This window comes from Cryobacterium sp. MP_3.1, from assembly GCF_035984795.1.
Classification (GTDB): Bacteria; Actinomycetota; Actinomycetes; order Actinomycetales; family Microbacteriaceae; genus Cryobacterium; species Cryobacterium zongtaii.
This window is the reverse complement of record NZ_JAXCHV010000023.1, coordinates 1-52072: the sequence shown is the minus strand read 5'-3', so window position 1 is coordinate 52072 and position 52072 is coordinate 1. Positions and strand designations below refer to the sequence as shown.

General features: G+C 65.9%; 56 protein-coding genes and 1 tRNA gene. 35 read left to right on the top strand and 22 right to left on the bottom strand.

Translation table 11 applies throughout. The features are described 5' to 3' along the window. Window positions 1-556 precede the first annotated feature (556 nt). The gene (locus tag RCH12_RS13845) at window positions 557-727 is read left to right on the top strand and encodes a hypothetical protein (RefSeq protein ID WP_327017245.1); all 171 of its coding nucleotides are present in this window, start codon (window positions 557-559) and stop codon (window positions 725-727) included. A 70-nt stretch (window positions 728-797) separates the two neighbouring features. Then, window positions 798-1832, top strand: a complete 1035-nt coding sequence (locus RCH12_RS13840) for a glycoside hydrolase family 25 protein (RefSeq protein WP_327017244.1) — start codon at window positions 798-800, stop codon at window positions 1830-1832. Between the two features lie 371 nt (window positions 1833-2203). Here the strand turns inward: RCH12_RS13840 and RCH12_RS13835 are convergent, their stop codons facing one another. After that, window positions 2204-2563, bottom strand: coding sequence for a hypothetical protein (locus tag RCH12_RS13835; protein WP_327017243.1), 360 nt, complete (start codon window positions 2561-2563; stop codon window positions 2204-2206). Window positions 2564-2702: 139 nt separating this feature from the next. Here RCH12_RS13835 and RCH12_RS13830 point away from each other — a divergent pair, with 139 nt between their 5' ends. The 21 genes from RCH12_RS13830 (at window position 2703) to RCH12_RS13730 (ending at window position 19063) form a co-directional block, all read left to right on the top strand. Further along, a complete protein-coding gene (locus RCH12_RS13830; protein ID WP_327017242.1) occupies window positions 2703-3035 on the top strand; it encodes an HNH endonuclease in 333 nt (110 codons plus the stop codon). A 114-nt stretch (window positions 3036-3149) separates the two neighbouring features. Further along, window positions 3150-3452: a terminase small subunit gene (locus tag RCH12_RS13825; RefSeq protein ID WP_327017241.1), complete on the top strand. Its 303-nt coding sequence runs from the start codon at window positions 3150-3152 to the stop codon at window positions 3450-3452. Window positions 3453-3470: 18 nt separating this feature from the next. After that, the gene (locus RCH12_RS13820) at window positions 3471-4994 is read left to right on the top strand and encodes a hypothetical protein (protein ID WP_327017240.1); all 1524 of its coding nucleotides are present in this window, start codon (window positions 3471-3473) and stop codon (window positions 4992-4994) included. After that, on the top strand, window positions 4985-6961 hold the full coding sequence (locus RCH12_RS13815) for a phage portal protein (protein ID WP_327017239.1): 1977 nt from the start codon (window positions 4985-4987) through the stop codon (window positions 6959-6961). The genes RCH12_RS13820 and RCH12_RS13815 overlap by 10 nt, the downstream gene beginning before the upstream one ends. Before the next feature lie 9 nt (window positions 6962-6970). After that, window positions 6971-7735, top strand: a complete 765-nt coding sequence (locus RCH12_RS13810; protein WP_327017238.1) for an HK97 family phage prohead protease — start codon at window positions 6971-6973, stop codon at window positions 7733-7735. Continuing rightward, on the top strand, window positions 7735-8874 hold the full coding sequence (locus RCH12_RS13805; RefSeq protein ID WP_327017237.1) for a phage major capsid protein: 1140 nt from the start codon (window positions 7735-7737) through the stop codon (window positions 8872-8874). Before RCH12_RS13810 ends, RCH12_RS13805 begins: the two co-directional genes overlap by 1 nt. Before the next feature lie 93 nt (window positions 8875-8967). Then, window positions 8968-9177: a hypothetical protein gene (locus RCH12_RS13800; protein WP_327017236.1), complete on the top strand. Its 210-nt coding sequence runs from the start codon at window positions 8968-8970 to the stop codon at window positions 9175-9177. Between the two features lie 148 nt (window positions 9178-9325). Then, window positions 9326-9664 carry a hypothetical protein gene (locus tag RCH12_RS13795; protein ID WP_327017235.1) on the top strand — a complete coding sequence of 113 codons (339 nt, stop codon included), beginning with the start codon at window positions 9326-9328 and terminating at the stop codon, window positions 9662-9664. Beyond that, window positions 9664-9999, top strand: a complete 336-nt coding sequence (locus tag RCH12_RS13790) for a hypothetical protein (protein ID WP_327017234.1) — start codon at window positions 9664-9666, stop codon at window positions 9997-9999. Before RCH12_RS13795 ends, RCH12_RS13790 begins: the two co-directional genes overlap by 1 nt. 5 nt (window positions 10000-10004) lie before the next feature. Next, a complete protein-coding gene (locus RCH12_RS13785) occupies window positions 10005-10292 on the top strand; it encodes a hypothetical protein (RefSeq protein WP_327017233.1) in 288 nt (95 codons plus the stop codon). Between the two features lie 2 nt (window positions 10293-10294). Beyond that, window positions 10295-10699: a hypothetical protein gene (locus tag RCH12_RS13780; RefSeq protein ID WP_327017232.1), complete on the top strand. Its 405-nt coding sequence runs from the start codon at window positions 10295-10297 to the stop codon at window positions 10697-10699. A gap of 18 nt (window positions 10700-10717) precedes the next feature. After that, complete coding sequence (locus RCH12_RS13775; RefSeq protein WP_327017231.1) at window positions 10718-11296, top strand: phage tail tube protein; 579 nt, start codon at window positions 10718-10720, stop codon at window positions 11294-11296. Between the two features lie 91 nt (window positions 11297-11387). Beyond that, the gene (locus RCH12_RS13770; protein ID WP_327017230.1) at window positions 11388-11696 is read left to right on the top strand and encodes a hypothetical protein; all 309 of its coding nucleotides are present in this window, start codon (window positions 11388-11390) and stop codon (window positions 11694-11696) included. Window positions 11697-11716: 20 nt separating this feature from the next. Continuing rightward, entirely contained in the window at window positions 11717-12133 is a 417-nt protein-coding gene (locus RCH12_RS13765; RefSeq protein WP_327017229.1) for a hypothetical protein, read from the top strand. 51 nt (window positions 12134-12184) lie between these two features. Continuing rightward, window positions 12185-13591, top strand: coding sequence for a hypothetical protein (locus tag RCH12_RS13760; RefSeq protein WP_327017228.1), 1407 nt, complete (start codon window positions 12185-12187; stop codon window positions 13589-13591). Between the two features lie 75 nt (window positions 13592-13666). After that, the gene (locus RCH12_RS13755; RefSeq protein WP_327017227.1) at window positions 13667-14449 is read left to right on the top strand and encodes a hypothetical protein; all 783 of its coding nucleotides are present in this window, start codon (window positions 13667-13669) and stop codon (window positions 14447-14449) included. 148 nt (window positions 14450-14597) lie between these two features. Further along, window positions 14598-16730, top strand: a complete 2133-nt coding sequence (locus tag RCH12_RS13750; protein WP_327017226.1) for a hypothetical protein — start codon at window positions 14598-14600, stop codon at window positions 16728-16730. Window positions 16731-16951: 221 nt separating this feature from the next. After that, window positions 16952-17287: a hypothetical protein gene (locus RCH12_RS13745; RefSeq protein ID WP_327017225.1), complete on the top strand. Its 336-nt coding sequence runs from the start codon at window positions 16952-16954 to the stop codon at window positions 17285-17287. After that, the gene (locus RCH12_RS13740) at window positions 17284-17904 is read left to right on the top strand and encodes a hypothetical protein (RefSeq protein ID WP_327017224.1); all 621 of its coding nucleotides are present in this window, start codon (window positions 17284-17286) and stop codon (window positions 17902-17904) included. The genes RCH12_RS13745 and RCH12_RS13740 overlap by 4 nt, the downstream gene beginning before the upstream one ends. Continuing rightward, window positions 17901-18770, top strand: a complete 870-nt coding sequence (locus RCH12_RS13735) for a hypothetical protein (protein WP_327017223.1) — start codon at window positions 17901-17903, stop codon at window positions 18768-18770. The genes RCH12_RS13740 and RCH12_RS13735 overlap by 4 nt, the downstream gene beginning before the upstream one ends. A gap of 14 nt (window positions 18771-18784) precedes the next feature. Beyond that, window positions 18785-19063, top strand: a complete 279-nt coding sequence (locus RCH12_RS13730) for a hypothetical protein (RefSeq protein WP_327017222.1) — start codon at window positions 18785-18787, stop codon at window positions 19061-19063. Window positions 19064-19135: 72 nt separating this feature from the next. On the opposite strand, the gene RCH12_RS13725 is transcribed toward RCH12_RS13730, so the two are convergent. The 3 genes from RCH12_RS13725 to RCH12_RS13715 form a co-directional block, all read right to left on the bottom strand. Further along, window positions 19136-19492 carry a hypothetical protein gene (locus RCH12_RS13725; RefSeq protein ID WP_327017221.1) on the bottom strand — a complete coding sequence of 119 codons (357 nt, stop codon included), beginning with the start codon at window positions 19490-19492 and terminating at the stop codon, window positions 19136-19138. 97 nt (window positions 19493-19589) lie between these two features. Then, window positions 19590-20288 carry an MT-A70 family methyltransferase gene (locus RCH12_RS13720; RefSeq protein WP_327017220.1) on the bottom strand — a complete coding sequence of 233 codons (699 nt, stop codon included), beginning with the start codon at window positions 20286-20288 and terminating at the stop codon, window positions 19590-19592. Between the two features lie 50 nt (window positions 20289-20338). Continuing rightward, on the bottom strand, window positions 20339-21112 hold the full coding sequence (locus tag RCH12_RS13715; RefSeq protein ID WP_327017219.1) for a BglII/BstYI family type II restriction endonuclease: 774 nt from the start codon (window positions 21110-21112) through the stop codon (window positions 20339-20341). 353 nt (window positions 21113-21465) lie between these two features. On the opposite strand from RCH12_RS13715, the gene RCH12_RS13710 reads away from it, so the two are divergent. Then, window positions 21466-22020, top strand: coding sequence for a hypothetical protein (locus tag RCH12_RS13710; protein WP_327017218.1), 555 nt, complete (start codon window positions 21466-21468; stop codon window positions 22018-22020). Window positions 22021-22189: 169 nt separating this feature from the next. On the opposite strand, the gene RCH12_RS13705 is transcribed toward RCH12_RS13710, so the two are convergent. The 3 genes from RCH12_RS13705 to RCH12_RS13695 are packed head-to-tail and all read right to left on the bottom strand — an operon-like array spanning window position 22190 to window position 25316. After that, complete coding sequence (locus RCH12_RS13705) at window positions 22190-23239, bottom strand: type II secretion system F family protein (protein ID WP_327017217.1); 1050 nt, start codon at window positions 23237-23239, stop codon at window positions 22190-22192. Next, window positions 23227-24087 (bottom strand): type II secretion system F family protein, encoded by an 861-nt coding sequence (locus tag RCH12_RS13700; RefSeq protein ID WP_327017216.1) that lies wholly within the window; start codon window positions 24085-24087, stop codon window positions 23227-23229. Before RCH12_RS13700 ends, RCH12_RS13705 begins: the two co-directional genes overlap by 13 nt. Continuing rightward, window positions 24084-25316 (bottom strand): CpaF family protein, encoded by a 1233-nt coding sequence (locus RCH12_RS13695; RefSeq protein WP_134480742.1) that lies wholly within the window; start codon window positions 25314-25316, stop codon window positions 24084-24086. The genes RCH12_RS13700 and RCH12_RS13695 overlap by 4 nt, the downstream gene beginning before the upstream one ends. Before the next feature lie 119 nt (window positions 25317-25435). On the opposite strand from RCH12_RS13695, the gene RCH12_RS13690 reads away from it, so the two are divergent. The 4 genes from RCH12_RS13690 (at window position 25436) to RCH12_RS13675 (ending at window position 27832) form a co-directional block, all read left to right on the top strand. Further along, window positions 25436-25517 (top strand) — tRNA-Leu (locus tag RCH12_RS13690). Window positions 25518-25649: 132 nt separating this feature from the next. After that, the gene (locus tag RCH12_RS13685; protein WP_165789145.1) at window positions 25650-26312 is read left to right on the top strand and encodes a biliverdin-producing heme oxygenase; all 663 of its coding nucleotides are present in this window, start codon (window positions 25650-25652) and stop codon (window positions 26310-26312) included. 3 nt (window positions 26313-26315) lie between these two features. Beyond that, window positions 26316-26993 carry a DedA family protein gene (locus tag RCH12_RS13680; protein ID WP_174776258.1) on the top strand — a complete coding sequence of 226 codons (678 nt, stop codon included), beginning with the start codon at window positions 26316-26318 and terminating at the stop codon, window positions 26991-26993. Window positions 26994-27097: 104 nt separating this feature from the next. After that, window positions 27098-27832, top strand: coding sequence for a DedA family protein (locus RCH12_RS13675; protein WP_103432568.1), 735 nt, complete (start codon window positions 27098-27100; stop codon window positions 27830-27832). Between the two features lie 30 nt (window positions 27833-27862). Here RCH12_RS13675 and RCH12_RS13670 read toward each other — a convergent pair whose 3' ends face one another. The 4 genes from RCH12_RS13670 to murI form a co-directional block, all read right to left on the bottom strand. Continuing rightward, window positions 27863-28783 (bottom strand): cation diffusion facilitator family transporter, encoded by a 921-nt coding sequence (locus tag RCH12_RS13670; protein ID WP_327017215.1) that lies wholly within the window; start codon window positions 28781-28783, stop codon window positions 27863-27865. A gap of 67 nt (window positions 28784-28850) precedes the next feature. Further along, window positions 28851-29441, bottom strand: coding sequence for an RdgB/HAM1 family non-canonical purine NTP pyrophosphatase (rdgB, locus tag RCH12_RS13665; protein WP_327017214.1), 591 nt, complete (start codon window positions 29439-29441; stop codon window positions 28851-28853). Between the two features lies 1 nt (window position 29442). Next, complete coding sequence (gene rph, locus RCH12_RS13660; protein ID WP_327017213.1) at window positions 29443-30177, bottom strand: ribonuclease PH; 735 nt, start codon at window positions 30175-30177, stop codon at window positions 29443-29445. Beyond that, the gene (murI, locus tag RCH12_RS13655) at window positions 30174-31061 is read right to left on the bottom strand and encodes a glutamate racemase (RefSeq protein ID WP_327017212.1); all 888 of its coding nucleotides are present in this window, start codon (window positions 31059-31061) and stop codon (window positions 30174-30176) included. The genes rph and murI overlap by 4 nt, the downstream gene beginning before the upstream one ends. 109 nt (window positions 31062-31170) lie before the next feature. Here murI and RCH12_RS13650 point away from each other — a divergent pair, with 109 nt between their 5' ends. Together RCH12_RS13650 and RCH12_RS13645 are read left to right on the top strand one after the other, a co-directional pair. Then, window positions 31171-32472, top strand: a complete 1302-nt coding sequence (locus RCH12_RS13650) for a beta-ketoacyl-[acyl-carrier-protein] synthase family protein (protein WP_207795563.1) — start codon at window positions 31171-31173, stop codon at window positions 32470-32472. A gap of 164 nt (window positions 32473-32636) precedes the next feature. Beyond that, a complete protein-coding gene (locus RCH12_RS13645) occupies window positions 32637-33974 on the top strand; it encodes a nicotinate phosphoribosyltransferase (RefSeq protein ID WP_327017211.1) in 1338 nt (445 codons plus the stop codon). 32 nt (window positions 33975-34006) lie between these two features. On the opposite strand, the gene RCH12_RS13640 is transcribed toward RCH12_RS13645, so the two are convergent. Genes RCH12_RS13640 through RCH12_RS18555 form a run of 3 tightly spaced genes read right to left on the bottom strand, consistent with a single transcriptional unit; the run spans window position 34007 to window position 37836 of the window. Beyond that, the gene (locus RCH12_RS13640; RefSeq protein ID WP_088455545.1) at window positions 34007-34303 is read right to left on the bottom strand and encodes a DUF3039 domain-containing protein; all 297 of its coding nucleotides are present in this window, start codon (window positions 34301-34303) and stop codon (window positions 34007-34009) included. Window positions 34304-34321: 18 nt separating this feature from the next. Next, window positions 34322-35896, bottom strand: a complete 1575-nt coding sequence (locus RCH12_RS13635; RefSeq protein WP_207795564.1) for a hypothetical protein — start codon at window positions 35894-35896, stop codon at window positions 34322-34324. Further along, on the bottom strand, window positions 35872-37836 hold the full coding sequence (locus RCH12_RS18555) for an ATP-binding cassette domain-containing protein (protein WP_442784579.1): 1965 nt from the start codon (window positions 37834-37836) through the stop codon (window positions 35872-35874). The genes RCH12_RS13635 and RCH12_RS18555 overlap by 25 nt, the downstream gene beginning before the upstream one ends. Window positions 37837-38304: 468 nt before the next feature. Between RCH12_RS18555 and RCH12_RS13625 the strand changes: the two genes are divergently transcribed. The 4 genes from RCH12_RS13625 to RCH12_RS13610 all read left to right on the top strand — a co-directional run bounded on the left by RCH12_RS13625 (window position 38305) and on the right by RCH12_RS13610 (window position 41615). Continuing rightward, complete coding sequence (locus RCH12_RS13625; protein ID WP_088455544.1) at window positions 38305-38997, top strand: phosphocholine cytidylyltransferase family protein; 693 nt, start codon at window positions 38305-38307, stop codon at window positions 38995-38997. A 70-nt stretch (window positions 38998-39067) separates the two neighbouring features. Next, complete coding sequence (locus RCH12_RS13620) at window positions 39068-39868, top strand: ABC transporter permease (protein WP_243399305.1); 801 nt, start codon at window positions 39068-39070, stop codon at window positions 39866-39868. Next, window positions 39868-40614 (top strand): ABC transporter ATP-binding protein, encoded by a 747-nt coding sequence (locus RCH12_RS13615; protein ID WP_327017210.1) that lies wholly within the window; start codon window positions 39868-39870, stop codon window positions 40612-40614. Before RCH12_RS13620 ends, RCH12_RS13615 begins: the two co-directional genes overlap by 1 nt. A 119-nt stretch (window positions 40615-40733) precedes the next feature. Continuing rightward, complete coding sequence (locus tag RCH12_RS13610) at window positions 40734-41615, top strand: hypothetical protein (RefSeq protein WP_327017209.1); 882 nt, start codon at window positions 40734-40736, stop codon at window positions 41613-41615. Here the strand turns inward: RCH12_RS13610 and RCH12_RS13605 are convergent. The 7 genes from RCH12_RS13605 to RCH12_RS13575 all read right to left on the bottom strand — a co-directional run bounded on the left by RCH12_RS13605 (window position 41612) and on the right by RCH12_RS13575 (window position 49218). Then, complete coding sequence (locus tag RCH12_RS13605; RefSeq protein ID WP_327017208.1) at window positions 41612-42895, bottom strand: hypothetical protein; 1284 nt, start codon at window positions 42893-42895, stop codon at window positions 41612-41614. The genes RCH12_RS13610 and RCH12_RS13605 overlap by 4 nt on opposite strands. 84 nt (window positions 42896-42979) lie before the next feature. Further along, window positions 42980-43846, bottom strand: coding sequence for a glycosyltransferase family 2 protein (locus RCH12_RS13600; RefSeq protein ID WP_327017207.1), 867 nt, complete (start codon window positions 43844-43846; stop codon window positions 42980-42982). Window positions 43847-43860: 14 nt separating this feature from the next. Beyond that, the gene (locus tag RCH12_RS13595; protein ID WP_088455539.1) at window positions 43861-44673 is read right to left on the bottom strand and encodes a CDP-alcohol phosphatidyltransferase family protein; all 813 of its coding nucleotides are present in this window, start codon (window positions 44671-44673) and stop codon (window positions 43861-43863) included. Then, window positions 44670-45731 carry a glycosyltransferase family 2 protein gene (locus RCH12_RS13590; RefSeq protein ID WP_240632396.1) on the bottom strand — a complete coding sequence of 354 codons (1062 nt, stop codon included), beginning with the start codon at window positions 45729-45731 and terminating at the stop codon, window positions 44670-44672. The genes RCH12_RS13595 and RCH12_RS13590 overlap by 4 nt, the downstream gene beginning before the upstream one ends. 163 nt (window positions 45732-45894) lie before the next feature. Further along, window positions 45895-47595, bottom strand: a complete 1701-nt coding sequence (locus RCH12_RS13585; RefSeq protein WP_327017206.1) for a S1C family serine protease — start codon at window positions 47593-47595, stop codon at window positions 45895-45897. 139 nt (window positions 47596-47734) lie between these two features. Continuing rightward, the gene (locus RCH12_RS13580; protein WP_327017205.1) at window positions 47735-48280 is read right to left on the bottom strand and encodes a hypothetical protein; all 546 of its coding nucleotides are present in this window, start codon (window positions 48278-48280) and stop codon (window positions 47735-47737) included. Between the two features lie 350 nt (window positions 48281-48630). After that, entirely contained in the window at window positions 48631-49218 is a 588-nt protein-coding gene (locus RCH12_RS13575) for a hypothetical protein (RefSeq protein WP_327017204.1), read from the bottom strand. A 252-nt stretch (window positions 49219-49470) separates the two neighbouring features. Between RCH12_RS13575 and RCH12_RS13570 the strand changes: the two genes are divergently transcribed. After that, a complete protein-coding gene (locus RCH12_RS13570; RefSeq protein WP_327017203.1) occupies window positions 49471-50661 on the top strand; it encodes an aminotransferase class I/II-fold pyridoxal phosphate-dependent enzyme in 1191 nt (396 codons plus the stop codon). Between the two features lie 79 nt (window positions 50662-50740). Here RCH12_RS13570 and RCH12_RS13565 read toward each other — a convergent pair whose 3' ends face one another. Beyond that, window positions 50741-51814, bottom strand: a complete 1074-nt coding sequence (locus tag RCH12_RS13565) for an alkene reductase (RefSeq protein WP_103432581.1) — start codon at window positions 51812-51814, stop codon at window positions 50741-50743. Window positions 51815-52072 lie beyond the last annotated feature (258 nt).

Here is a 52072-nt window from a genome sequence, read left to right as displayed (position 1 = left end):
GACGCGGCCTGGATCAACAAACCCGCCGCTCAGGAAGAAGCGCCGAAACTAGCCGCCTAAACTCACGCTGGCCTCATTCACCTTGACAAATTCCGCCAGCCCGCACCGGCCACCGATGCGGTGGGCTCCCCACACTCTCTGACCCGTGCACAGCGCACCGGCATCCTGCGTGACCACGGCCGCCCCCGCAGCCCACGCCGCAAACGCCGCACCAACCCCACCCATGAGCACCGGCCGCCTGCGAAGGCCGCCACCGCCACCAGGTGTGCGGGTCAGAGCCCCTTCTCAAGACCGGCCGGAAGAGGTGCGGATTAATCCGCGCCACCGGCTAACGACCGGCAGCGCGCTCCCCTCCCTTGGTGTGCTGCCGGTCCTGAACAGCCGGCTGTGCTGCACAAAGAGCGCGCAGCCGGCTGTTCACCCCTACCTGGATACCGCGTACACCCGGAGCTCAGAGGGAGCCTGCAATGACTGACCAAATCCCAGCACCCACCGGAACCCGCTTCGTCCGCGACGGTGATCGGGTCGCCGAACGGTTCGAAAAGCAGGCTGACCGGTGAGTCTGGGCGGCACTGTGGACCTGGCGGTCTACGCGCCTGACCTGTTGCCGAGCAGTGCCTACTCAACGCTCTTGTGGGCAGCGCCCTCCAACGACCCTGACCCGGCCGTTTACCTAGAGATTGAGCTGGCCGTGATCACTGACGGTGGCTTCTCCGCCTACTCCTAACAGCAGGCCCAACCTTTTCGGCCGTCACCACGACGGCCTTTTTACTTCAACCGCTCAGAGGGAGCACGCCTTGACTTTTGGTATCGACGTCTCATCCGGCCAGGCCGGCATCAATTACAACCAGGCGCGCAACGAAGGCGTTGAGTTCGTCATCGTCAAAGCCAGTGGCAACAACATCGGCCTATACGAAGCCAACAGCTACCACGCGCATGTGGATGCGGCTCGCGCCGCCGGACTCCGAATCGGCCACTACTTCGTCGTTGGGCGCGGTAACCCGACCGCCCAAGCCAACTACTTCGTAGACCACCTCTACAAGTTCGACGGCCAGCACGACGTCCTGGCGTTCGACAACGAGCCGCTCGACAGTAACGCCACCTTCTTCGGCCAGGCAGCCGCCTACGAGTTCCTGGCCCAGGTGCAGCGGCGCACCGGTATCAGCTGGAACCGCCTCTGGCTGTACGCCCCGGCGTCACTCACACGCTCGCACACCCCGTGGTCACGCATCACTGACGCCGGCGTTCGCATCTGGTGGGCTGCCTACGGTGGACAGCCGACCGGGCGCACACCCGACCATGAGCCTGCGCTAAACAGATCAGTGTCCCGCTGGGATGTTCACCAGTTCACATCCTCAGCTCGCATCGCCGGTCACACGGTAGACGGCAACTACTCCAAGATCTCCGCGTCCGACCTTTTCGGTGGTGGGGGCTCAACCATTGCAGCCGCCGGCACTCAAGCGCCAGCCGGACGCCGCCGCACCTCCACAGAGGAGGACGGCGAGCCGGGCAGCATCTACTGGACCATGGTGCAGGCAGAGCTGGCTGTCCGCGGTTGGTACCCAGGCGGTACCATCGACGGTGAACCGGGCGCCATGACACATCACGGACACGCACGGCTGCAAGCGGCCATCCTCAACGAGGGCCGCGGCGAGCTGCCGCGCACCTCCACCGAAGAGGACGGCGCCCCCGGCGGTATCTTCTGGCTGCTCGCGCAAACCGAAGGCCGGGAGTACGGCTACGGCGGGGACATCGACCGTGTACCAGGTCCGAACACCATCCGGGCGCTGTACAAGCTCACCGCCGCCTGGCTCAACCGGCACGGGCGCTAGGCGGCGTCTCAAGCAGAACCATAACCCGGAATAGCCACTGCGCTATTCCGGGTTAGTACCACGCCTTGAGGGATGCCGGCACTGGGCGTAAGCGCGCTCCTGTGAGTGGCGCGCCGGATGACTCAGAACGCCTGTAGCCTGTCGGTATCACTACCGGCGGGGGCATTATGGGTCTTGAGTTTCGCATCTGTCTCTCATGCAACGAACGGCACGCCGTCCAACGCGGTGGCCGGATGAGCATCCATCAGAATGCAGCGGGCGAGCGGTGCACAGGGGTCGTACCAGCCGAGCCGTGGTTGGTAGCCGCTCACGCGAAGGCACTCCGAATCCGCGACGAGCAACGGCGCGATGACCGCGAGGATCGCGCAAGGCTAGCCAAGGCCGATGCCGTCGCCGCCGAGATGGCATCTCAATCCGCTCGCAAGCGCGAGCGTCACCTGAGGAATCACCCCGCGGATGCGAGTGCTAGCGAAGCCCGCAAGCGGTATGCCGACATACGAGCGAAGATCGCGGCCGACGAGCAGCGAGAGCGTGAGAAGCGTAAGAATTCGCTCTTCGGGATGAGCAAGCTCGTAGACAAGATGGATCGCAAGATCTACGCCACTGACGGTGCCTACACAGTCAGAGGCGGCCTGCCGACGCTGGGCCGCGGCCACTAGACACAAACACACGCACAGACTCAGCACGACGTTGTCGACGTCGTGCTTTTCGTCGTGCTCTGCCGGATCCATGATCTCCGGGGCATGAAGGACACCGCACAGAGAGAAACGTGATGAAGCACGTACCGCCTATGTGGTTCCAGCGTCTGGCGATGCCGTTCCTCGACATCCAGCTGCACATCCTGCGCCGGCTGACGGCGTTGATCAGGTAATGGCTGCCGCACACACTGGCGTCGCCAAGAACGCCGGCCGCTCCACCCGCCGGTGGAAAGCTATCCGCCTGGAGTTCCGGGCGAAGTGTGAACGCGAGCAGGCGAAGTGCTGGCTCTGCTCACCCGGCGCCATCGACTACGCAATCAAAGACACCAGCGACGACGCGGTCTGGGAACCCGACCACATCTACCCTGTGTCCACCCATCCTGAACGCGCCGAGGACCCGGCTAACCTCCGGGCCTCCCACCGAGGGTGCAACCGCCGACGCGGCAACAAGTGGACGCCGCCCAGCCTCGGGGTTCTTTCCCGTGAATGGTTCGCCTCGGATTAATCCTCTGAGGGTAGGGGGATCGAAATGTTGAAGATCAAATTAACGCGGACGCCTTCCCCGGATAGTAGGCCTCTCTCCCCGGTCGCCTACCCCCCATCCCCCTGAACGGAGCCTATGGCCGCGCCACGCAAGATCCGAACCGCCGTACTCGCTTCCTTTGAAGCGTCAGCAGCAATCACCGCCGCTGACGCTGGAGCCCAGCTGCTCGCCCTCACCTACGCCGACGCGATCGACATGGCGAAGGCAGCCGGCGACGCCGGCACCTTGACCAAAGCCCTCTACCTCGGCCCGCACCTGCTGAACGTGCTGCGCGCGCTCGGCTGCACCCCCGACGGTCGCGAGGCCGCCGCCCCCGATACCGAAACCGACTCGGCAGCCGCCGCACTCGCAAACCTGCAAGCGGAGGCCAACGCCTAGATGTAAGGAACGTGCGCCGTGCTCATGCAATACGACCCGGCGCTCTCCCCCATCTGCGGTGTCACCACCCCGCGTATCTTCACGAAGCCGCTCCGAGAACTCACCCGCCAGACAAGCCGCGGCTTCGCAGCCATCGAATTCGGCGTGCGTGTCCTTGGGATGGAGCTCATCCCGTGGCAGGCCGACTTCCTGATCCGGGCGCTCGAGCTCGGCCTCGACGGCAAGCAACGCTTCCGCACTGTGCTCCTGCTCGTCAGCCGACAGAACGGCAAGTCAGCCGTCATGAAGATCATGGCGCTGTACCGGCTGTTCGCTGACCCCAGCTGTGAGCTCGTGCTCGGCGTCGCCCACAAGCTCGCTGGTGCGAAGAAGCCGTGGGATGAAGCTCGCAAGCTTGTCCTCTCGATCCCCGCCCTGAAAGCGCAGACCCTCAAACCTCGGATCGCCAACGGTGACCTGTGCATCCCACTAAAGAACGGGAGCGCCTGGCGCGCTGAATCCAGTGAGCCTGACGCCACCCGTGGCTGGTCGGCCGACCTGCTGTTCTTCGATGAGCTCCGCACCCAGGAGACACGAGATGCGTGGACGGCAGCGAAAGCTACGACTACCGCCCGCCCGAACGGCATGGCTGTCGGAGTCTCGAACGCCGGCACCGGCAAGTCGGTGGTGCTCCGTGAGCTCCGCAACGACGCCATCAGCAAGATCAACGACCCGACAGCCCGCGTAGCGATCCTCGAATGGAGCGCTCCTGAAGGCTGCGACCTTGACGACCGGGCAGCGTGGGCGCAAGCGAACCCCTCACTTGGGTACACCCTCGACATCGCGGTGCTTGAAGAAGCCGCCGCCGCTCCTGACCCTCGCGCGTTCCGCACTGAGCATCTCTGCCAGTGGGTTGAGACCGAGGTCATGGGCCCATGGGAGCCTGGCGCCTGGGAAGCGCTGACCGATGCCTACTCGGAAATAGATCCCGCGTCGGAGTTCACAGTCTCGGTGGAGACCGGGTTCGACCGAGCCATGACCTACATCAGCATCGCCGGCTGGCGCACTGACGGCAAGGCTCACATCGAGACGATCGCGCAGCGCGCCGGCAGTGCATGGGTGGTGCCAGCCCTCGCCAAGCAGTGGCCTGAATGGTCGCAGCTCGGTGCCTCCACAATCCTCATCCAAGGGTCTGGATCGAACGCAACCGAGCTCATTGAGCTTCTGGAAGCCGCCCACTTCCCGGTCACCCCGGTAAAAGGCACTGACCTCGGTGCTTCCTTCGGAGCGTTCTACGACGCGGTCAAAGAAGGCCGGCTGCACCACCGCGGTCAGCAGCTCCTGGACCTGGCAGCCTCCGCCGCCCAGACAAAGACACTCGGCCAGATCCGCGTCTTCGACGACAAGGGCTCGCCGGTCGAGGTCGCGCCTCTCCAAGCAGCCTCCTTCGCCTACTGGGGCTTGACCGTCGCCGACCTGCGCCGGGCCAAGAAGCGCATCTCGGCTTACGAGACAGAGACAGATCCCGACGAACCAGAAAGCGCGTACACACTATGGGGCTAAAAACCTTCCTCGGCCTCAACACTAAGAGCGCTGCAACCGGCACGACAACCGGTCAGCTCTCCGGCCAGGTCTTCACCGCAGCTGAGGCCGGGCAGCTGCTCGACAAGGTAGGCGGTATGTCACCGGCTCGGCTGTACGCAACCCAGCCGAATGTTCACGTGTGCGTCGACTTCCTAGGCCGCAACGTTGCTCAGCTCGGCGTCCATGTTTTCGAGCGCGTATCCGAAACGGACCGACAGCGCAACCGCGATTCGAACACCGCGAAGGTGCTCGCACGCCCGAACCCGGGGCTAACCACCTACCGCCTGATCCGGGCGCTGGTCAGCGACTACGTGCTGTACGACGAGGCATGGGTGCTCATCGCGCAGACCGCCGACGGCTGGACGCTCCGCTCGCTCGCCGTCAACGCGGTCAGCATCCTGGACGGTGACGAGGAGCTCGGCACGCTGCGCGTCCGCTACTCCGGTGGCAAGGGTACGACCGTCATCGAGCAGAAGAACCTGATTCACCTGCGCGGCTGGTCGCCGTACTACGGCACCTCAGTCTCACCGGCCGTTACAACACTGCGTGACACTCTGACCCTGGACATCCACCAGTCGATCTTCCGGATCGCCGCCCTTAAAAACGGCGGCCAAATGGGGTCGATCATCTCGCGCCCCGCCGACTCCGGCGAGTGGGAGAAGGGCGGGCGTACGAAGTTCCTGGAAGGCCTCCGAGCTTTCCGCAGCGACGGCGCCAGCAAGGGTGGCACTCTGCTGCTTGAAGACGGCATGACCCTCTCCCAAGGCCGATTCAACGCCAAAGAAGAGCAGATGCTCGAGCTGACCCAGCTCAGCCTCGAAGTCACCGCCCGCGCCTTCCACATTCACCCCTCACAGCTTGGCGCCACCGGCGGACTCAGCTATGCGAACGTGCGCGAGCTGCGCACGATGACGTACACCGAGACGCTCGGCCCCCTCCTGGCCGAGGTGGTGCAGGAGCTCGTCATGCAGCTCATCCCGCGCGTCGATCCGGACCGCACCGACCTCTACATCGAGTTCAACATCAAGGAGAAGTTGTCCGGTACCCCCGCTGAAGAGATGGCCATCCTGCTCTCCGCAACCGGCCGGCCGATCTTCACGCCGAATGAGGCGCGGGCGAAGCTGAACATGAGCGATCTCGACGGCGACGCTGACCTGCTTGCCACACCGATGAACCTGATCCTGGGTGACGTCGGCACAGCCAAGATGCCGCCGGTGAAAGCTGGCGCGCCTCGGATCAAAGCGAGCGCACCAAAACCGCCGATGACCGGCGCTGCTGACGAGGCAAGCGTCACTGCGGTCGGCACTGGCCTGGAACGCTTCTTCAAACGTCAGCAGGCCTCCGTCCTCTCGAAGCTCAGCGCGAAAGCTGCTGGTGACTTCTGGGATGCCGAACGCTGGGACCGTGAGCTGTCAGATGACCTGTTCAAGCTGGCGCTACTCGTCACCAGCCAGGTCAGCGCCGGCGCCCTCGACAGTGTGGGCTTCGGCCCGGACGAGTACAACGTCGCACAGACGGAAGCTTTCCTCCGTGCGATCGCCGACTCTCGGGCCGCCAAAGTCAACGCGACAACACTCGCAGCGATCGAAGCCGCTCTCGCCGACCCGGCACTCGACGCCGACGGCGTTGCAACGAACACGCCGGAAGCAGCCTTCGAGGATGCCCGCGGCTCCCGCGGTGATGTGATCGCGAAGACTCTGGTCACCACCCTGGTCGCCTTCGCAGTCGTTGAGGTAGCCAAGCAGGTCGCCGGTGACAAAGCGACGAAGACCTGGTCAACCAACTCCGCAAAACCTCGTGCTGACCACGCCGCCATGAACGGCGAGACGGTCGCGCTGAACGCCCCGTTCAGCAGCGGACAGCAGTGGCCCGGTGATCCGGCCGGCGGCGCCGATGGTGTCGCTAACTGCGCTTGCTCCGTCGAAATCAACTTCCCGCAGTCCTGAAAGGACACCATGCAGATCAAACAGGCATCGGCCAGCTTCAAAGCGCTGACCGAGCTCGACGGCGAGGGCATCTTCGAAGCCATCGTCAGCACCTACAGCGTCGACTCGTACGGCGAAGCAGTCATGCCGGGCGCGTTCGCGAACACTCTTGCCGAGTGGGCCGCCAGCGGGGATCAGATTCCCTGCCTCTGGTCGCACCAGCTTAACGACCCGTTCGCGCACATTGGCTTCGTGCTCGAAGCGAAGGAGACCGACGAAGGCCTATGGGTCAAGGTCCAGCTCGACATGGAAAACCCGACCGCGCAGCAGACATTCCGACTTCTGCAGCGAAGGGCTGTCAAGCAGTTCTCCTTCGGTTTCAAGGTTCGCCGGTCGAGCTGGGGCGAGCGTGACGGCCACTCCGTCGTCGAGCTCCACGAAGTCGAACTCCTCGAGGTTTCGCCAACCCTGGTCGGCGCGAACCCCGACACACAATCTCTCGGCGTCAAGGCTGCAGCCCTGACCGCTGAGATCAAGGCCGGCAAAGTTTTGTCGTCCAAGAACGAGGGCACGGTGCGCGCCGCGTACGAAGCCCTGGGTGAGCTGCTTGCAGCAGTCGAACCCGACACGACGAAGACGGATGCTAAGGCGCAACCCGAAAGCACGGTCAAGACGGAGGAGCCCTCACCGGTCAACGTCGAGGAGCCGCCTGCTATGAAGGCCGCCCACGAGGCAGAAGTCAAGTCGCTGGAAACACTCATCCAACTCATCAACATCGAAAGGCTCCTCCCATAATGGATCTTCTACTCATCGAGGCTCAGTCCCTCATCAGCGCCGCCAAGTCCGGCATCGCAACCGACGAGCAGTCGGCCCGCCTCACGGTCGTCACCGGCCTGATCAAGGCCGCTCAGGCCAACGCGGCCTCCGTCGCCGAAGGCGAAGCCCTCATCAAGTCCCTCTCCGCAGCCGGCCCCGCCGTCGTTGCGACGGAGGCACAGGCTAAGACGCTCGGCGCCCACGCCGTCAAGTCCCTGGACCTCGCCGGGTTCAAGGCCACCCGCACCCCCCGCTCCGCCACGGAGTTCAAGGCTGTCGGAGACCCGACCCTGGTCGGAACCGACATCGTCGCTGACGTAGATCGCGAGATCGTCGGCAACGTGCGCACCATCCCGAGCGTGGAGGCCCTTTTCAGCGCCGGCAATCTCGGTGGAAACGCGCTCAAGTACCGCGTGGAGCTTCCCGTACAGGGCAGCGTCGCAGCGGTCGCTGAGGGCGACGCCAAGGCTCAGGTGACCTACACCTACGAAGAGCGCCAGGAGGGCATCTCCACCATCGCCGGCTTCACCGAGCTGAGCGATGACATGCTCGAGGACCTCGACTACGTTGCGGCCGAGATCAACAACAACCTGGTCACCGACCTGAACGTTGAGACCGACCGTCAGCTGCTCGACGGCGACGGTGCCGGCCCGAATGTCCTCGGCGTCCTGCGCCGGGCAGGCGTGCTCACGCTCGTCTCCCCGACCGTTGCCGAGAACCTAGACAGCATCAAGCGCGCGTCGACCCTGGTGTCTATCGCCTCCGGCCGTCAGGCCTCAGCGCTGGTCATCAACCCGCTCGACTTCGACCGGCTGATCCTGTCGAAGGATGGCAACGGCGCGTACCTCGGCGCTGGACCCTTCGTGGCTACGGTCACCCAGGGCATCTGGAGCATCACCGCGGTGGTCACCCCGGCCATCACGCAGGGCACTGTCCTGCTCGGCGCTTTCGCTACGGGAACGGTCCTGAAAAAGGGCGGCGTCCGCACGAAGATCACCGACTCGCACGAAGGCAACTTCGTGAAGGGCATCAGCACCATCGTTGCTGAACGTCGCCTGGGCCTGAAAGTGAACCGGCCTGCCGCGTTCATCAAGCTGACCCTCGCTACCGCCGCGTAGCACACGGCCTCACGGCCACCCAGAGCAGGACGCAGGCCTCACCGCCTGCGTCCTGCTCGTGCTCCACCCCAGAACATCTGACGAAGGTCACCCATGCAGAGCTACGAAATCACCCTCGCGGGACTGACACTCACCGTCCAATACACCGACGAGTACGCCGAGCGTCTCCGCCTGGTCGCGCCTGACGCGCGACCCGCCACCCCTGAACCTGTTGCGCCCGCCAAACCGGCGCGTAAACCATCCACCCGCAAGCCGAAGGAGCCGACTGTTGGAATACCCGACATTGCTACCGACACCGAGTAACTTCCGCAGCAGTGAGCTTCTAGCTGCCGCTGAGCAGGCTGTCCGAGATTACTGCGGATGGCACATCTGCCCCGCGGTCACCGAAACGATGGTCCTTGACGGCTCCGGTACGGGGTCCTTGTTCCTCCCATCGAACCACGTAACCGGCGTGATAAGCCTGACCAACGGCGGCCAGGCCATCGACCATGAGACGCTCGAATGGAGCGAGCTCGGCTTCGCCCGTCTGCCCGCTGGTCAGCTCTGGACGGACAGCCTGCGCGGAGTCCGGATCACGCTCACCCACGGTTACGAGTCGGTCCCGATCGTTGTGGAGATGATCCGTGAGATGGCAGCCCGGGCAGAAGCCTCCCCCGGCGGCCTCGTTGAAGCTCGTGCCGGTGACATCTCCGAGAAGCGATCAATGACAGCCCCCGGTGTTGCCGGCGGCATCGTCCTCATGGCGCATGAGCGCGAACAGCTCAACCCCTACCGAATCCGTGGCTCCTAATGTTGCGTGATGACACGGCGGTACGCGAACGGGCCGTCTCGGAGCCCGGCGCACACGGCGGCACCCGCGAAAACTGGACGAACCCATACCTGCTCGACCTCGAAGGTGTCTTGCTCCGTGCCGCAACATCCGATGAGGTGGACGGCCGCTCTGGTGTCACCCACATCATGTATGCGGCGCTCACAGCCGACGTGGAAGCCCGGGATCGCATCCGGTACACCAACCCTCGCGGCAAGCGCCGCGTGTACGAGGTGGACGGTGAGCCTCTCTGGTTCAACGGCCCGAGCCCGCTCACCCGGTACATCAAAGTAAGCCTGAAAGCGACCGACCTGTGACGCAGATGAAACAACTCAAGAAGATCAAATTCAGGGTCGCTGCCTGGTCAGAGATCATGACCGACGACAAGGTCGTTGCTGAGCTCAACCGTCGTGCTGTGCTGATCGCTGCCGCAGCCAACGGCGCTGTCGCTGGCGGTGCCGGCGAGGATCACTTCGTGGTCGAAGAGAACTTGACGACACGTCGTCCGCAACGTGCACGCGCCGTCATCATCGCGAAGACCGTCGAAGCCCGCCTGGCGGAGTCAGAGTCTGGCGCCCTCACCCGGGCGCTTGAAGCGGGGAGGGACTGAACGTGATCAAGTTCCCTGACATCGAAGCTTTGCTCATCGCTTGGCTCTCCGGTCAGCTCGCCGCACTCTCCGTCGACGCTGACGTGGCGAAGCTGATCCCAGCTGGACGCAGCCAAGCGTCACCAGCACGCCCGCTCGTGCAACTGCGGGTGAGCGGCGGCCGCAAGGACATGGCCTCCATGGCCGCCCCGCTCATCACCATCGACACCTGGGCTAGCGACAGCGAAACCGCCTCTGGCCTTGCCGAGACCGTGCGCGGTCTGATCCCCGAACTCCGGCTCTACGCCGGCGTCCAGTTCTACCTGCACAACGAAGCCGGCGGCCCGGTCGACTTCCCGGACACACCGACCGGGCAGTCACGCTATCGCCAGATCCACACCATCCGCTACCGCGGCCGCGCCGCATAACCCAGAAGGACAAACACAATGACTAGCAACGCAAACACTTTCGTCGGCGCACCCGCAATCGCCGGCATGCTCTACTCCGCACCAGCGGACACTGCCGACCCGACTGACGCCACCACGCCGCTGCCCGCCATCTGGGCCCAGCTCGGGGCAATCACCGCAGACGGCATCGTGCGCAGCGGTGAACCGGCTGTCGAGGCGATCAAGGACGCCGGCAACCGGACGATCCGCAACATCGTCACCGACCACCCGATGTCCTACGGCCTCACATTCGCGGAGGCTCTGAACGTCGACGTGCTGAAAGAGCTTCGCGGCGAAGGGAACGTCACCGTCTCAGCAGACGGCAAGACGATCACCGTCGGCCACGTCGAAGGGTTCATCTCCCCCGCCCGCAAGTACGTCATTGAGCTCGAAGACTTCCCGAACAAAAAGCGGGAGATCATCAAGCTCGCGCAGGCTCAGAGCACCGGCGACGTCACCTACTCGGCTGCTGCACCCGGGGTTGTGTATGAGGCAGTCCTCAACGTCCTCAAGCCCACCGACGGCACCAACGTCCGAGTGACTGAGATCACAGAGATTGATGCTCTCGTAGCCGCGTAGCCAACACCCACCTTCTCCCGCCCCAGGTCATGCCGTGCACCTGGGGCGGGCTCCATTTAAGCGCGGCGCTAAGCAGAAAAGAGCACGGCAAATGGTCTTTCAAGTCCCACCATCCAAAGCATCCAGCAAGCAGAACCGGTTCGAGTTCCAGGTCGTCGCCGACGGCCCGGTGTACTCCATCCCACTCCTCAAGTACGTGAAGAACGGACTGAAAGCGAGACTGTCACAGCTGACAGAAGAGAACCTTAAGTTCTCCGACCTGCTCATGATCTTCGAAGCCGACCCAGCTGCGCGCACCGCAGTTGACGAAATCGAGCAGGAGCAAACCGACGAACTTCTGAAGGCCTACCACGAAGCATCGGGCATTACACTCCCGGAATCCTCGCCCTCCAAGAGCTAATCCGGGACCACGGAATTGCCTTGGAGGCTGACCTCCTCAGAGCCGGCTACCGGCTCGACGACCTGGGCACACCAGCGCTGAGCTGGCGTGACCTGAACTTGCTACAGGCAACATTCGGGCCCGGGTCGATGACCTACCGCAGTATTCACGGCCACGATTGGGGCCAAAGCGAGTCAATGACAGCTGAGCTGATCGATGCTGTGCAGAACCTCGGCTGGATCCTTGTCGCGGTAAACACCCCGAAAGGCCGTTCGCAACCCAAGCGCCCGCCCGAGTTCCCGCGCCCCGCCGCGTTCCTAGTGGAAATGGTGTCACGGGGCGAGGCGAAAGCCGAGCAGGTGCGCTCACGCACCAACCCAGCACACGTCCATGCGTGGGCTGAGCAGATGAACGGCCCTGCAGTCGAACGCCGAAAGCCGGGCACAAAAACACAATAGAGAAACGAGAACTCGGCTATGGCCTCAGGCGTAGAACTCTTGACCGCATATATGAGCCTAGTTGTCTCCGGTTCGGATATCGCTCCGTCAGCCCGCCGGGCTATCGGTGAAGCGGACGGTGTCATCGACACTGCCACGCAGCGCACCGGTGCCACCGCCGGCCGTAACCTGAGCACCGGTATCGGGCTTGGGCTCGCGGCGGCAGGCGCCGGCATCACCGTGTGGGCGAAGCAGCAGGTGGATAGCCTCGCGCGGATCGAATCGATCGGCGCGCAGACAGACTCTGCTTTGAAAGCTACTGGCGCCGGCGCGTGGACAACCCGCGCGAAGATCGATGAGCTAGCGGGGTCTCTTGAGAATAAGACAGCTACCGAAGCCGAGTCGATCACCATGGGCGCGAATATGCTCTTGACGTTCAAGAATGTCAAAAATGCGGCCGGTGAAGGCAACGATGTCTTCGACCAGAGCATCGGCATCATGACCGACGTGAGCCGGGCTATGGGCACTGACGTCGCCGGCGGCGCCATCCAGCTCGGCAAGGCGTTGAACGACCCCGTGGCTGGCATCTCAGCTTTGAGCCGGGTCGGTGTCACGTTCACTGAGGATCAGAAAGCGATGATCGCCTCGCTCGTCGATTCTGGGGACGTGATGGGCGCCCAGAAGGTCATCCTGGCCGAGCTTAACAGCGAGTTCGGCGGGGCCGGAGCAGCCTACGCCGAGACCTACGCGGGAAAAGTCGACCTCGTTGGGCACGCATGGGGAACGCTTGGTGAGACGGTGCTGACCGCGGCGATGCCTCTGTTGCTTGACCTAGCGGGGGTGCTGAACACGGTCTTCACCTACCTAAACGAGAACGCGTGGGCGCTAAATCTTGTGGCAGCTGTAGTTGGCACCGGGCTGGTGATCGCCTTCGGGCTGTGGGCGGCCAGCATTTGGGCTACCACTACCGCGCTCCTAGCGTCACCGGCCACATGGGTGATCCTGGGAATCGTAGCCGCGGTTGTTGGCCTGGTCGCATGGCTCTCTTTTGCAACCGATGGCTTCAGCGACTGGGGTTCGCTCGGCGCTCAAGCGGTGAACGTTCTGACCGGCGGCGTCAATGGTCTGATCCATGCGATCAACGGCGCCGCGCGCGGACTTGAGTGGCTGTTCTCACTCGGCGGAGCGCTTGGCAACTGGTCGTGGGGCGAAATCCCGATCATTGAGCTGCAGAAAATCAAGGGGCTCGCCACAGGTGGTCACGTGACCAGCTCCGGAGCAACTCTCGTAGGAGAGAACGGACCAGAGATCCTGCAGTTGGGCCGCGGCAGCTCAGTCGTGCCCCTACAGGACGGCTACGCCGCCGGCTCCGGCTCGTCCACCTCGACGACCAACAACTTCTACAACCCGGTCGCCGAGCGAGCCTCTGACAGCCTGCGCAGCACACGCAATACGAGGGCTGCCGGCGTCGGAGTCTGACGCACCCCGAGGCGCAGCGCACTACAGGCCGCTGCGCCTCGCCCACCACTTTCTAGACCCCTTAGGAGTCACCACGTGAGCACTGTTCGCGCGTACGAAATCAACGAAGTACCCCTCCAGAAGCTCGGCACAGTCACCAGCGAGACGCAGTTCACTGCAGGCACCACGATTAATCGCCCAGAGCTTTCTATCCCCGGGTTCGACGGCCAGATCGAGATGGACGGGGTTGAGGAAGTACCGGCCATCCGCATTGAAATGCTGGTGGAGTTCGAGCGTATCGCCGCAGTACGGACGCTGTTCCGGTCTGACTCGCTCGTACTCGGGTACAGCGGTAGCACTGCGGTTGCGCAGCTCCGCACAATCACTGAGGAGCTGGTGAGCATCAACGATGAGTTCAAAGTAACCATCGTCCTATCCCTCCCCTACATCTGGCTGCGCAGCCCCGAAACCCTGACCACCGCCCTCCTCGACGCCGCCAGCAAAACGGTGACCGTCTGGCCTGGCCTGACCGGCAAAGTCTCCGACGCGGGCGTCCGCATCGCCGGACCGTTCACCGGCCTCCGCGTCAAGGACAACGGCAGGTCGTTCTTCGAGTACTCGGCCGCGGTGCCAGCCGGCACCTGGTTGCGCTTCGAAGCGGCGACTGGCCGTGCGTACACGACAACCACAGATGCGTGGTCTGGTGGCACAGAAGTCACCGACCTCGTACAGACGGGCCCTGGGCCGTACGCGTTTAGGATCACCGAATCCTGGTCAACAGATCCTGCGGTTACCCGCGGGAAGCTCACCGTGACCACTGCCACACGTGGCGCAACTACCATTTTCGAGCTAAAAGGCCGGCCTGCATATGTCCTCTAAGACTGCCGACATTCGGCTTGACCGGGTGGGTGCAGTGCCGGCTGGGCTCAGCCGCACCATCCGTGCCAACACCATCGCCTACAGCGGCGCGTACAGCGACACGCCTACCCTAGGGTTCGAAGCCTCACAGGTTGTGACCGGTTCGCTTGTGAACGGCACCGAGCTTGCCGTCAAGCTGCTCGGGCCGCTCGGCTGGGTTGAACCTGAGCATGGGCGCTTCCTCATTCAAGACTCCAACTGGGACGAGGGCGACTCCACGCTCATGACCCGCTATGTGTGCGTCGGCTTCGTCTCCTACAAACTGGCCGCCGTCACTTTGCACTCCTCGGACGGATCCGAGCGGGAGTGGAACGACACAGCTGGCGTCATCATCCTGCACACCCTGGAAGAGGGCATCGCCCGCGGCGCCGCTGTCGACGTCGGACACTCCTTTACAGCATCCGTCGACTCAGATGGCAAAGCGTGGTCCGGTGCCGCAGCACTCATCAGGCAGAGCTTCCCTGCCGACCAGACCTCACTGTCGATCCTGAACGCGCTGACAACGGCAGGCGTCATCGAGTGGTCTACGCGGGGGCGCGAGCTCCTCGTGTATTCGCCAGGCCACGGCGTCGACCGTGGAACCGGTGCGGACCGCTTCTACGTCGGCCGCTACGCCACAGAGTTCCCGGTGTCCACCTCGATCGCTGACGCCGCGACTGTCGCCATCGTCCGAGGTGACGACGGCACAGCCCACGAGTTCGCAGGCGCCGACACTCTAGGACTCGGTCGGCTCGAACGGGCGAACGGCGCCTCAGGCACGACTGACTCAGCGACTCTCACGGTCCTCGGGCAGCTTGCCGCTGCCCAAGGCGGAGAGAAGCAAATGTACACCGTCACCGAGAACACCGGTGCCATGGATGCGATCGCCGGCATCGACTACTCATGCGGCGATTACGTCATGGTGTGGAGCCGCACGGGCAAGCCCACCCGCATGCGCGTCTCCGAGATCCAAGTGCGCCGCGGCTCCGACCACACGACCTCCGTCGACATCATTCTTGAAGACCGTCTGACCGACTTGACGGCACGGCTAGCAAAGCGTGCGGCGTCGCTTGGTGCGAGTTTGACCGGCAGCGGCATGCTGAAAGGTTCAGGCGGCATTGGTGGAGGCGGTGGCTTGATGACCGGAACCATCGACGCAGGCCACATCGGTTTCGGACCTGCCCGCGTCCTCATGGGCGGGTCCCTCACCGAACCGCTCGGCCGTCTCGCCAGCTATCAGCCGTACGCCAACGATGTCGTTGTCGTAGGTTCGGTTGCCGGTGCGAACACCATCCTCGGGCGGCTGGTGGACTCGGACTCGCCGGTTCCTGTCGGCTCTGGTGAGCTCCTTGAGCTCGGTGAAGGCTGGGAGGCTTACGACGTCGGCCGTTACGGCGAGCCCTCCATCCGCCGTATGTCCAGCGACTGGGTGATACTCAGCGGCGTCCTACGCCGTCGCGGGGTTGCCGGCACAACCATGGTGCTGAGAGTTCAGCCGGTGTACGTTCCGGCCCGGCCAAAGACGCAGTTCCAGGCTACGGTCGGCGACACCACCAACGGCGCGGCCCAGAGTTCGTCCGGTTTCCGTCTCGAGCTTGATACGACGGGAGCTTTGACACTTCTCTGCGGCGGGTACGCCGGAAGCGCCGACCCCGCTGACGCCGGCGACCTAATCGTGAGCTTGAACTCTGTTTGGTACAACATCTCGACGAGCATCACCATGTTCGCGGGATCGACCATCGCAGGGTTCGGAACTGACCCAAACGGCACATCGTGGACGTTTGGATCAGTTCAGTCGCTGGCGACCATCCCAGAGGGGAAGCGGCCGGATCGTGCACGCACGATCCCCGCCATGACCCCTGGCTACTTCAATGCATGGAACCCCGGACAAGTCATATCGCCCGCATACGGGGTGGTCGGCTCCACCAACGGCGATACAACCAGCATTGAAGGCGGGTTCTGGCAGACCGCCGACGGCGCCCAGCAGTACGAGTGGACCGACGTTGATCTGATCAACGGTTTCACGCACGACCCGAACCAGCACGTGCAGTACGCGAAGGCTGGCGGAATTGGAATGCTTCGCGGGATACATGAGTCCGGTGTCTCAGGTCAGTCAATGGGTCAGCTGCCGCCCGGCATGCGGCCGAGCAGCGAGATCATCACCCGGCAGAACATCCGGCTTACCGCCGGCGGGAACCTGATCAGCGCCGGCTACATCTCCACCGGCCGCTGGTTCGACCTCATGTGGGTAATTGGCCGCTAGGTCCTAACCCAAGAACGCCCCGCCTCCCGACCAGGAGGCGGGGCGTTCTGTTTTCATCCACCCCCTGGTCGTTTCGCGGTAAGCCACGTACTACATGACGACAGCACCACCACCACTAAATTAATCCATCAGATCGGCTCCACATGCTCACATCTACAAGCTCACTGCCGGAGTGGGGCGCCTTCTGGGATGCCACGTCAGTTCTCACACTCGCCGGCTGGGTGGTCGGCATCATCCTGGTGATCACAATCCTGGCGAAAGCCTGGCCGTGGTTGCGGCGGGCGTTCCGCACAATCGACGCCTTGACCTCGCTGGCTGACGTGCTGCCTGCGCTCATCGACGATGTTGCGCGAATCAAGCATGAGGTAATTCCGAATCACGGAGGCAGCCTCCGAGACGCAACCGACCGTACCGAGACTGCCGTCGCTGACCACGGCACGCAGATCGCCAACATCGAGGCCGGCATCCAGCACGCGACCCGCCAACTGGCCGCCACCAAAACCACGCTCGCACGGCACACCAAGCAGCTTCAAGGGCTGACTAAGGAATCCGAATGACCCTCTCACCTACCACCTACGGCACTGTCACCGGGCGCCTGCTCTCCGCCCTCGGGGACGGCCCGGACGCCGACTTGGCACCTGACAGCTCGGCGATCACCGGCACCATCACCTTGACGCCGAGCGTCACCACGATCCTCGTTGCAGGCGGCACCGGCGGCCCGTTCACCATCATGCCGGTGCCGATCGTCTGCGGCATCGACGCTGACGGTTACCTCGTGTACCCGGTTGGCAGCACGAACCGCGGCGCGCGGATCATGGCGACGGGCGACCCAGCGGCAAACCCTAGCGGGTGGACGTACACCGCCAGTTTTGCGATTATCGCAGGCGACCGGGCCGTCGTACGGAACCCTTTCTCCTTCGAGGTCCCGGCTGGTGTCGTCACAGACCTGACCACGGTGGCACCTGTCGGTGCGAGCGGTGGGGTACTCATCACACGTGGCGCCGATGGGGCGGACAGCGTCGTACCGGGCCCCCGTGGTGATGCCGGCGCTGCTGCTCCAGGGCATGGAACTTTCATCCAGCCACTCGCACCAACTGAGCCAGGCCCCTGGCTCTGGATTGACACATCACAGACCGAACTGACCTTCTGGGTCGAGGAAGCAGCAGCAGCATGAGAAACGCCTTTGAAACCATGGCCACTGAGCCGACCGCGCTGTCCGCAGCCGCCCACCTGGGCACACTTGCCGGGGCAGTGCAAGGAACTACGCTCGTGGTCGGCCCGCGCATAGAGACGGGCGCAGCAACCCTCACAGCAGGGGTCCTGGAATTCGCGCTTGACACGACAGGGTGGCGCCGTCTTGTCTTCACTTTTGACCCGATGCAGATGTTCTTCGGGCAGATGTACCTGGAGTTGCAGCAGCAGCCAGAAGGCCCGTGGACCCCCGGCGCTACGCCGTACAACTTCGGAGACGGCTCCTTCCGTCCAGACATGGAACGCGTCCTGACCGTCAACTGCGCCGGTGTCTACGCGGTGCGCATTAGGGCCTCTGACGTTTACGAAACGTACACGTTCGGCTACTCCCTCTCGTCGCAGATCGCACCGGACCCGATCACTGTTGCCGGGACGGTTCAGGTGTCCGGAGAAGTGGTCCTGAGCCCCTCGTCCCAGACGAAGCTGTATGCGTTCAACACTGACTACTTCCAGTACGAGAGCACAGGCGCGGCCGTGGCCACCCGGATCGGACACTACGGGAGCTCGCAGGCGATCAGCGAGATTACGATCTCGAACCCTACCGCCACCGACGCCTTCTTCAAGCTGTACGACCCGAAATACCCGAACGGGAACGTCATGACATTGGGGGTTACTCCTGCCGTCATAATCTTCCCGGTCCTGGCCGGTCAGACCGTCGTGCACTCTTTCGGCTACCCCGGAAAGCGTATGGAGAACCCGATCTTCGCAATCTGCGGCACGACGGGGAAGCTCACGGCGACAGCCGGGCCAGCCGGTGTTCTCGTCTGCGGAACCCGGTTTAGCAACTAAACGAAAGGCACCAAATGTCCCAATTCTTCATCGCCCTAATCCGCACCGCTGTCCCGCTGCTCGTCGGTTCGGCCGTCGGCTGGCTGGCCTCCCTCGGCCTGACCCTCGACCCGGCCGTCGAAGCGGAGGCGGTCCTCGGTGTGACGGTGCTCGCAGGTTCGCTTTACTACGCCGGTGTCAGCTGGCTGGCTGCGCACGTCCCGGCCTTCGGCTGGCTGCTTGGCGTGGCCAAGGCGCCGGTTTACTCGCTGGAAGCAGCCCAGGCTAAATATCGGCCGAAGCACGCAGCGTAGCCCTGAAAGAGAAGCGCCCCGGTCATATTTTCCATATAGGAATATGACCGGGGCGGTTTTTTGTGTTGGTGGTTACTGGATTGAGATCACAGTGCCGACCAGCACCGCGATCGCTGCCGGGAACGCGATGGCGACGCTGGTCTCGAGCGCGTTCCACGCGAACATTTCGCCACACAGCATCTGATAGCGCTTCCAGCGTCCCGGTTCATCTTTCAGTTGCGCTTCAATAGCCGCCAGCACCCGCTTGTTTCTCCGAGAGGCCGTCCACTTTACCGGAAGCCACAAGCCGCCGGCTTGCACGATTAGCGCGTCAGGGTCCGACAGTAGACGGCTCTTGGACAGTCTCGCCTGGTTGTTCGTGCCGACCAGCGCGAAGAACGTGGCGCCGGTAAAAGACGCGGCGGCATAGATAGCCAGGTATTCGATCATTGCTCAAAGCTACAGCTTCGGGTGCGCGGTCCGGACATAGGAACCCCTCCCTGCCCAACAGGCAGTTGGCGGTTTTTTTTCTCTTCGTGTTGGCCCACTACTTGTGCGCGGCGAACTGCTTCCCGCGCGGCACGATTTCCTCAGCGGACTCGTCACCCCACACGGTCCAGCCTTCCTGCGGGTAGCGTGCGAACAGTTCCAGTCGCGGACCGGGAGAGCAATCCTCGATCAGCTTGTACTGCTCGTCCGGCTTGCGTGAATGCTCACGCTTCTGCGTCTCAAGCATGTTCACCTGGCGACGGCCTGGTGCGAGAGTGCGCATGGATCCGCGGACACCGAACAGCAGGATCTCGGTCACGTTCCGGAAGTAAAAACCAACGCCGCGTCCGTCAGGGCCGCCGTCCTTCCGGCGCTTCGCCCAAACAATGTTCGAGACGTAACGGTAACCCCACGCTTCCATGACAGCGAGACCCTCCGGCAGCAAAGCGTTCGGCACCCACATGTATAGGTGCGAATTCTTCGCTGCGACGTCGGCGACTGGCAGCGCCTTGATGTCGTCCAGCTTCATCGTCGAGTAGCGGTCCAGCCGGCGGTGCTCAGGCGCCACCTTGCCGGTCCGGTTCGCAAACCGCCACGGAGGGTCGGCAAGGATTGTCTGCCACCCGCCGGCCGTCACTGGGATCGGCGCTATGTCATCGGAGTCCATGTCCGGTCGCAGCGGCTCGGCGGCAATCCGCAGTTTCTTCGCGGGCGTGGTATCTACCTCTGGGGTGTCTGTCACTTCTAAAATGCTCATCTCCGGTGCTCCCCATTCATAAGTCTCAACTGTAACTGGGGCCGGCGACATTAGTCTTGAGCGACCCGTGACCCATCCCACGTATCAGTTGAAATTGCGACAGCAAGTATCGGGCAGCCGCCGCCGTCACCGCGCTGCAGGCGGTGCACCAGCTTTGGCAGGTTTGTGGTGGTGGAGGTGCCCAGGCGCAGCTGGACGCCGTCCCTGTGAAGTCGCGTGACGACCGTTCCGATCACACCCTCACTTGCACCGAGTGAAGCCGCGGCGTCCGCAGGGTTTGCTTCAAGCAGCTCGTCGATCAGGTCCTGTTCCAGCAGTCGCAAGTCCTCCTGTGTGCGTGTGATGAGGATTGCACCGTCAATGAACCCTGTCTCATACAATGAGCGGTAGCTTGCCACGTCACGGTCCAGGTTGCCATCTTTAGCATTCCACTCCGTATCGCCGGCAACACGACCCTTCACCCAGTCGGCCTTGTAACCCTCGAACTCTGCTTCCGTCTCGATTAGCTCCTTGTGCCTCTCGCCTGCCGGAGCGTACGGGAACACCACGAGCGTTGTCTTGAGGATCGTGTCAACACGCGCTTCACGCCAACCGAGATGCCGGAAAGCACCATTCAGCTTCTTCGGGACGGTGCCTTCACTACCGCCTGGCAACAGCAGGTCACGGGCTTCGACAGCGAAATCCCGGAGCACATCGATCACCTCGGCGAACTCCCCTGGGTTCGTGTGAGCGATTATCGACGCGGCATTGCGAACCTCGGCGAATTCGTACCTAGCCAGCACGTCTCTAGGGATCGTGTACAGGTAAGAATCGGTGAGGAGCATGATTGCAGCCTATATGCGCGACGTCCGGGTGGCCGTCACGGCGTCCCGGGCGTGGCCTCACCACGGCCGGGACGCATCCACCCCACGCACCGACGCGATGAACCGAACCCACCGGACCCGGCGACGCAGCCGATCGCGGTCTGGGTGCCGGCTCTTCGGTTCACCCTCGTAGTGGGATCGACACCACCAAAATTCCGCCAGCGAGCACCTAAGGCAGTTCTTCCACGAGGCAGTCGTGCCACGCAGTAGAAGAAATCGGCAGTTCTCGCAGTAGTGGTGGGCTTCCATACCGACTGCATGCGCGGGTGCGACCCGGTCGACGGTCTGTCGACCGTCCCGCGCATGTAGTGGGTATGACAAAGCGCGAGCCTGCACCGGCCTTCTGGATGACCGGGGAGCTGACCGGTGGGGAACTGCGGGTGGCAGATTCGCCGGCCGGGTTGATCGCCTCAGTGCTCGAAGGGTACGGGGAGGTTCCTCTGATTTCGACTGCCGATGGTGAGCCGGGTGGACTGCTCGAGACGTGGAAGGAGATTAAGTTGCACGATAGGTTCGCCTTCGCCTGCCAGGTTGCGACCGAGTACCAGGCCAGGGCGTTGGTCGCTGCTGAGAAGGCCGGCACCTGGAGCTTGGCGGGTGCGACCGAGGCTGAAGTTGACCGGTTATACACGACCCGGAGCCGCGTGCCGGACGGCGGCCCGTGGGCGCCCGGGCTGGTCAAGCTGATCATCGTTCATCCAGTGGCGGAGGCGATTCAGTGGGACTCGCCAGTTACGAGCCGGAGCCTTGTGGTCATCGACCCGCGGACCGAAGTCAACCTCTTGAGGGGGCTCGAAGCTTGCGGCGCGCTCAGCTCAGCGGGGCGGCTGGATCTGCGGAGTCGCTACAAGAGCCCACGAGATCAGTGACCGAGGCATGAGATTTTCTCTCTTCTATCCGGTCCCGCGCATGTACTCTCTATGAAACCCCACACCACCATCTCAACCACCGCGACCACAACAACCGCCTCCTGGGTAGCCCGCAACCTAGCCGTCGCCCCTCCGCTCGGAGAGGGGCAGCTACGCCGCTTGGCAGCGCTCATGAACCCCGCCGGTCCACGAGTGGCCAGGCCGGCCGCAGCCGCTTAACCGCAGCCTCTCGACTTCCAGCCCTCTCACCGCCCTGGTGAGTGGGCTTCTTGTCGTTTAACGTCGAGCGGTCCATAATAGAAAATAGCTGGTCAGAATACAGATCCGTTTTGTGTTTTAGTCCCCGTACCAGCGGCACCATCATCGCCACCTCTTTTTTGCCCGCCGCCTCGAGCAGATGCCGTTTGGATTCCTCCCGGCCGTCCTGGGCCTGGGCCCGCAGCACGTCGGCGAGCGGAGAGCCGCGGTCGATCGCCCCGACGACCTGGTCCACGAACCGGGTCAGTGACATGAGCCGCATCTGGGTAGACAGCTCGGTCAGCGCCGTGCTGAGGGACATTCCGGCGTGAACGTCACCGATCACCCCGGCGAACTCGCGGGACAACTCCCCCGAGGTACTGCGGGAGACGCGGCGCAGAGCATCAAGGATGCCCTCACCGGCCGCGAGGGACAGGGTGAGGAACTCCAGGATGGTGGGCAGCTCGCTGTCGATCCGGGCCAGGCGTGCCGTCGCCGCCCGTTTCAACAGGGTGTCCCGCAGCAGCACCCCCGCTCCGGCCGCGACGACGGGCGCCGCGACCTGCCCGATCAGCGGCCAGCTGCGGCCCGACGGCGTGCCGAGGGCGAACAGCAGTGCGCCGGCGGCGCCGATCAGCGCCCAAGTCAGTTGCTCGGACCGGAAGGCGTCGACGGTTCGGGCGGAGCCCGACTGCCGAAGACGACGCTCGATGATGTCGGCGCCGCCGAGTGCATTGGCAAGGGCCTGCGCGAGGGCCTCGAACACCGGCGAGAACAGGGTGCCCAGCACCGGGATCGGGTCGACGGATCGGCGGCCCACGAAGACCCGGGCCTCGGCCGATACGTCGAGCAGGTAGGGCGCCAACCGGTTCGCGAGCCGGGGCCGGCTCAGCCGCGGGGTGAGGCTCACCAGCGACCAGAGTCCGATGCCGAGCACCGACCCGAAGAAGGCACCCCAGGCGAGCGCCGTCACTGGAACCACCGGCGTTCCTCGGGCAGCCGCCCCACGATGAGCATCACCCGGTAGGCCAGCACCGATACGGTGAGACCGCCCAGGATGACGATGGTTCCGGCCGGGGTGTTGAAGGCCTGGGCCGCCTCCGGACGGCTGCTGATCAGCACCAGAACGATCCACGGTGCGGCCACGCCCAGCCGGGCGGCGTTCACCACCCAGGACTGTTTGGCCTCAACCTCGGCGCGCACCGCGGCATCCTGCCGCAACCAGCTCGACAGGCTGCGAAGCACCACGGTGAGGTCGCTGCCGCCCACGTCCCGTGCCATCCGCAACGTCTCGATCAAGCGGTCGGCGAACGGGTCGGCGAGGGAGGCTTTGAGCGTGTCAGCGCTGTAGCCGAAGTTGCCGGTGGCCCGGTATTCTCGCTCGAACTCGGCGAACGCCGTGCGGGTGACCACCGGCCCGGCCTGCGCCAGGCTGCTCACGGCATCGGGCAGGGCCAGCCCCGCCCGCACGGCGGAGACCAGGTGGTCGACCACATCGGGCCAGACCGTGCGGTTCAGCCGCCGCCTGGCCCTGGCCCGCCACAGCACGATGAGGGAGGGCAACACCAGCCAGACCACACCGACGACCAGGGTGAGCGCTCGCACACCAAGCACCGCCTCGGCGAGCGCGGCGGAAGCCACCGCGAGCACCGCAGACAGCGCGGCGAACACCGGCACCGGCACCGACCCGAAGCCGGCCTGCGCGAGCCGGGCCCGCCAGCCCGACACCAGCCGGCCGCTGCGGGACGCACCATCGGTGGCCGGCCAGAGCAGCGGTGAGCTCAGCAGAAGCAGCCCGGCACCGAGCAGGCTGCCCAGAACCAGGGTCATGCCGCTCCCCTCCGCAGCACCTCGGCCGGGTCGAGACCGGCGGCCCGGAACTTGGCGAGCTTCGTGGGGAATCCGCCGGTGTGTTCCAGCACCCCGTTCTTCATGAGGAACAGCGGGCTCGCCTCAATCGTGGAGCCGGTCAGCTGACCGCTCGGTGCGATGATCTCGGTCACCCGACGGCGCCCGTGCCGGTCCATCTCACAGTGCAGCACGATGTCGATACAGCCGGCCACGGTGGGCAGCACAAACGAGGAGTCGATATTGCGCCCGGCCAGCAACGGCAGGGTCGACAGCTTCGCGAGGGCGTCTCTGGCGCTGTTGGCGTGGATCGAGCACATGCCGGGTAGCCCGCTGTTCAGCGCGATGAGCAGGTCCAGGCTCTCCGCTTCACGCACCTCACCCACAACGAGCCTGTCCGGCCGCATCCGCAGTGATTCCTTGATCAGCCGGCGCAGGGTGATCTCGCCCGCACCCTCCAGACTGGGCTGCCGGCACTGCATGGCCACGACATCACGCGCGCCGACGCTCAGTTCAAAGGTCTCCTCCACCGTGATGATGCGTTCGGTGCGACGCGTGGCCGACAGCAGCGCGTTGAGCATGGTGGTCTTTCCGGTCTGAGTGGCCCCGGAAACGAGGATGTTCTGCCCGCCGCGCACGCACACCCGCATGAACTCCGCGGCCGGCTGGGTGAGCGCGCCCAGCGCCACGAGCTGGGTGAGGTCCCGGATCCGCCGGGTGAACTTGCGGATGTTGACCGACCAGTATCGCTGGGTGATATCAGGGATCACCACGTGCAGCCGGGAGCCGTCGGGCAGGGACGCATCCACGAACGGCGAGGACAGGTCGACCCGCCGGCCGGACGCCTGCAACATCCGCTCGACCAGGTCGCGCACCTCCCGCTCGGTGAGCACCATCGGGGTCAGTTCTGGCACACCGTCACGGGCGACGAACACCCGGCTGGGCGAGTTGATCCAGATCTCCTCGATGTCGGGGTCGTCGAGGAACGGTTGCAGGGCACCGAACCCGGTGAGCGCGGCGACCACCTCCCTGCTGGCCTGGAACTCATCGGTGAGCAACGGCAGTGATCCGCCGAGGGCCCGTTCGCTGTACCGGCGCACCTCGTCACGCACGTACTGGTCTGCGAGGGCGTCGTCGGCGGCCAGGTCGACGCCGTCGCGGCGCACGCGCAGCCGCACCTGCTCGGTGATGATGCGCACGGCCTCGGTCATGAAGGAATCCTGCTGCACAACCGGGCCCGCGCGTGCGAGTTATCCACAGCCTCACCGGACGGGTGACAGTTCCACCACTCCGGCGCAGAACCAGGGCACTCTAGACTGGAGCCTCACTCGCGGGAGTGGTGAAATTGGTATACACGCAGGTTTTAGGTACCTGTGCTTTCGAGCGTGAGGGTTCAAGTCCCTTCTCCCGCACCGACGGGCACCGGCTGTCGGCACTCAGATGCCGTCCGGCTCCGCTGTAACCGAGAATTCTCCTCGATGCTGGCCACCCTGAATTCGCTGTGGTTAGGATTGCCTTACTCGTCTCCCAGCAGATCGGTTCTCATGACCGCGACCCCCAGCTCTCCACAGCGCCCCCAGGACCAGCAGCAGAATCTGGCCGACTACCTTCGCGCCAGCTCGAGCAACCAGCACCGCGATACCGAAACGCGGTCCTTCATTACCGAACTGATGAGCGGCGCGCTCTCGCTCGCGGACTATACCCGGTACCTCGGGCAGTACGCCTGGGTGTATGAAGCTCTCGAGCAGCTCGTCGACCGGGTATCCCAGGTCGACCGCATCGACGTCTTCGACCCGGCCCTCGACCGGCTGCCCGCCATCGAAAGCGACCTCGCCGCGCTGGGCGTCGACGACTGGCGCCGCGAGCATCCGCCGCTGCCGGCGACGACCGAGTACATCGCCCACCTGCAGTCCCTCACCAGTGCCGACAGGGTGCGCTGCCTGGCCCACCACTACACCCGCTACCTCGGTGACCTGTCGGGCGGCCAGGCCATCGCGGCTCTCGTGGCCCGGTACTACGGCGCCGCGCCCGAACAGCTGGGCTTCTACAGGTTCGATGCGATCAACAACATCGTGCAATACAAGCGTGCCTACCGCGATCGGCTGAATGCGATGTCGCTTGCACCGGCCGAGGTGAACGCCCTCGTCGCGGAGGTCGATGCCGCGTTCACCTACAACGGCGCCGTCTTCGACGGGTTGGCGCGCTAGCCGATGGTCCGCGCCGCGGCCCTGGACGGCCAGCTCAGCGACTTCCTCTCCAGCGCGGGAGTCGTGGTGTTCTACCTGCTCGTCTGGGCACTCGTGTTCGCCGGCACGGCCCTGTTCCTGGGGGTGTTCATCCCGTTCGTCACCGGTGACTCGCTCCTGTTCGGCGCCGGCCTGGTGGCAGCGTCCACGACGAACCTGAACATCGTCGTGCTCGCCGTCGGCGTCGGGATCGCCGCGTTCCTCGGCGACCAGGTGGGCTTTCTACTCGGCCGACGATACGGTCGCGGCTACCTCGACAAACGCGGTGGCCGGCGCACCCAGCTGGCAATTGTGAAGACCGAGTCCTTCTACCTCAAGTACGGCTGGTGGGCGGTGGTCGTGGCCCGATTCATGCCGTGGGCACGGGTTTTCGTACCCGTCGTGGCCGGAGTCGGCCGCATGAACTACTACAAATTCCTCTCCAGCAACATCGTCGGAGCCCTGGCTTGGGGTGTGGGAATCACCCTGACGGGCTACTACGCCGCAGCGATCCCCGGAGTGAAGAGTGCGGCCTACATCATCGCGGGCTTCTTCATCACGGCATCGATAGTTTTCGGCCTGCGCACCTGGTTCGCCGATCGTGCCCAGATGCGCCTCGACGCCCGCACGAGCACCGGATCTCACAACACATTGGGGGGTTAGCCCACCCCTTCATCAGGCCTTCAGATGCCAGAACGCGCTAACCTGTAGCGACGCAAGCGATCACCCTCTGGCCGATCTAGCCGCCGACGACTGGAGTTTTCTTCGTGATTAACACAGCACTCATCCCCTGGCTCGACCCCGAGATCCTCATCAACGGATTCGGTCCCTGGGCGCTGCTTGGTGTGTGCGCGATCGTCTTCGCCGAGACCGGGCTGCTGATCGGGTTCCTGCTCCCCGGTGACACCCTGCTCGTCATCACCGGCCTGTTCGTCTTCTTCGACATCATCACCATCGACATCTGGTGGGTGGCCCTGGCCATCGGTGCTGCCGCCTTCGTCGGCGGCGAGGTGGGCTACCTGATCGGCCACAGGCTCGGCCCGCGGGTCTTCGAACGCAAGGAATCGGGCCTGTTCAGCGTGAAGAACGTGCAACGCACGAACGCCTTCTTCGTGCGCTTCGGCGGTTTCGCCGTGATCGCCGCCCGCTTCGTGCCGATCGTGCGCACCTTCGCCCCGGTCGCCGCGGGCGTCGGACACATGGACTACCGCAAGTACAGCCTGTACAACTTCATCGGCGCCATGATCTGGGGCGCCGGCCTCACCTTCTTCGGCTACTTCCTGGGCTACATCCCGCCGCTGGCCGACTTCGTGCGCAACTACATCGACCTGATCCTGCTGGGCGCCGTTGTGCTCACCCTGCTCCCCACGATCTACCACTACGTGCAGTCAACCGTGAAAGCCCGCCGCGAGGCCCGCTCCGGCGTGACCGTTGACCCGAAGAACCTGGTGCTCGACCCCGAGACCTTCAATACCGACAACGACGGCAAGCACGAAGCCTGATCACCTTCTCAGCGCGTGACGCTCAGAACGTCAGCGGTGCGAGTGGTGCTCGTGTTCGGCATCCGCCGCATGATCGGCCGGCTCGAGCTGGAACGTGGAGTGCTCGACGTCGAAGTGGTCGGACAGGCATCCGGACAGCTCGCGAAGCAGTGCGCCCGACCGTCCGGCCGCCAGCAGCTCGGGTTCGACGACAATGTGGGCGCTGAACACGTGTGACCCCGACGTGATCGCCCACACGTGTACGTCGTGCACGGCAACGACGCCGGAGGGTCCCTCGAGATGCTCCCGGATGGCCCGCACATCGGTGTCCGCCGGCACCGACTCGCTGAACACCCGCACCACGTCGCGCAGCAGACCGAAGGCCCGCGGAATGATCATCGCGGCGATCACCAGTGAGGCGATGGCGTCCGCCTGCGCGAAACCGGTCAGCAGGATGACGACGGCCGCCGCGATCACGGCTACCGATCCCAACGCATCGCCGAGCACCTCGAGGTAGGCGCCGCGCATGTTGATCGACCCGGCCGCGGCCGGACGCAGCAGCAGGATCCCGACGATGTTGGCCAGCAGGCCGACCACGGCCACCACGAGCATCGGGCCGGCCAGAACCTCGGCGGGGGCGCCGGAGGTCAGCCGGTTGACGGCACCGACGACCACGAAGCCCGCCACCACGATCAGGATCAGGCCATTGAGCAGCGCACCGAACACCTCGGCACGCTGGTAGCCGAAGGTCTGCCGATCGGTGGCCGGGCGGGCCGCGACGACGGTAGCGGTCAGAGCGATGATCAGACCGGCCAGGTCGGAGAACATGTGGCCGGCATCGGCGAGCAACGCCAGCGAGCCGGTGAACCAGGCGCCGACGATTTCGACGACGAGGACCGCCGCGACCAGGCCAATCACGATCGACAGGCGTGAACGATTGCTCGTCGAAGCGGATGCGTGATCGTGGCCCATGCGTCAACGCTACGAGCCCGCCCGGGCGAAAGCCAGCCCAGCGGCTAGTTGGGAATGAGTGCCGTTCTCAGCTGGCCAGAAGCTCGGTGAGTACGGGCCCGAGGGCCGCGAAAGCGACCGCCCGGTGGCTCTCGGCGTTCTTCACGTCGGCGGGCAGTTCGGCGGCCGATACGTCGTGTCCGTCCGGCTGGAAGATCGGGTCGTAGCCGAAGCCGCCGGTGCCGGCCGGCTCCCGCAGGATACGACCCGGCCACTCCCCCGAGACAGCGCGTTCCACGCCGTCGGGCAGCGCCAGCGCGGCCACGCAGGTGAAGTGACCGGCCCGGTGCTCGTCGGTCATGTCGCTGAGCTGCCAGAGCAGCAGACGCAGGTTTTCCTCTGAGTCCCGCGCCGGGCCGCCCCAGCGGGCTGAGAAGATGCCGGGTGCGCCGCCCAGCACGTCGACGCAGATGCCGGAGTCATCCGCAATGGCGGGCAGGCCGGTGTGAGCGGCAGCGGCGCGCGCCTTGATCAGCGCGTTCTCGGTGAACGTCGCGCCGTTCTCGACCGGCTCCGGGCCGTCGTAGGCCAGCACCTCCAGGCCCGGCAACATGGGCGCGAGGATGCGGCGCAGCTCCTCGACCTTGTGGGCGTTGTGGGTGGCGAGAACGACGCGCATGTCAGCGGCCCAGCGTGGTCTTCTGCAGCTCGGTGAGCGTGATCGCCCCGCCGAGGGCCAGGTCGAGCAGGGCGTTGAGCTCGCTGCGGTCGAAGGGGGCGCCCTCGGCCGTGCCCTGCACCTCGATGAACTTTCCGCGGCCGGTGACGACGACGTTCATGTCGGTCTCGGCGCGCACGTCCTCGGTGTACGCGAGGTCGAGCATCGGCACCCCGGCGATGATGCCGACCGAGACGGCCGCGACACTGTCGGTGAGCGGCTGGGCCTTCTGGGCGATGAACTTCTTCTCACGGCCCCATTCGAGGGCGTCGGCCAACGCGACGTAGGCGCCGGTGATGGCGGCGGTGCGGGTGCCGCCGTCGGCCTGCAGCACGTCACAGTCGATGACGATGGTGTTCTCGCCGAGAGCCTTCATGTCGACGACGGCGCGAAGGCTCCGACCGATCAGCCGGCTGATCTCGTGGGTGCGGCCACCGATACGGCCCTTGACCGACTCGCGGTCCATGCGGGAGTTCGTCGAACGCGGCAGCATCGAGTATTCGGCGGTGACCCAGCCCTTGCCCTTACCGGCCATCCAACGCGGCACGCCGTTGGTGAATGACGCGGTGGCGAGCACCTTGGTGCGACCGAAGGAGATCAGCGCGGATCCCTCGGCCTGGTCGCTCCAGCCGCGTTCGATGGTGACGCGGCGCAGCTGGTCGTTGGTGCGGCCATCGGCGCGCAGGATGTCGGTCACGGGTTCTCCTTGGAATGACGGGGGGTGAAGAGGCGGGATGGGGCGGTCGAGGCGGCCAGTCTGGTCACCTCGCTGAGACTGATGGTGCCGGTCGCGACGAGGTCCACGTGGGAGATCTCCGGGCCGAGCAGGCGGTGGGCGAGGCGGAGGAAGTCGTCGGCGCTATCGCCGGTGGCCTCGTAGCGGTAGCTGGGCGGGGCGGCATCCACCCGTTCGAGGCCTTGGCCCACCAGCACCCTGTAGACGTCGTTGGCAGTCTCAGTGTGGCTGGAGACCAGCGTCACCGCGTCACCCATGACGTAGGAGATGACCCCGCGCAGGAACGGGTAGTGGGTGCAGCCGAGCACGAGCGTGTCAACGTCGGCGGCCTTGAGCGGGGCGAGGTATTTCTCGGCGACGCGCAACACTTCCGCGCCGGTGGTGACTCCGGATTCGACGAACTCCACGAAGCGCGGGCAGGCCTGCGAGAACAGCTGGATATCGGTGGCCGCGGCGAACGCGTCGTTGTAGGCCCGAGAGTTCACGGTGCCCGCCGTGCCGACCACGCCGACCCTCTTGTTGCGGGTGGTGCCCACCGCGCGGCGCACCGCGGGTTGGATCACCTCGATCACCGGGACGCTGTAACGTTCCCTGGCATCCCGCAACACGGCCGCAGAAGCGGTGTTGCAGGCGATTACCAGCAACTTCACATCCTGGGACACCAGGTCGTCGAGAACCTCGAGTGCGTACTCGCGGACATCGGCGATCTTCTTCGGCCCGTAGGGGGAATGCGCGGTGTCGCCGATATACAGGATCGACTCGTTGGGCAGTTGGTCCTTGACGGCCCGGGCGACGGTCAGCCCGCCGACCCCGGAGTCGAAAATCCCAATCGGTGCATCAGTCACGTCGATCAAGCCTAGCCGGGTTCGGCCTTCGGCCACGCTTGACTCCCCTATATGCCCAGAACCGCCCAACGTACGTGGGCCGGAATATAGCCGTAACTACACTCGGCATATGGGCCAGGCCAACCAGGCAGAGCCCGCACCGGAGACGTCCCTCGCGCCGTCTGAGGAGATGATCGTCATGAATGATCGAGTCGTAATCACCGGACTGGGCGCACTGACGCCCCTCGGTAATTCGTGGACCGAAACCTGGGACGGCCTGACCAACGGCCGCAGCGGTGTCGCCCGCATCACGCAGTTCGACGCCACCGACCTGCCCACCCAGATCGCCGGTGAGGTGAAGGGCTTCGACCCGGCCACGCGGATGTCGATCAAGCAGGTCAAGCGGGCCTCGCGCGCCTCCCAGCTCGCGATCGCCGCTGCCCGCGAGGCCGTCGCGGACGCCGGCTTCGGGCCGTCGATGGAGGGTATCCACACCGGCGTCATCGTCAATAGCGCCGTGTCCGGCTACGCCGAGATCCAGGATGCCACCGAGCACGTCAACGCCGGCAGCGCCCGCCGCATCTCGCCCCGCTTCGTTCCGCAATCGCTGATGAACATGGCCGCTTGCGAGATCGCCATCGACCTGGGCGTGCACGGCCCGGTGAACGCCAGCGCCCTGGCCTGCGCGAGCGGCGCCTACGCCCTCCTCGAGGCGCGCACCATGCTCGTCACGGGCGACGCCGACGTCGTGATCGCCGGCGGTGTCGAGGCCGCCATCACCCCGGTGATGTTCGCCGGGCTGAACGCCATGCACGCCGCATCCACCCATAACGATGAACCCACCGAGGCCAGCCGCCCGTTCGACGCCAACCGCAACGGACTGGTCTTCGGCGAGGGCGCCGTGGTGTTCGTCATGGAGCTGCTCTCCCACGCCCGCGCCCGGGGCGCCCGCGTCTACGCCGAGGTGCTCGGTGGGGCGCTCACCAGCGACGGCTTCAGCATCGTGGCCCCCGACCCGTCGGGCACGTACGCCAGCCAGGCGATCACCCGAGCCCTGGACAAGAGCCGGCTCAACCCGGCCGACATCGACATGATCGTGGCCCACGGCACCTCCACCCAGGCCAACGACAAGGCGGAGACCCTCGCGATCCGCAATTCACTGCGCCACTTCGCCGACAAGATCTCCATCACCGCGCCCAAGTCGATGACCGGGCACATGATCGGCGCTGCCGGAGCCCTGTCGGCCCTGGTCGGCGCCCTGTCGATCAAGAACGGCATTGTGCCGCCCACGATCAACCTGCGCACCCCCGACCCGGACTGCACCCTGGATTACACGCCGCTCACCGCGCGCATCCAGCCCATCAAGCACGCCCTGGTGAACGCGTTCGGCTTCGGCGGCCAGAACTGCATCGTCGCCTTCGGCGCCCTGTAGGCGCTGGCGCCCGGATACCGGCCCGACCGGGCATCCACGAGTTGCGCGAAACGGCCCCTTCAAGGCACCTGAAGGGGCCGTTTGGCGCTTCTCGGCGAACGGGCGACGGGAGAGTGTGCACTGGGCGCCCAGCCCGGGTCCCAGCGGGCGGATAGGCTTCTCGCGTGACCGAGACTTCTGCCTTTCGAACCGACCGCTATGAACTCACCATGGTGGATGCCGCGATCCAGAGCGGCACCGCGAACCGAGAGTGCATGTTCGAGGCCTTCGCCCGGCGTCTGCCCGCGGGCCGACGGTATGGAATCGTGGCCGGCACCGGCCGCCTGCTCGACCTGATCCGCGATTTCAGGTTCGGCGACGCTGAACTCGACTGGCTGCGCGCCAACAATGTGGTGCGCCCGCCCACCCTCGACTGGCTGGCGGACTACTCCTTCAGCGGCAACATCTGGGGATACCGCGAGGGTGACGCGTACTTCCCGGGATCGCCCCTGATCCAGGTCGACGGCACCTTCGCCGAGTGCGTCGTGCTCGAGACCCTGATCCTCAGCGTGCTCAACTACGACAGCGCCGTGGCCAGCGCCGCCGCCCGCATGGTGTCGGTGAGCCTGGGCCGGCCGCTGGCCGAGATGGGATCCCGCCGCACGGGCGAACACTCCGCCGTGGCCGCTGCCCGCGCCGCGTACATCGCCGGGTTCGCCTCCACCAGCAACCTCGAAGCCGGCCGGAGCTGGGGTATCCCCACCATGGGCACCGCCGCGCATTCCTTCACCCTGCTGCACGACACCGAAGAGGACGCCTTTCGCGCCCAGGTGGATGCGTTCGGCGCGTCGACCACGCTGCTGGTCGACACCTACAACATCGAGCGCGGCATCGAACTGGCCGTCTCCGTGGCCGGCACCGGGCTGGGTTCAATCCGCATCGACTCCGGCGACCTTCCCACCGTCGCCGCCGCCGCACGCGCCCAGCTGGACTCGCTCGGCGCCGTGAACACCCAGATCACCGTCACCAGCGACCTGGACGAGTACTCGATCGCCGCGCTGTCCGCGTCGCCGGTGGATGCCTTCGGGGTGGGCACCTCACTCGTGACAGGGTCCGGCGCACCGGCCGCCGGCATGGTCTACAAGCTGGTGGCACACCGGAACACTGCAGACGAGTGGGTTTCGGTGGCGAAAACCTCGGCCTCGAAGGCCTCGGTCGGCGGCCGCAAGAGCGCTGTGCGGCTGCTGGACGCGACAGGAACGGCGCGCGAGGAGGTCGTCATGGTGGCGGCGAACGGCCCGACGGACGCACCGGTGGAGGCCCACGAACCCCACGCGGCCGGAGCCACGGAGCGGTCGTTGCTGGTGCCGCTCATGGAGGCCGGGGTTGTCGACGAACGCTACGTGGGCGCAGCCGGCACCCGGCTGGCCCGCGAGCAGAACGCCGCGGCGATGCGTGAGCTGCCCATCGATGCGTTCAGGCTCGGCCGCGGCGACGCCGTCATCCCGACGGTGTTCCGCTAGCGGAGTGTCGACAGGCCCGGCCAACGAACGGGTTAGTCCTGCTTCATCTTTTCGTAGATTGACTTGCAGGTCGGGCAGACCGGGAACTTCTCGGGGTCGCGGCCCGGCAGCCACTTCTTGCCACACAACGCCTTGACCGGCTTGCCGGTCATAGCCGACTCGAGGATCTTGTCCTTCGGCACGTAGTGCGAAAAGCGTTCGTGGTCACCGGGCTCGATCTGCTCCTGGTTGAGCAGTTCCTCGAGTTCACGATCGAGGGTGGATGTTCCGCCACCAATGTCTGGGCCGCGGCCGGGCTCTGCGATGCTCGCGCGAATGTCGTGTGTCATGGAATCAAGTGTATGCAGCTACGCGCGCAATGCGGAGGAGAGCATTTCGGGACCACGACGTTCGAAGGTCCGCGAGCCCAGCCACACCCCGCCGATCAGCATGACGAAGCCGATGCCGAGCCCCCAGTAGAGAGCCGGCAGGTTCCACAGCGGATCCACGAAGACACCCAGAACGGCGCACACGATGGCCGGCAGGGCCACCACGATGGACCCGACGAAGGTGAAGGACTGGATGATCGCGGCGGCGGTATCCGACGACTGCGGCTGCGCGAACGGGCTGTCCCCGGGCTTGGTCGCCGGGTAGGGGAACCGGGCCGACGTGAAGCTGGAGAAGCCCAGCCCGGCGAGCAGGATGCAGGTGCTCACGCCGAGCAGACCGGGCAGCACCGCCCAGTCCCCGTGCACGCTGACGCTGACGGCCGAGCCGAGCCCGATCAACGGGATGCCCACGAAGAGCGCCGGAACGAGCCGGCCGACGCGGTCGGCCACCCCGCGCGGTCCGGAGACCACGTGCAGCCAGATGGCGGTGTGGTCATACGCGACGTCGTTGTGCAGCGTCCAACCGAGGAAGACGCACATCAGCGGCACCGGAACGAGGACCAGGTATTCGAAGGGCATGCCCGCGAAGACGAGAGGCAGGATCACCAGGACCGGGACGATGGGGATCATGATCAGCGACACCCAGTAGCGCGGGTCGCGGCCCCAGTAGGTGATGCTGCGGGCGGCGATCGCACCGATCGGGTTGTGCGGCATCCGGTCGAACCAGCCCAGGCCGCCGTAGGCCTTGGCCTGAGCCTCGCGGCCCGGGGTGACGAGCATCCGGGCCACCAGACCCTGCCAGGCGAGCCAGAGCAGGTACACGGTCGCGGCGGCGATGAGGAGCTTGAGGAAGGCGATCCCCCAGTCGCCGACAGCGGCGTCACCCGGCACGGCCCACGCTGCGCCCAGCGGCGTCCAGCCGAGGATGCTCGCGAAACCGCCCAGCACGTCGAGCCCGTATTTGCTCCAGTCCACATTCACCAGCAGGACCACCACGGGGGTGATCATGACGATCAGCAGGATGCCGATGATGCCGGTGAACTCGCGGGCACGGCGGGTGGACAGCAGGAATGCCGAGATGGACGTGCTCACCCGGGAGGCGAGCATGCAGGTCGCCAGAAGCAGCGCGGCCGCCAGGATGGCGAACAGGGTCTCCCCCACTCCCCTGGACCAGGTGACGATGGTGCCCAACAGCACCAGCGCGAGGGTGGTCGCTGGGACGCCGACGAGTGCGGACACGGCGAGGCCGAACGACAGCTGCCTGTTCGGGACGCCCAGGGTGGAGAATTTGCGCGGGTCCATGCTGTCGTCCACGCCGAAGACGAGCGGTACGAGGAAGAAGCCGAGCACCACCAGCGAACCGGCCACGATGAGGCCCTCCCGGATGGCGCCGACGTCGTCGACGAACCGGAACGTGATGAGCATGGCCACCAGGGCCGCGGCGACGAGCAGTCCGTAGAGCAGGCCGAGCACCACTCCAACGACCTGCCAGGGGCTACGCCGGAACAGATTGGCGAGCAGCCTCAGTTTCAGTCCGAGAAATTGTGCAACCACTCCAGGCCCTCCGCAACCTTTCGTCCGCCGGCGAGGTCGACGAAGCGTTCTTCGAGTGACACGTTGCCGCGCACCTCGTCGATCGTTCCCGCGGCCAGCACCGAGCCCTGCACAATGATCGCCACGTGGTCGCACACCCTCTGGATGAGGTCCATGCCGTGGCTGGAGAGAATCACCGTTCCGCCGGCAGCGACGTAGCGCTGCAGAATCTCGGTGACGTTCACGGCCGACACCGGGTCGACCGATTCGAACGGTTCGTCGAGCACCAGCACGCGCGGCGAATGGATCATCGCGCAGGCCAGGGCGATCTTCTTGGTCATGCCCGCCGAGTAGTCGGCGACCAGGCGGTTGAGAGCATCCTCGAGACCGAACGCCGCGGCCAGGTCAGCGGACCGGGCACGCACGGTTTCGCTCTCCAGGCCCCGCAGTACGCCGGAGTAGTAGAGAAGCTGTGCACCGGTGAGCCTGTCGAACAGCCGCAGCCGGTCCGGGAGCACTCCAATGGTGCGCTTGGCGGCGATCGGGTCGGCCCACACGTCCACGCCGTGCACCTGGATCGAACCGGAGTCCGGCCGCAGCAGCCCGGTGATCATCGACAGCGTGGTGGTCTTACCCGCGCCGTTGGGGCCGACGATGCCGTAGAACGACCCGGCCCGAACCTCGAGGTTGACGTCGGCGACGGCCACGTTCTGGCCGAAGCTCTTGTTCAGCCCGCTGACCGCGATCTCCACGCGAGGGGACGCACCGATGACGGCGGATGCGCCGGTGCGCGGGGCCATCGGCTTGCGCACGACCGGCGGGATGCGCTGTGCCGTGGCACCGACGACGGGTTCGGGGCGCGCTGGTGCCTCGGCTGTCGCGGCATCCGTGCGCTCTGCAACGCCGAGGTCGGTCGGAGACACGGCCTCGGTCTGCTTCGGAGCAAACCTGGGCAGCCGCCAGAACGGCCGCTTCGCGGGTGGGGCCGGCTCGGTGGCGGGGGCGCTGGTCGCCGGGGTCACGGTGAGCACAACGGTGTCGTCGGAATCCGGCGAGGCCGGCGTCGTCAAGACGACGGTCTCGTCGTCGGCGGAGGACGCGGGGGCGGCCGGCACGACCGGCAGCACCATCGTGGCGTCGGGCCCGGGTGTAGCGGGCGCGGCCGGGTCGGGCACTGCGGTGACGGGCGCTTTCGTTACGGGCTCTTCAGTGACGGATTCCGCAGCGGCTGGCGCGTCGTCGACGGCAGCCGATCGTGCCGCAGCGGCGGCGGCGGCAGCCGCGGTGGCGGCACGTGCAGACGCTGTGGCGGCGGTCCTGGCGGCGGCAGACTTCGCCGCGGCGGACTTGGTCGCTGCGGCGCGGGCCGCGCCGGCTTTGGTGGCCGATTCGGTCTTGGCGGCAGCGGCCTTGGCTGCAGCGGCCTTCGAGGCCGCGGTCCGGGCGCTGCTCGAGCGGGCGGCCGCGGTCTTGGGCTTCTCGGGGCCGACCTCCACGGGGCCGGCGGGCAGGTCCTGCTCAGAGGCCGCGGCGGCGGCCTCGACGGCCTCCGCGGTATCGGCTGTGGACGTCGTCGTGGCCGGCAGCCTGGTGGCCTTGGCCACCGCGGGCTTCACCGGCGCCTTGCGGGCAGCGGGGGTGCGCGTCACCGTGACGCGGGCCGGGGACGTCGCGGGTTCGGCGGCGGCCGGGGTCACGGGCGTCGTCGTCGGTACCGACACGTCCTCCGCCAGCGCGGCGGCGGCCGGCTTCTTCTTGGCCGGAGCGCGGGGCGTCGACGTGGCTCGCGGAGTCGCGGGGGTGCGCGGGGCGCGGGTCGTGCTGCGCGCAGGCTTCACCGGGGTTGCCGAGCCGTCGGGGGTTGCTGCGTCGGCCGGAACCGATGTGTCGGCGCCGGATGCGGCGGGCGCGTTCGACGCCCCTCCGGCCGGGGACGTCGTGGTTCGGGGGGTGCGGCGCACCGGAGGCTTGCGAGGCGGCAACGCGCCGGTGGTCGGTGCTGTCGTTGAAAGGGAATCGGGCTCAGGGGCTCGGTTCGCAGGGGCGTTGTGTTCGATGGCACTACCCTCGCGTTCCGGCTCCGTATCGGGAACGGGCAAGACCGGAGTCCGCTCGTCAGGCTCGGAGTTCGGAGGCACTGGAGTCACCTCGCTAACTTACCAAGGACCGTCTGACCTCGCTGAGGCTGGCGGCGGTCGCAGGCGGATTCCCACCAAAACTCGTACCGGAATCGCAGGTCACAGGGCCGCACCAATCGTCACGATCAGGACACGCCTCTGACCGTCTCTTCCCCCAGAACGGGGTCGTCGGGTAGTCTGAAGGTGGCATAACGGTGTGTCTATACGTGAACTTAGGGGTGAACCGCAGGCAAACTCGGCGAAAACGTCCGACCGCTGCGGGGCCACCCAGATCTTTCTTAGGAGATATTCGTGACCACCCAGGTAGTAATACTTGCAGCAGGAATGGGCAGCCGCCTCGGCCGCTCCCTTCCCAAACCGCTGACCGAACTCAACGACGGCCGCACGATCATGCAGCAGCAGTTCGACAACATCGAGCACGCCTTCGGCAAGAAGACCAAGGTCACCATCGTCGTCGGCTACAAGCTCGAGCACATCATCGAGGCTTTCCCGCAGGCATCCTTCGTCTACAACGAGCAGTACGACGTGACCAACACGTCGAAGAGCCTGCTGCGCGCCCTCCGCGCGTCCGCCAGCGGCGGCGTGCTGTGGATGAACGGCGACGTCGTCTTCGATCCCGCTATCCTCGATCGCGCTGCCGCGATGATGAAGCGCGACCAGTCCTTCGTCACGGTGAACACGTCGAAGGTGTCTGACGAGGAAGTCAAGTACACGACGAGCGCCGAAGGCTACATCAAGGAGCTGTCGAAGACCGTGAAGAACGGGCTCGGCGAGGCTGTCGGCATCAACTACGTGTCTGCCGCTGACAAGCCCATGCTCATCCACCACCTCAGCAAGGTCGGCGACCAGGACTACTTCGAACGCGGCATCGAGCTCGCGATCGAGAAGAACCGCATGCTCGTCGAGCCCGTCGACATCTCCGACTTCTACGCCGTCGAGGTCGACTTCGCCGAAGACCTCGAGCGCGCCAACCTCTTCGTCTGATCAGCCTGGAGCCGCGGGGCGGTCGCGTCGATGGCGCGGCGCCCCGATCCGCTCCCATACGATAGAGCGCGTGAGTAGTTACGCTCAGGTGCGTCCTGAACAGCGCACCCCGTTTGCGCGGTACCGTCATTCCCTCTGGTTGTTGACCCAGCGGGACCTGCGGGTGCGGTACTCCACCTCCGTGCTCGGCTACTTCTGGTCTATCCTCGACCCGTTGGTGATGGCCGGAATCTACTGGTTCGTCTTCACCCAGGTCTTCCAGCGCACCGTTGGCAACGAACCGTACATCGTCTTTTTGCTCGCTGCACTGCTGCCGTGGATGTGGTTCAACGGGGCCATCTCCGACTGCACCCGGGCCTTCCTGCGTGAGGCAAAACTCATCAGGTCCACCCGGATCCCCCGCACCATCTGGGTCAACCGGCTCGTGCTTTCCAAGGGCATCGAGTTCATCGCCGCCATTCCGGTCCTGATCGTCTTTGCGATCTGGTCCGGCGCCGAGGTCAACATGGATGCGATCTTCTTCCCGCTGGCCATCCTCATCCAGGCCGTGCTCACGGCCGGAGTCGGCCTCATCGTGGCCCCACTGGTCGTGTTCTTCCGCGACCTCGAGCGTGCCGTCAAACTCATCCTGCGCTTTCTGTTCTACGCGTCGCCGATCATCTACGGCACCAGTGACCTGCCGGAGCAGCTGCACTTCTGGGCGGCGTTCAACCCGCTCAGCGGCATCTTCAGCCTGTACCGGGCCGCGTTCTTCCCCGGCGAGCTGGACTGGTTCGTCGTGGCCGTCAGCGCTGCCATGTCGGTGGCATTCCTCGGAATCGGCCTGCTGGTCTTCTCCCGCACCGAGCGTGCCGTGCTGAAGGAGATCTGATGACCGAGACCGTCATCTCCCTGAACGACGTCGGCATCAGGTTCCGCCGGAATAGGCGCAGCCGCCGCAGCTTCAAAGACCTCTTCGCCGGCACCCGCCGCCGCACCAGGTCTGGTGAGTTCTGGGCGCTGCAGAACGTGTCGTTCACCGTGCAACGCGGTGAGGCGATCGGGGTCGTCGGCCGCAACGGCCAGGGCAAGTCCACCCTGCTCAAGCTCGTCACGGGCGTTGTGCTGCCCGACGAGGGCACAGTGAACGTCATCGAGGGTGTCGCCCCGCTGATCGAGATCACGGGCGGCTTCGTCGACGACCTCACCGTGCGCGACAACGTGTACCTCACGGCGGGTCTGCACGGCATGACCCGCAAGCAGATCGATTCCCGCTTCGACGACATCATCGAGTTCGCCGAGATCGCCGACTTCATCGACACCCCGTACAAGCACCTGTCCAGCGGCATGAAGGTGCGTATCGCATTCGCCGTGATCTCCAGGCTCGAGGAGCCGATCATCCTCGTCGACGAGGTGCTGGCGGTCGGCGACAAGGCGTTCCGCGAGAAGTGCTACCGCCGCATCGAAGAGCTCCTGGCCGGCGGACGCACCCTGTTCTTCGTGTCGCACAACGAGCGCGACCTGCGCCGGTTCTGCGCCAGGGGCCTCTACCTCGACAAGGGCGAGTTGGTGCTCGACGCCCCGATCAACGAGGTGCTCGACCGGTACAACGCCGAGTACGGCATCAAGAAGGCCTGAGACGTCACCCGACCACGATTCGTCACGGCCACAGCGCATCAATCTGGCTGGGAATTACCTCGACGATGCCCAGTTTCGAACCGTAAACTCGTGCTTCTGCACCCGAGGAGGACCGCCCCATGGCTAAGAAGCCCACACCACTGCTGTCGCCCACCGGCGGGCTGCCGCAGGGCGGCCAGCTGCCATCCGGCGTCGCCACCGGTTTCGACAGGGTCATGGCGATTCATCGCCCCGCTGTGCTCGCCCACATCCGCAGCATTCGCCACCGTCACCCCGATGCCTCGCCGGAACAGCTTGTGCGCATTCTGGAACGACGGTATCTCGCCGCGGTCACCAGCGGCGGCGCCGCGGTCGGCGCCACGGCAGTGATCCCCGGCGTCGGCACCGGTATCACGCTCGCCCTGTCCGGCGTCGAGACGGCCGGCTTTCTTGAGGCGACCGCTCTCTTCTCCCAGTCCGTCAGCGAGGTGCACGGGATCACGGTGAGTGATCCCGAACGCGCCAGGGCGCTCGTGATGACCATGATGCTCGGCCACGAGGGCTCCGACCTGGTGCGTCAGCTGGCCGGGCAGGTCACCGGCGGAGGGGTGGCCCGTACTGCCTACTGGGGAGAGTTGGTGACCACCAGCCTGCCCCGCGCCATCATGGGGCCGCTGACGGACCGTCTCAAGCGCACCTTCATCCGGCAGTTCGCCGCCAAGGGCGGAGCCAGCCTGATCGGCAAGGCCGTGCCGTTCGGCATCGGCGCCGTGATCGGCGGGATGGGTAACCACATCCTCGGCAAGCGGGTCATCGGTTCGTCCAGGCTTGCGTTCGGTCAGGCGCCCGCTGACTTCCGCCCGGAGCTCGACCCGCGGGCGCACACCATCACGCTGCGCGACGGCGCCGTGATTCCCGGCAACCGGCTCACTCAGCTGGGCCACGGCGCACTCCGGGCACTCCCCCGGCCGCTCCGCCGCCGGCCGGTGCCCGCGGACCAGGTCGAACCCTCGGAGGGTTAGACGTCTTCGGTCTCGCTGACGTCCTCGACGAACTCGGCGAGGCCGTCGTCGTCGCCGGCGTGCACCTGGGCGAACCGGTCCCATTCGGTCATCAGATGTTCGATCGCGGCATGGAACCGCGCCGTCGGCGCACCGGGCGTGGGATCGCCGAAGTACTGCTCGACCCAGACGCGCAGACGTTGCTCGGCGCCGTCGTCGTTCACAAGCTCGTCGAGGGTTTCGACGATACCGGCGGTCTCGCCCGCGTCAAGCCACTCGCAGTCGGACAGGTAGCCGCTGGTGTCGATGGCGGCGAGAGGGTTCAGCGGCCGAGTCACCATGAGCGGTTTGCCCGATGCGAGGCGGTCATAGACCATCGCAGAGATGTCGACGATCGCGACGTCGGCGGCGGAGAGCTGCCAGCCAAGCTCCGCGCCGGTGTCGATGATGTGCTGGGCGCTGGCATCACGGCTGTTCGCCGTGTTGATCGCGGCCATGATCTGCTTGTTCGCCAGACCGTATTCGTGGTCGACCACACCTGATCGCGGATGCGGGCGGTACACCAACCGGTGCCGGGGGCTGCGCAACAGGGCCGTGACCAGGGCCACGCCGTGCGAGGAGATGGAGCCGTACGCGGCGGCTGCGCGGTCGCCCTCCCAGGTGGGGGCATAGAGCACAACGGTGCGCTCGTCGGGTGTGAACGGCAACCGGCCCGAGTAGTGGTCGGCCTGGGGCCGACCGATCGTTATGGCCCGCTTGTCGAAGTCGTAGTCCCAGAGCACCTTGCCGAGCCTGGCGACGGCGGCCTGACCGGCCACGAACGAGTAATCGTATGCCTTGAACTGGTTCGTGGTCATGTACATCTTGTCGCTCTCACCATGGTTGATGAAAACGTGCCAGCGGCGCCCGTAGCGCATCATCTGGAAGTTGCGGGAGTTCTGATTGACGTACAGGACGATGCGGATGTCCTGCTCGGCGATCACTCGTTCGAGGTCGGACACCTTGCGCACGTACGCGACCGGGATCGGGCTCTCTTCGATCAGCTTCATCGTGCCGCCGGCGGTGCGGCTCAAAACGACCACGGGCCAGGTCTCGGCCAGCTTCGCGAGTGGCTTGTACCACTGGCGCATCTGGTAGAGGTTCACCGGGCCGTCCGCGAAGTACACGGCGATCTTGAAAGTATGGGCGGGCAGCGGGCCGCGTACGGCGAGGCGCTCGGTGAGGAGGCGCTGAGCCTTGCGGGAACCGAGCACATCCTTCACCAGCTTTGCTGCGAGTCGGACGTCTTTGCTGCTTACCACTGCTCCAGCCTACCCACCGGGCCGGGACCTAGGGCCTACCGCCCCCCGGACGGGGCGCACCGGTAGCCAATCGTTAGGCCCCGCTCAGATGACGGGGGGCCGGCCCGCGCGAGTCATCCGCCAGATGGTGCGGCTCGCCAGCGGACGGCGTTCGCCGGGGTCGGTGACCCACCCCTCCCACCAGCCGCCGAACCAGGCCGTGAGGGCAGCCGGGTTGCGGGCCCCGCGGAGCACCTGGATCGCTGTCCAGGACCCCACGTAGAGCGGTATCAGCGCCAGTGGCAGGTTACGCCGGGCGATCCAGACGCGGTTGCGGGCGTTGAGCCTGTAAAAATCGGCGTGCCGGGTGGGCAGGATCACCGGGTGGTTCGCCACCAGGTTGCCTGCGTACCAGGTGCGCAGTCCCTGGTCCCAGACCCGCCAGGCCAGCTCGATGCCCTCGTGGGCGTAGAAGAACGGTTCGGCCCAGCCGCCGGTGGCGTCGAAAACGGGTCTGGGCAGAAGCACAGCACCCTCCCACACCGAGAACACCGCACTGGAGTGTGCGGCGTCGCCCTTGCGGATGCGGGGAATCCAGCGGCGCGGCGCGGTCAGGCCGGCCGGGTCGACGACCTGAGGCTGCAGCAGACCGATGCTGGGGTCGGCACGCAGCACCCCCACGGCATCGATCAGGAACCGGGGATCCGGCAGGCTGGCATCGTCATCGAGGAAGAAAAGGTAGTCGCCGCTGACGTGCTCCACACCGCGATTGCGGCCGGCGGGGATGCCCAAGTTCTCGGGCAGGGCGAGCGCGGCGACGCCACTGGGCAGACCGGTGGGCTGCCAGCCGTTGCCCACGCAGATGATGTCCAGCTGCACGTCTTCCTGGGCGAGCAGGCTGCGAATGCCGCGCTCGAGATCGTCCGGGCGGCGGCCCTGAGTGAGCACGACCACACCGATGGTGACGGGCACGCTGTCGCCTGACCTCAGGAGCGCACTCGCTTCGAGGCCATGATCGCCAGGAAGTGGCCGATCAGAGCGAGGAAGGCGAGCGGAACCAGGACGGCGAGGAAGACCCGGTCGGTGATCGGCTGACCGAGGACGAGGCCGATGACTGCGGCGACGAAGATCACCATCGTCATTTCCACCGAGTGGTACAGGCGGTGGAACGGCAGGAACCGGGCCAACCGGCGCAGGGTGGCGATCAGGCCTGCCTGCGGCACCTTCTCACCCTTGTTGTCGGCGAGCTTGGGCAGGCCGGCGTTGGCGCGGGCAACGTGCACCATGTCGTTGAGAGCCTTGTTGAGCACGATCAGCAGTGCCAGGGCCAGGCCGAGCGTGGTGAACAGGAAGTCGGCGGGTGCTTCGAACGGGTAGGCGGCGGCGCGGATGCCCAGCGCGATGGGGATCAGGGCCTCGGTCGAGTAGTGCCCGACCTTGTCGAGGAACACCCCGGCCGGTGACGATGTCCTGCGCCAACGGGCGACCTCGCCGTCACAGCAGTCGACCAGCATCTGCAGCTGGCCGAGCACCAGGGCCAGCAGCGCACCCCAGATGCCGGGAATGAGCAGCGCCGCGGCCGTGGACCAGCCGACGAGGATCATCAGGCCGGTGACGCCGTTAGCCGAGATGCGTGTCTTCAGCAACAGCCAGGTGAGGTACGGCGACAGGTCACGAAGGTACAGCGACGCCGTCCAGTGCTCGGCGTTGGCGCGCATCCGCACCTCGGGAGGTTGCGCGACGGCACGAAGCTCGGCGATCGAAGAGGGCCGAGCCGTGTTGGGCGAACCAGACGTCATTGATGTCTTCCCGTGTGTGCCGAGATGTTGGTGGTGAGCTTGAGGTAACCGAGCAGGAAGCCGATGCCCCAGCAGAAGTGAATGCACGGCAAGACTACGAGAAACCAGAGCGCGACACGAACGCCGTCGGAGCGGGTCGACGCAACGGTGGCCGCCACGACGATGAGCAGGTAGGCCAGCGGGGCCAGGAAGCCCAGCAGCAGCCAGCCCGGTCCGCCCAGCAGGACCTGCACCAGGCCGGCGAGGCCGAGCAGGATGCCGATGGTGACGCCGAGCACCATCACGGGTGGGGCGAAGTAGCGCAGGCCGTTGGATTCAGGGAACCGGCGGGCCAGTTCGCCGCGCCACAGTCCGGTGGAGACCATCTGTCGGGCCAAGCGGGACAGGCTGGGCCGCGGCCGGTAGATGACCTTCAGCGCCGGGGTGAACCAGACCGAGCCACCGTGCTCGCGCAGGCGGCGGTTGAGTTCCCAGTCCTGGCCGCGCTTGATGCCCTCGTCGAACATGCCCACCCGCAGCAGGCTGTCACGGCGGAAGCAGCCGAGGTACACGGTCTCGGCTTCGCCCTCGGGGCCGCCGACGTGCAGCGGAGTGCCGCCCAGGCCGATGCGGGTGCCGTAGGCGCGGGCCACGGCTTGCTGGAACGGGGCGGTGCCCTGGGCATCCATGATGCCGCCGACGTTGTCGGCGCCGGTGCGTTGCAGTGTCTCGACGGCGATGCGGGCGTAGTCGCGCGGAAGCACCGAGTGGGCGTCGACGCGGATCACGACAGGGAAGGTGGACGCGCGAATGGCGATATTGAGGCCGGCCGGCGTCGACCCGACTTCATTGGCGACGACGCGGATGCGCGGATCCACCGCGGCCATCTCTTCGACGAGTTCGGTGGTGCCGTCGATGCTCGGCCCCAGGGCCAAGGTGACCTCGAACGGGCCGTCGTAGTCCTGCTCGAGCAGGCTTTGGACCGCGGCTCGTACATGGCTGGCCTCGTTGAGCACGGGCATGATGTACGAGACGCCGATCAGCACTGTGTCTGCGCTCTCGTGCACTGGGCTGGCCATCTTTCCACTCATTCGGGCAATCGCCTGAGCCTAGCAGCCGAGTCTTTTCACTCGGTCCGCGTTACCTGTGCACGCCTCCGAGCTGGCGGCCGCGCCCCCCGGACACAACTGCGCCGCCGGTGCAGGACCGGCGGCGCAGGAGGAAGGAAGGAGCTGATCCGGGCTAGCTGGTGAGCTCGCCGACGGTGACTGACACCGTCACCGATTCGCCTTCCCGCACGTAGGTGAGGTCGGCGGTGGCTCCGGCTGCGAGGGTGCGCACCTGGGCGGTGAGGTCGGTCGCGTCGGTGATGGGAACACCGTTGAAGTTGGTGACGACGTCACCGGCCTTCAGCCCGGCCTTCTGGGCGGCTCCGCCGGACGACACCTCGCTGATGAGGGCGCCGACGGTGTCGCTGTCGGTGCTGGTGGCGCCGGTGACGCTGGCGCCGAGCAGGCCGTGCGTGGCAGATCCGGTGTCGATGATCTCGTCCGAGACCCGCTTGGCCAGGTTGGCCGGGATCGAGAAGCCGACACCGATGCTCCCGGCGGTGGTGGCGGTCGAGCTGCCACCGGCGTTGGCGATGGCGACGTTGATGCCGATCAGTTCGCCCTTGCTGTTGAGCAGGGCTCCGCCGGAGTTGCCGGGGTTGATCGCGGCATCCGTCTGGATCACCGCGAGCGAGATGCTGCTCTGGGTGGCCTGGGTGTCCGGGGTGTCGGGCGTCGAACCGTCCCGGTTGGGCAGGTCGTAGTTGAAGAAGTTGCCGTCACCCTCGTCTGGCGTCGTCTCATCGGGCGTGGTGGGTGCGGCCGAGGACGCCACGGTGATGCTGCGGTTCAGGGCGCTCACGATGCCGTTGGTGACGGTGCCGGACAGGCCCAGGGGCGCACCGATCGCGATGGCGGTGTCGCCGACGTTGAGATCGCTCGAATCCGCCCAGGTGATGGGCGTGAGGTCTGACGCGTCGGTGAGCTTGATCACCGCGAGGTCGGAAACCGGGTCGGTGCCGATCAGGGTGGCCGCGTACAGCTTGCCGTCGCTGGCCTTCACCTGGATGGTCGCGTCGGCGGCGGCGCCGTCGAGCGTGACGACGTGGGTGTTGGTCAGGACGTAACCGTCTTCGCTGAGGATGACGCCGGAGCCGGATCCGCCGGAGTCGCCCGCGGCGACCTCGATGGTGACGACACTGGGCGATGCCTTGGCGGCGACGGCGGTGATCTCATTCACGCTGTCGGTGTTGTTGACGACCACCGTGCTCGGGCCCTGGGCCTCGCTGGCCGGGGTGCCGTTGCTCTGGCTCGAGTAGACGACGGCGGAAACACCGGCTGCGGAGACCCCGCCGACCAAGGCGGCGATGGCGAGCGCGGCGACGAAGGCCACGTTGCCTTTGCGGCGGTTGGGGTCCTTGGGCGCCTTCGGTGCACCCGACGGCTGCGCGGGGTAGCCGCTCGCGTTGGCGTAGGCCTGCTGCTGCGCCGGGGTCGGGGCGTAAATCGGGGTGGACCCGTCCGGGCCCGGAATCGGGCGGCCGAAGGCATCCGTGGGGTAGGCCGGGGGCGCCTGGGTGTAGGGGTGCGTCGGCTGTGCTGCTTGAGCGTGCTGGGCTGCGGCCTGGTGCGCTGCTGCCTGCTGCGCGGCGGCCTGGTGCTCAGCTGCCGTGGGCGCCGGGGTCGCGACCGTGGCGTCTTTCGAACCGAGCACCTCGGTGGGCTGGTTGTCGGCGGCGCGGGGAACTGCGGGCTGCACCGCGGTCGGCTGTGCGGCGGTGGGCTGCGCTGCGGTGGGCTGCGCTGCGGCTTCACCCGACGAGTTGACCTCGAACGGTGTGTTGTCCTGAGGCTGGTCGGGGGTGGTGCCCGGGTCCTGAGTGTTGTCGGTCATGGTGTGCTCCTTCCAAGCGAAGCTAGCTTCTCGCCTAAAGCTGAACGTTTGATATGCGCAGACTGGGAGCAATCAATGATGAAGCCGTGACCTTGCCCGGCTCGCGGAACGACGAGGTCCTGCAGCGGCCCGAAGCCTCTCAGCAGCCGGGGCCGCCGGGGTTGCCGAGGCAGGACTCGGCCACCAGAACCGTGCCGGCGCGGTCGGCGATCGCGGTGATCGGGCTGGTCGGCACCAGCACCAGACCCTGCACGTCGCGCCATTCGGCACCGGCAAAGCGATACTCGGCCGAATACGACACGACCAGCCCGATCGACAGCGTGCCGGTGCTCTCGAACACGTGACTGGTTGCGGTTTCTGAGAACTCGGGAAGGTTCAGGGCCGCCCAGGTCGCCCCGCCCGAAGCCGACGTTTGCGACGTTCCGTCGCCGTAGTCCCACCGGAACCCCACCGGGGTGAACCGCACCTCGGCCGAGGCGCCGAGGAGGGATCCTGACCGGACATGGGCCGACGCCGTGGCGAAGAAATTGGCCGGAACGCCGACGACGAGCCACCCGTTGGGTTCCATCCCCTGCGTGGGCGCGTCGGCCGGGATACTGACCAGGTCACTAACACGCACGACCAGATCCGGATCGCACGGAGTCTGAGGCTGGCACACCGGCACCGCGGGGTCGGCCGGCGCCACTATCGGTTGGCGCCTCGGCCCCGTCCCCAGCCCGCCGGATGCGTCGCCCCGGTCGACGGGGACTCCACCGGGAACCAGGCTGACGCCGTCAGGGAGCCCATCCCACTCGCCGCCTCCCGAGCCGCCGCCGCCATCGCCGTCGCGGCCGTTGCCGGAACCAGACCCCTGGCCTCCTGGCGTGTTGACCTCCCGGTCTGCGCTGAGGTCCACCCCGCCGTTGGCGGCAGATGCGTTAGGGCAGACGCCCGTCTGAATCGTCAATCGATTGCAGCCTCCGCCGTCAGCCGTCGCAGCGGCGGGAGCTACCAACAAAAGCAGGGTCATCGCCGTGAGAGTCACCACCAGATACCTCATCCGCAGACTCCGTCACCCTTCCACACCGCGACGCTGGCCACTACAAGTCGTGGAGCGCTGTTCTCTGTCAGATCGAAAGTAACTTCAAACGGAGTCCTGTCTGGACGGTCGGCCGAAACTACCGACTCGCCGGCTTCATTGAGTACATCCACGACAGAGACGTCAGAACACACATACGCCGTCACCACATCCTTGGTTCCCGGCCCAGGCTCAACAGACTGAATGGTGAGATTCGAGAATGCACTGCCTCCAGTGCTGCGAAGGTTCTGCGCCTGAGCTTCGCGATAACTACCGATTTCTGAGTTCGCCAGCTCCGTCGAAGTGAATTCTCGTATCCTCTCGGGGTCTTGGCCGCCATCCATCAGGATCTCGTCTGACGCTCTGAGGTAGTTCGAATAGGCCTCAGTGGCCGCGGCGAGCGCCTCCTCGTCGGAAGCGAAGATGGGGATGATCGTGGGCGTGGGCGACGGAGGCGCGGGCTTCGGTGCCGCCGTACAGCCCGCCGCACCCAACAGCAGACCACCCACACAGGCAGCAGCAACCATCCGTCCGACACCTCGTCGCCCACCACCCACGATCACCATCCCGCCACCGTATGACAGCAGCCCTCCCCCGCGCGCAAGTTATCCACAACCCCGAACCCAGCCGTCGTCCTGCATGACTCCGGCAATCCGTCGCTGGTCGCGCATCCGCACCGGTGTTCGCGGGGTGCGGCCTCACACGGAATCAGGAAGAGCCGGAGTTGCGCCCACCCGCACGGAGTCTGGCGGACGGGCGGGTGCGTGAGTGGGGCCGGCGGGATGTCGTAAATTTGGGGGTATGCAGCAGGTCACCACATGACGATCGGCGGCGCCTGGCGTCGCACCGCCAGAGGCGCCGGGCTCCTCGCCGCCGACGGCACCGTCTCGGCCAGTATTTTCGCGGAGATGAGCGCCCTCGCCATGCGCACCGGCGCTATCAACCTGGGTCAGGGCTTTCCCGACGAGGACGGTCCTGCCGTCGTGCTCGAAGCCGCCCGTCAGGCCATCCGCGACGGCGTCAACCAATACCCGCCCGGGCGGGGAGCACCCGTGCTGCTCGAGGCCATTGCGCGCCACCAGCAGCGCTTCTACGGGTTGACCGTCGACCCCGGCACCGAGGTGCTCGTCACCGCCGGCGCCACCGAGGCGCTCTCCGCCACTCTGCTGGCGCTGCTCGAGCCGGGCGACGAGGTGGTGACCTTCGAGCCGTTCTACGACGCTTACGGCGGCCTGATCGCCCTGGCCGGCGGCGTGCATCGAACGGTGCGGCTGCACTCCCCCGACTTTCAGCCCGACCTGGATGAGCTGGCGGCTGTCGTGACCGACCGCACCCGGATCATCCTGATCAACAACCCGCATAACCCCACCGGCACGGTCTTCACCCGCGAGACCCTCGAACTGATCGTGGCGCTCGCGCACCTGCACGACGCCCTCATCGTGACCGACGAGGTCTACGAACATCTCACCTTCGGCATCGCCCACCTGCCGGTCGCGACCCTGCCCGGTGCCCGTGAGCGCACGGTCACGATCTCCTCCGCCGGCAAGACCTTCAGCACGACGGGTTGGAAGATCGGCTGGTTGAGCGCCCCGGCGGCCATCGTCACGGCGATCCTCGCCGTCAAGCAGTTCCTCACCTATGTCAACGGCGCCCCGTTCCAGCCGGCCACGGCGATCGGACTCGACCTGCCCGACGCCTACTACACCGGCATCGCCGCCGACCTGCAGGCCAAGCGCGATGTGCTGGCCGGCGGGCTCGGCGCGGCGGGGTTCACTCTCGCGGTGCCGCAGGGTTCGTATTTCATCGTGGCGGATGCCGCGCCCCTCGGCCATCCCGACGCCGTCGAGTTCTGCCGCGCACTGCCCGATCTGGCCGGGGTGGTCGGGATCCCGATCTCGGCGTTCTGCCTGCCCGAGCACAGGGCGCAGTACGCGTCGCTCGTGCGGTTCGCGTTCTGCAAGCGCGTCGACGTGCTCGAGGACGCCGCCGCACGGCTCGCCCGCCTGTAAACACCTCGCGGCACACAAAACGGCCCCCTGCAGCAGGGGGCCGTTTCGGTTGTAGCGCGCGGGCGCGCCGCGGGAGAGGCTAGCTCGCGTAGGCCGGGTAATCGGTGTACCCGACGGCATCCGGGCCGTAGAACGTGGCCGGGTTGGGCTCGTTGACCGGCAGGTTCTCCAGCCAGCGGCGCACGAGGTCGGGGTTGGCGATCACGGCACGACCGACGACGACACCGTCGCCGAGACCGTCGTCGAGCAGGGCGATAGCCTCCTCGCGGGTGGTCACGGCGCTGAAACCGGTGTTGACCAGCAGCGGGCCGCCGAACCGGCTGCGCAGCGTGCGCACCAGTTCGCCCGCGGGGTCCCGGTTCAGAACGCTGAGGTAGGCCAGTCCCAGCGGCGCCAGGCCGTCGACCAACGCACCGTAGGTGGCCAGAACGTCGGCGTCGTCGGTCTCAAGGGCATCCTGAATGTTGTGCTGGGGCGAGATACGGATGCCCACCCTGTCGGCGCCGATCGCCGCGGCGACGGCCGTCACGACCTCGATCACGAAACGGGCCCGGTTCTCGGCCGAGCCGCCATAGATGTCATCGCGCTGGTTGGAGGCCGGCGAAAGGAATTCGTGCAGCAGGTACCCGTTGGCGGAGTGTATTTCGACTCCGTCGAGGCCGGCCGCAACGGCGTTGCGAGACGCCTGTACGAAGCCGTCGATGATGCCGGGCAGTTCCTCGCCAGTCAGTGCGCGCGGCACAGGGTAAGGCAGCTTGCCCTTGTAGGTGTGGCTCTCGCCCTGGATGGCGATGGCGCTGGGGGCGACGATCTGGAGCCCTCCGGTGATCTCGGGATGAGAAACGCGGCCGGCGTGCATGACCTGGGCCACGATGCGGCCACCGGAGGCGTGCACGGCGTCGGCGACCTTGGCCCAGCCGGCGACCTGTTCGGTGGTGACCAGGCCCGGCTGGCCCGGGAAGCCCTGGCCGGCCTTATCGGGGTAGACACCCTCTGACACGATCAAGCCGAGGGTGGCCCGCTGGCGATAGTGCTCGATGTTGAGCGCACCCGGAATGCCGTCGACCCCTGACCGCATCCGGGTCAACGGTGCCATGACCATTCGGTTGGGCAGTTCGAGGGCGCCGAGGTTCAGCGGGGTGAAAAGACTCACGTGGTGCTCCTTATATCTGTGGGATGCGGACGCAGTGGATGCGCGGCTGTGCCGCCGTTGTCGAACACGCGTCCCGTTCAGCAAACTCTGCGACAGGGCAAGGTATTCCGGCCGCGGCAAATGATCAGCCGGAACTCAGGCTCGCCCGGCCGCCAATCCGCACCGGAATTTGTCAAGGTGAATGAGGCCAGCGTGAGTTTAGGCGGCTAGTTTCGGCGCTTCTTCCTGAGCGGCGGGTTTGTTGATCCAGGCCGCGTC

What these genes read in the sequence shown, in the direction of transcription:
- RCH12_RS13835 (WP_327017243.1), bottom strand. Translation starts at nt 2,563, where the DNA reads ATGGATCCGGCAGAGCACGACGAAAAGCACGACGTCGACAACGTCGTG.
- RCH12_RS13830 (WP_327017242.1), top strand. Translation starts at nt 2,703, where the DNA reads ATGGCTGCCGCACACACTGGCGTCGCCAAGAACGCCGGCCGCTCCACC.
- RCH12_RS13825 (WP_327017241.1), top strand. Translation starts at nt 3,150, where the DNA reads ATGGCCGCGCCACGCAAGATCCGAACCGCCGTACTCGCTTCCTTTGAA.
- RCH12_RS13815 (WP_327017239.1), top strand. Translation starts at nt 4,985, where the DNA reads ATGGGGCTAAAAACCTTCCTCGGCCTCAACACTAAGAGCGCTGCAACC.
- RCH12_RS13810 (WP_327017238.1), top strand. Translation starts at nt 6,971, where the DNA reads ATGCAGATCAAACAGGCATCGGCCAGCTTCAAAGCGCTGACCGAGCTC.
- RCH12_RS13805 (WP_327017237.1), top strand. Translation starts at nt 7,735, where the DNA reads ATGGATCTTCTACTCATCGAGGCTCAGTCCCTCATCAGCGCCGCCAAG.
- RCH12_RS13800 (WP_327017236.1), top strand. Translation starts at nt 8,968, where the DNA reads ATGCAGAGCTACGAAATCACCCTCGCGGGACTGACACTCACCGTCCAA.
- RCH12_RS13790 (WP_327017234.1), top strand. Translation starts at nt 9,664, where the DNA reads ATGTTGCGTGATGACACGGCGGTACGCGAACGGGCCGTCTCGGAGCCC.
- RCH12_RS13785 (WP_327017233.1), top strand. Translation starts at nt 10,005, where the DNA reads ATGAAACAACTCAAGAAGATCAAATTCAGGGTCGCTGCCTGGTCAGAG.
- RCH12_RS13775 (WP_327017231.1), top strand. Translation starts at nt 10,718, where the DNA reads ATGACTAGCAACGCAAACACTTTCGTCGGCGCACCCGCAATCGCCGGC.
- RCH12_RS13770 (WP_327017230.1), top strand. Translation starts at nt 11,388, where the DNA reads ATGGTCTTTCAAGTCCCACCATCCAAAGCATCCAGCAAGCAGAACCGG.
- RCH12_RS13760 (WP_327017228.1), top strand. Translation starts at nt 12,185, where the DNA reads ATGAGCCTAGTTGTCTCCGGTTCGGATATCGCTCCGTCAGCCCGCCGG.
- RCH12_RS13740 (WP_327017224.1), top strand. Translation starts at nt 17,284, where the DNA reads ATGACCCTCTCACCTACCACCTACGGCACTGTCACCGGGCGCCTGCTC.
- RCH12_RS13735 (WP_327017223.1), top strand. Translation starts at nt 17,901, where the DNA reads ATGAGAAACGCCTTTGAAACCATGGCCACTGAGCCGACCGCGCTGTCC.
- RCH12_RS13730 (WP_327017222.1), top strand. Translation starts at nt 18,785, where the DNA reads ATGTCCCAATTCTTCATCGCCCTAATCCGCACCGCTGTCCCGCTGCTC.
- RCH12_RS13725 (WP_327017221.1), bottom strand. Translation starts at nt 19,492, where the DNA reads ATGATCGAATACCTGGCTATCTATGCCGCCGCGTCTTTTACCGGCGCC.
- RCH12_RS13720 (WP_327017220.1), bottom strand. Translation starts at nt 20,288, where the DNA reads ATGAGCATTTTAGAAGTGACAGACACCCCAGAGGTAGATACCACGCCC.
- RCH12_RS13715 (WP_327017219.1), bottom strand. Translation starts at nt 21,112, where the DNA reads ATGCTCCTCACCGATTCTTACCTGTACACGATCCCTAGAGACGTGCTG.
- RCH12_RS13710 (WP_327017218.1), top strand. Translation starts at nt 21,466, where the DNA reads ATGACAAAGCGCGAGCCTGCACCGGCCTTCTGGATGACCGGGGAGCTG.
- RCH12_RS13700 (WP_327017216.1), bottom strand. Translation starts at nt 24,087, where the DNA reads ATGACCCTGGTTCTGGGCAGCCTGCTCGGTGCCGGGCTGCTTCTGCTG.
- RCH12_RS13695 (WP_134480742.1), bottom strand. Translation starts at nt 25,316, where the DNA reads ATGACCGAGGCCGTGCGCATCATCACCGAGCAGGTGCGGCTGCGCGTG.
- RCH12_RS13685 (WP_165789145.1), top strand. Translation starts at nt 25,650, where the DNA reads ATGACCGCGACCCCCAGCTCTCCACAGCGCCCCCAGGACCAGCAGCAG.
- RCH12_RS13680 (WP_174776258.1), top strand. Translation starts at nt 26,316, where the DNA reads ATGGTCCGCGCCGCGGCCCTGGACGGCCAGCTCAGCGACTTCCTCTCC.
- RCH12_RS13670 (WP_327017215.1), bottom strand. Translation starts at nt 28,783, where the DNA reads ATGGGCCACGATCACGCATCCGCTTCGACGAGCAATCGTTCACGCCTG.
- rdgB (WP_327017214.1), bottom strand. Translation starts at nt 29,441, where the DNA reads ATGCGCGTCGTTCTCGCCACCCACAACGCCCACAAGGTCGAGGAGCTG.
- RCH12_RS13650 (WP_207795563.1), top strand. Translation starts at nt 31,171, where the DNA reads ATGGGCCAGGCCAACCAGGCAGAGCCCGCACCGGAGACGTCCCTCGCG.
- RCH12_RS13640 (WP_088455545.1), bottom strand. Translation starts at nt 34,303, where the DNA reads ATGACACACGACATTCGCGCGAGCATCGCAGAGCCCGGCCGCGGCCCA.
- RCH12_RS13615 (WP_327017210.1), top strand. Translation starts at nt 39,868, where the DNA reads ATGACCGAGACCGTCATCTCCCTGAACGACGTCGGCATCAGGTTCCGC.
- RCH12_RS13610 (WP_327017209.1), top strand. Translation starts at nt 40,734, where the DNA reads ATGGCTAAGAAGCCCACACCACTGCTGTCGCCCACCGGCGGGCTGCCG.
- RCH12_RS13595 (WP_088455539.1), bottom strand. Translation starts at nt 44,673, where the DNA reads ATGACGTCTGGTTCGCCCAACACGGCTCGGCCCTCTTCGATCGCCGAG.
- RCH12_RS13590 (WP_240632396.1), bottom strand. Translation starts at nt 45,731, where the DNA reads ATGGCCAGCCCAGTGCACGAGAGCGCAGACACAGTGCTGATCGGCGTC.
- RCH12_RS13585 (WP_327017206.1), bottom strand. Translation starts at nt 47,595, where the DNA reads ATGACCGACAACACTCAGGACCCGGGCACCACCCCCGACCAGCCTCAG.
- RCH12_RS13575 (WP_327017204.1), bottom strand. Translation starts at nt 49,218, where the DNA reads ATGGTGATCGTGGGTGGTGGGCGACGAGGTGTCGGACGGATGGTTGCT.
- RCH12_RS13570 (WP_327017203.1), top strand. Translation starts at nt 49,471, where the DNA reads ATGACGATCGGCGGCGCCTGGCGTCGCACCGCCAGAGGCGCCGGGCTC.